Origin of the sequence: Mesorhizobium sp. M0408 (assembly GCF_040321495.1) — a bacterium.
GTDB lineage: Bacteria > Pseudomonadota > Alphaproteobacteria > Rhizobiales > Rhizobiaceae > Mesorhizobium.
In genome coordinates, this window is the sequence record NZ_JAMYRO010000019.1 from 1 (window position 1) to 56,358 (window position 56,358).

The 56,358-nt window shown below is 61.6% G+C and carries 53 protein-coding genes and 2 pseudogenes (1 of these 55 only partly in view); 29 read left to right on the forward strand and 26 right to left on the reverse strand.

The features are described from left to right. Nucleotides 1–34: 34 nt before the first annotated feature. The 3 genes from NKI67_RS21835 to NKI67_RS21845 all read right to left on the reverse strand — a co-directional run bounded on the left by NKI67_RS21835 (nt 35) and on the right by NKI67_RS21845 (nt 5,905). A complete protein-coding gene (locus NKI67_RS21835; RefSeq protein ID WP_352646727.1) occupies nt 35–394 on the reverse strand; it encodes a hypothetical protein in 360 nt (119 codons plus the stop codon). A 69-nt stretch (nt 395–463) separates the two neighbouring features. After that, entirely contained in the window at nt 464–5,053 is a 4,590-nt protein-coding gene (locus NKI67_RS21840; protein WP_352646729.1) for an AAA family ATPase, read from the reverse strand. 237 nt (nt 5,054–5,290) lie between these two features. After that, entirely contained in the window at nt 5,291–5,905 is a 615-nt protein-coding gene (locus tag NKI67_RS21845; RefSeq protein WP_023679909.1) for a TetR/AcrR family transcriptional regulator, read from the reverse strand. 91 nt (nt 5,906–5,996) lie between these two features. Here NKI67_RS21845 and NKI67_RS21850 point away from each other — a divergent pair, with 91 nt between their 5' ends. From NKI67_RS21850 to NKI67_RS21880, 7 genes and pseudogenes are all read left to right on the forward strand, one after another. Then, on the forward strand, nt 5,997–7,103 hold the full coding sequence (locus tag NKI67_RS21850) for a polyamine ABC transporter substrate-binding protein (protein WP_352623243.1): 1,107 nt from the start codon (nt 5,997–5,999) through the stop codon (nt 7,101–7,103). A 13-nt stretch (nt 7,104–7,116) separates the two neighbouring features. Then, nucleotides 7,117–7,956 carry an ABC transporter permease gene (locus NKI67_RS21855; protein WP_352636978.1) on the forward strand — a complete coding sequence of 280 codons (840 nt, stop codon included), beginning with the start codon at nt 7,117–7,119 and terminating at the stop codon, nt 7,954–7,956. Nucleotides 7,957–7,958: 2 nt separating this feature from the next. Further along, nucleotides 7,959–8,582: pseudogene (locus NKI67_RS21860) on the forward strand (ABC transporter permease); the annotation flags it as partial. Nucleotides 8,583–8,611: 29 nt separating this feature from the next. After that, a pseudogene (locus NKI67_RS21865) lies at nt 8,612–8,848 on the forward strand (MBL fold metallo-hydrolase); the annotation flags it as partial. 21 nt (nt 8,849–8,869) lie between these two features. Next, nucleotides 8,870–9,004: a hypothetical protein gene (locus NKI67_RS21870; RefSeq protein WP_352646852.1), complete on the forward strand. Its 135-nt coding sequence runs from the start codon at nt 8,870–8,872 to the stop codon at nt 9,002–9,004. 460 nt (nt 9,005–9,464) lie between these two features. Beyond that, complete coding sequence (locus NKI67_RS21875; protein ID WP_023679915.1) at nt 9,465–10,238, forward strand: NAD kinase; 774 nt, start codon at nt 9,465–9,467, stop codon at nt 10,236–10,238. Between the two features lie 190 nt (nt 10,239–10,428). Beyond that, nucleotides 10,429–12,024: a DEAD/DEAH box helicase gene (locus NKI67_RS21880; protein ID WP_352646732.1), complete on the forward strand. Its 1,596-nt coding sequence runs from the start codon at nt 10,429–10,431 to the stop codon at nt 12,022–12,024. Nucleotides 12,025–12,105: 81 nt separating this feature from the next. Here NKI67_RS21880 and NKI67_RS21885 read toward each other — a convergent pair whose 3' ends face one another. Beyond that, nucleotides 12,106–14,118: a BTAD domain-containing putative transcriptional regulator gene (locus NKI67_RS21885; protein WP_352646734.1), complete on the reverse strand. Its 2,013-nt coding sequence runs from the start codon at nt 14,116–14,118 to the stop codon at nt 12,106–12,108. Between the two features lie 253 nt (nt 14,119–14,371). On the opposite strand from NKI67_RS21885, the gene NKI67_RS21890 reads away from it, so the two are divergent. After that, nucleotides 14,372–14,536, forward strand: coding sequence for a YjiS-like domain-containing protein (locus NKI67_RS21890; protein WP_352578265.1), 165 nt, complete (start codon nt 14,372–14,374; stop codon nt 14,534–14,536). 26 nt (nt 14,537–14,562) lie between these two features. Here the strand turns inward: NKI67_RS21890 and NKI67_RS21895 are convergent, their stop codons facing one another. After that, entirely contained in the window at nt 14,563–15,456 is an 894-nt protein-coding gene (locus NKI67_RS21895; protein WP_352457453.1) for a LysR family transcriptional regulator, read from the reverse strand. Nucleotides 15,457–15,576: 120 nt separating this feature from the next. Between NKI67_RS21895 and NKI67_RS21900 the strand changes: the two genes are divergently transcribed. Together NKI67_RS21900 and NKI67_RS21905 are read left to right on the forward strand one after the other, a co-directional pair. Further along, nucleotides 15,577–16,461, forward strand: coding sequence for an NmrA/HSCARG family protein (locus NKI67_RS21900; RefSeq protein ID WP_352646736.1), 885 nt, complete (start codon nt 15,577–15,579; stop codon nt 16,459–16,461). A 48-nt stretch (nt 16,462–16,509) separates the two neighbouring features. Then, on the forward strand, nt 16,510–16,782 hold the full coding sequence (locus tag NKI67_RS21905) for a DUF2798 domain-containing protein (protein ID WP_023679921.1): 273 nt from the start codon (nt 16,510–16,512) through the stop codon (nt 16,780–16,782). A gap of 90 nt (nt 16,783–16,872) precedes the next feature. Here the strand turns inward: NKI67_RS21905 and NKI67_RS21910 are convergent, their stop codons facing one another. The 6 genes from NKI67_RS21910 to NKI67_RS21935 form a co-directional block, all read right to left on the reverse strand. Next, nucleotides 16,873–17,520: a YiaD family glycine zipper/OmpA-like lipoprotein gene (locus NKI67_RS21910; protein WP_023679922.1), complete on the reverse strand. Its 648-nt coding sequence runs from the start codon at nt 17,518–17,520 to the stop codon at nt 16,873–16,875. Between the two features lie 174 nt (nt 17,521–17,694). Continuing rightward, nucleotides 17,695–18,063 (reverse strand): GFA family protein, encoded by a 369-nt coding sequence (locus NKI67_RS21915; RefSeq protein ID WP_023679923.1) that lies wholly within the window; start codon nt 18,061–18,063, stop codon nt 17,695–17,697. Between the two features lie 177 nt (nt 18,064–18,240). Then, nucleotides 18,241–18,627, reverse strand: a complete 387-nt coding sequence (locus NKI67_RS21920) for a hypothetical protein (RefSeq protein ID WP_031212810.1) — start codon at nt 18,625–18,627, stop codon at nt 18,241–18,243. 473 nt (nt 18,628–19,100) lie between these two features. Next, nucleotides 19,101–20,232 (reverse strand): peptide chain release factor 2 gene (gene prfB / locus NKI67_RS21925; protein ID WP_156948021.1). Its coding sequence is split into 2 segments (ribosomal slippage): nt 19,101–20,165 and nt 20,167–20,232, totalling 1,131 coding nucleotides; the frame shifts between segments, so codons are not numbered across the junction. Nucleotides 20,233–20,399: 167 nt separating this feature from the next. Next, on the reverse strand, nt 20,400–22,856 hold the full coding sequence (locus NKI67_RS21930) for a penicillin-binding protein 1A (RefSeq protein WP_352570914.1): 2,457 nt from the start codon (nt 22,854–22,856) through the stop codon (nt 20,400–20,402). A 214-nt stretch (nt 22,857–23,070) separates the two neighbouring features. Then, on the reverse strand, nt 23,071–24,333 hold the full coding sequence (locus NKI67_RS21935) for an N-acetylmuramoyl-L-alanine amidase (RefSeq protein ID WP_352570913.1): 1,263 nt from the start codon (nt 24,331–24,333) through the stop codon (nt 23,071–23,073). Between the two features lie 666 nt (nt 24,334–24,999). Here NKI67_RS21935 and NKI67_RS21940 point away from each other — a divergent pair. Next, nucleotides 25,000–27,960 (forward strand): Rne/Rng family ribonuclease, encoded by a 2,961-nt coding sequence (locus NKI67_RS21940; protein ID WP_352646739.1) that lies wholly within the window; start codon nt 25,000–25,002, stop codon nt 27,958–27,960. A gap of 198 nt (nt 27,961–28,158) precedes the next feature. On the opposite strand, the gene NKI67_RS21945 is transcribed toward NKI67_RS21940, so the two are convergent. Both NKI67_RS21945 and NKI67_RS21950 read right to left on the reverse strand, forming a co-directional pair. Beyond that, entirely contained in the window at nt 28,159–29,106 is a 948-nt protein-coding gene (locus NKI67_RS21945; RefSeq protein ID WP_352570911.1) for a glutaminase, read from the reverse strand. Between the two features lie 11 nt (nt 29,107–29,117). Then, the gene (locus NKI67_RS21950; RefSeq protein WP_352570910.1) at nt 29,118–30,266 is read right to left on the reverse strand and encodes a pyridoxal phosphate-dependent aminotransferase; all 1,149 of its coding nucleotides are present in this window, start codon (nt 30,264–30,266) and stop codon (nt 29,118–29,120) included. A gap of 145 nt (nt 30,267–30,411) precedes the next feature. Here NKI67_RS21950 and NKI67_RS21955 point away from each other — a divergent pair, with 145 nt between their 5' ends. The 6 genes from NKI67_RS21955 (at nt 30,412) to aat (ending at nt 35,759) form a co-directional block, all read left to right on the forward strand. Continuing rightward, the gene (locus tag NKI67_RS21955; protein ID WP_352472763.1) at nt 30,412–31,806 is read left to right on the forward strand and encodes a M48 family metalloprotease; all 1,395 of its coding nucleotides are present in this window, start codon (nt 30,412–30,414) and stop codon (nt 31,804–31,806) included. A gap of 70 nt (nt 31,807–31,876) precedes the next feature. Next, nucleotides 31,877–32,680, forward strand: a complete 804-nt coding sequence (locus NKI67_RS21960) for a DsbA family protein (RefSeq protein WP_023674825.1) — start codon at nt 31,877–31,879, stop codon at nt 32,678–32,680. Between the two features lie 163 nt (nt 32,681–32,843). Then, a complete protein-coding gene (aroQ, locus tag NKI67_RS21965; protein WP_031211260.1) occupies nt 32,844–33,278 on the forward strand; it encodes a type II 3-dehydroquinate dehydratase in 435 nt (144 codons plus the stop codon). A gap of 26 nt (nt 33,279–33,304) precedes the next feature. After that, a complete protein-coding gene (gene accB / locus NKI67_RS21970; protein WP_023674823.1) occupies nt 33,305–33,763 on the forward strand; it encodes an acetyl-CoA carboxylase biotin carboxyl carrier protein in 459 nt (152 codons plus the stop codon). 19 nt (nt 33,764–33,782) lie between these two features. Next, nucleotides 33,783–35,126, forward strand: a complete 1,344-nt coding sequence (gene accC, locus NKI67_RS21975; RefSeq protein ID WP_023674822.1) for an acetyl-CoA carboxylase biotin carboxylase subunit — start codon at nt 33,783–33,785, stop codon at nt 35,124–35,126. A gap of 15 nt (nt 35,127–35,141) precedes the next feature. Beyond that, the gene (aat, locus tag NKI67_RS21980; RefSeq protein WP_023674821.1) at nt 35,142–35,759 is read left to right on the forward strand and encodes a leucyl/phenylalanyl-tRNA--protein transferase; all 618 of its coding nucleotides are present in this window, start codon (nt 35,142–35,144) and stop codon (nt 35,757–35,759) included. Between the two features lie 83 nt (nt 35,760–35,842). Here the strand turns inward: aat and NKI67_RS21985 are convergent, their stop codons facing one another. The 3 genes from NKI67_RS21985 to NKI67_RS21995 form a co-directional block, all read right to left on the reverse strand. Next, complete coding sequence (locus tag NKI67_RS21985) at nt 35,843–36,211, reverse strand: hypothetical protein (RefSeq protein WP_352458853.1); 369 nt, start codon at nt 36,209–36,211, stop codon at nt 35,843–35,845. Between the two features lie 88 nt (nt 36,212–36,299). Further along, nucleotides 36,300–36,782: a DUF2155 domain-containing protein gene (locus NKI67_RS21990; protein WP_352451095.1), complete on the reverse strand. Its 483-nt coding sequence runs from the start codon at nt 36,780–36,782 to the stop codon at nt 36,300–36,302. A gap of 171 nt (nt 36,783–36,953) precedes the next feature. Further along, the gene (locus NKI67_RS21995; protein WP_352458848.1) at nt 36,954–37,352 is read right to left on the reverse strand and encodes an NADH:ubiquinone oxidoreductase subunit NDUFA12; all 399 of its coding nucleotides are present in this window, start codon (nt 37,350–37,352) and stop codon (nt 36,954–36,956) included. Between the two features lie 255 nt (nt 37,353–37,607). Between NKI67_RS21995 and NKI67_RS22000 the strand changes: the two genes are divergently transcribed. The 5 genes from NKI67_RS22000 to NKI67_RS22020 all read left to right on the forward strand — a co-directional run bounded on the left by NKI67_RS22000 (nt 37,608) and on the right by NKI67_RS22020 (nt 42,634). Beyond that, entirely contained in the window at nt 37,608–38,780 is a 1,173-nt protein-coding gene (locus tag NKI67_RS22000; protein WP_352646742.1) for a helix-turn-helix transcriptional regulator, read from the forward strand. A gap of 208 nt (nt 38,781–38,988) precedes the next feature. Continuing rightward, entirely contained in the window at nt 38,989–40,389 is a 1,401-nt protein-coding gene (locus NKI67_RS22005) for an ArnT family glycosyltransferase (RefSeq protein ID WP_352646744.1), read from the forward strand. A gap of 94 nt (nt 40,390–40,483) precedes the next feature. Further along, a complete protein-coding gene (locus tag NKI67_RS22010; RefSeq protein ID WP_352646745.1) occupies nt 40,484–40,783 on the forward strand; it encodes a hypothetical protein in 300 nt (99 codons plus the stop codon). Between the two features lie 146 nt (nt 40,784–40,929). Next, complete coding sequence (locus NKI67_RS22015; RefSeq protein ID WP_352646747.1) at nt 40,930–42,141, forward strand: hypothetical protein; 1,212 nt, start codon at nt 40,930–40,932, stop codon at nt 42,139–42,141. 151 nt (nt 42,142–42,292) lie between these two features. Next, entirely contained in the window at nt 42,293–42,634 is a 342-nt protein-coding gene (locus NKI67_RS22020; protein ID WP_352646750.1) for a hypothetical protein, read from the forward strand. Between the two features lie 16 nt (nt 42,635–42,650). On the opposite strand, the gene NKI67_RS22025 is transcribed toward NKI67_RS22020, so the two are convergent. The 4 genes from NKI67_RS22025 to NKI67_RS22040 all read right to left on the reverse strand — a co-directional run bounded on the left by NKI67_RS22025 (nt 42,651) and on the right by NKI67_RS22040 (nt 46,132). Further along, complete coding sequence (locus NKI67_RS22025; protein ID WP_352646752.1) at nt 42,651–43,139, reverse strand: GNAT family N-acetyltransferase; 489 nt, start codon at nt 43,137–43,139, stop codon at nt 42,651–42,653. A gap of 1 nt (nt 43,140) precedes the next feature. Further along, on the reverse strand, nt 43,141–44,640 hold the full coding sequence (gene gatB / locus NKI67_RS22030) for an Asp-tRNA(Asn)/Glu-tRNA(Gln) amidotransferase subunit GatB (protein ID WP_352646755.1): 1,500 nt from the start codon (nt 44,638–44,640) through the stop codon (nt 43,141–43,143). A gap of 189 nt (nt 44,641–44,829) precedes the next feature. Next, complete coding sequence (locus NKI67_RS22035) at nt 44,830–45,261, reverse strand: CBS domain-containing protein (RefSeq protein WP_352451102.1); 432 nt, start codon at nt 45,259–45,261, stop codon at nt 44,830–44,832. A gap of 100 nt (nt 45,262–45,361) precedes the next feature. Beyond that, nucleotides 45,362–46,132 (reverse strand): rhomboid family intramembrane serine protease, encoded by a 771-nt coding sequence (locus NKI67_RS22040; protein WP_352451103.1) that lies wholly within the window; start codon nt 46,130–46,132, stop codon nt 45,362–45,364. 393 nt (nt 46,133–46,525) lie between these two features. Here NKI67_RS22040 and NKI67_RS22045 point away from each other — a divergent pair, with 393 nt between their 5' ends. The 3 genes from NKI67_RS22045 (at nt 46,526) to NKI67_RS22055 (ending at nt 48,762) form a co-directional block, all read left to right on the forward strand. Further along, nucleotides 46,526–47,164 (forward strand): PAS domain-containing protein, encoded by a 639-nt coding sequence (locus NKI67_RS22045; protein WP_023674809.1) that lies wholly within the window; start codon nt 46,526–46,528, stop codon nt 47,162–47,164. Nucleotides 47,165–47,281: 117 nt separating this feature from the next. Further along, on the forward strand, nt 47,282–47,899 hold the full coding sequence (locus NKI67_RS22050; protein ID WP_352646758.1) for a PilZ domain-containing protein: 618 nt from the start codon (nt 47,282–47,284) through the stop codon (nt 47,897–47,899). Between the two features lie 263 nt (nt 47,900–48,162). Continuing rightward, entirely contained in the window at nt 48,163–48,762 is a 600-nt protein-coding gene (locus NKI67_RS22055; RefSeq protein WP_198023528.1) for a transglutaminase-like cysteine peptidase, read from the forward strand. Nucleotides 48,763–49,063: 301 nt separating this feature from the next. On the opposite strand, the gene NKI67_RS22060 is transcribed toward NKI67_RS22055, so the two are convergent. Further along, a complete protein-coding gene (locus NKI67_RS22060; RefSeq protein WP_352541384.1) occupies nt 49,064–49,960 on the reverse strand; it encodes a LysR family transcriptional regulator in 897 nt (298 codons plus the stop codon). A gap of 96 nt (nt 49,961–50,056) precedes the next feature. Between NKI67_RS22060 and NKI67_RS22065 the strand changes: the two genes are divergently transcribed. Further along, nucleotides 50,057–51,244 carry an MFS transporter gene (locus tag NKI67_RS22065; RefSeq protein WP_352646761.1) on the forward strand — a complete coding sequence of 396 codons (1,188 nt, stop codon included), beginning with the start codon at nt 50,057–50,059 and terminating at the stop codon, nt 51,242–51,244. A 30-nt stretch (nt 51,245–51,274) separates the two neighbouring features. Then, the gene (locus NKI67_RS22070) at nt 51,275–52,021 is read left to right on the forward strand and encodes an SDR family oxidoreductase (protein WP_352646763.1); all 747 of its coding nucleotides are present in this window, start codon (nt 51,275–51,277) and stop codon (nt 52,019–52,021) included. Between the two features lie 57 nt (nt 52,022–52,078). Here the strand turns inward: NKI67_RS22070 and NKI67_RS22075 are convergent, their stop codons facing one another. After that, nucleotides 52,079–52,606, reverse strand: coding sequence for a gamma carbonic anhydrase family protein (locus NKI67_RS22075; protein WP_352646765.1), 528 nt, complete (start codon nt 52,604–52,606; stop codon nt 52,079–52,081). 18 nt (nt 52,607–52,624) lie between these two features. Continuing rightward, nucleotides 52,625–52,969 carry a DUF6949 family protein gene (locus NKI67_RS22080; RefSeq protein ID WP_352646767.1) on the reverse strand — a complete coding sequence of 115 codons (345 nt, stop codon included), beginning with the start codon at nt 52,967–52,969 and terminating at the stop codon, nt 52,625–52,627. 118 nt (nt 52,970–53,087) lie between these two features. Between NKI67_RS22080 and NKI67_RS22085 the strand changes: the two genes are divergently transcribed. Then, on the forward strand, nt 53,088–53,819 hold the full coding sequence (locus NKI67_RS22085) for a hypothetical protein (protein ID WP_352570896.1): 732 nt from the start codon (nt 53,088–53,090) through the stop codon (nt 53,817–53,819). A 265-nt stretch (nt 53,820–54,084) separates the two neighbouring features. On the opposite strand, the gene NKI67_RS22090 is transcribed toward NKI67_RS22085, so the two are convergent. Both NKI67_RS22090 and cysE read right to left on the reverse strand, forming a co-directional pair. Further along, a complete protein-coding gene (locus tag NKI67_RS22090; protein ID WP_023674799.1) occupies nt 54,085–54,288 on the reverse strand; it encodes a DUF3126 family protein in 204 nt (67 codons plus the stop codon). A 333-nt stretch (nt 54,289–54,621) separates the two neighbouring features. Then, a complete protein-coding gene (gene cysE, locus NKI67_RS22095; RefSeq protein ID WP_023717455.1) occupies nt 54,622–55,470 on the reverse strand; it encodes a serine O-acetyltransferase in 849 nt (282 codons plus the stop codon). A 159-nt stretch (nt 55,471–55,629) separates the two neighbouring features. Between cysE and NKI67_RS22100 the strand changes: the two genes are divergently transcribed. Next, the gene (locus NKI67_RS22100; RefSeq protein ID WP_352570894.1) at nt 55,630–56,244 is read left to right on the forward strand and encodes an HD domain-containing protein; all 615 of its coding nucleotides are present in this window, start codon (nt 55,630–55,632) and stop codon (nt 56,242–56,244) included. Between the two features lie 42 nt (nt 56,245–56,286). On the opposite strand, the gene NKI67_RS22105 is transcribed toward NKI67_RS22100, so the two are convergent. Then, a protein-coding gene (locus NKI67_RS22105) for a hypothetical protein (protein WP_352472741.1) crosses the window boundary here: on the reverse strand, nt 56,287–56,358 show its end. 300 nt of this gene lie beyond the right edge of the window; the window shows 72 of its 372 coding nt (coding positions 301–372); the start codon falls outside the window, past its right edge; its stop codon occupies nt 56,287–56,289.

The following is a 56,358-nucleotide window of genomic DNA, read 5'->3' on the forward strand; positions in this document are numbered from 1 at the left end:
CATCACAAGGTGTCCACCTATTTTGGTGGACACCTCATGCATCAGAGCACTCAACAGCAAAAGGTGCGGGGAAATTCGCGCTTACGTTGAAGATGAGTTCGCCGAGCGCCGGCCCGTCGATGTCGCGGCGCACCAGGCCGAGCGCCTGCAGGCGGACGATCAGCGCGCGGATCTGCTCTGTCAGGGCGCGGTCCAGCCCGGTATAGGCCTGGCCGAACGGGCTGTCGGGCAGTTGCGTCGAGATCGCCATGGCCTGCCGCCACATCTCCTTGCTGAGATAATGCAGCGAGTGCTCGATATAGATGCCGAGCAGCGTATCGAGAGCGTCGCCGACATTGGCCGGCGGGTTGGCGACGACGCCGCGCCCGGCATTGAGCACCTCGTTGACCTCCATCGAGACGATGGCGCCAAGGTTGTCGCCCTTGTTCTGGACGTATCGGAATGAAGCTACGGCAACATTGCTTTACCATCGATCGTGAGCGGAAACGATGCTCTCAGCGCCGTGGATTTCACGGGACAGCATCAGGTCGATCATATCAAGGATCTTCGTCCTTGCCTCCGGACTTTTCTCTGACGAGACATACTCTCGTTTCAACATATCCTGCAGACGATGAACGTCGGTGCCCCGTCTTCCATTTTGATTACCATTTTTCGAGAGATCTATTATTGTTTGCCCTGCTGCTTCCACAACTAGGTCGAGGACATCACAGGTCGCGCCTTCGAGCATGTGAAGCACCGCAAAACCGCTGTCCGCGTATGCCGGAGATCGTAAAAACTCGCGGGTTAGATCACGGTATCGCGCGACTTCATCAGGGTTAATGCGCCGGAACGCGTCAGCCGCTTGGCTGCGGACTTCTTTGTCTTCATCAGAAAAGAAACGCCTCAACAAAATATCGGCTCGATTAGCATGTTCCGCCCATGTCAGCACGTCTCCAGCGACGTCTGCCATCAACCTTCTATGGTCAACGCTCTTCGCACTCAGGTCGTCCGCATCTTGCGAGAATTCTGGGTGCCGGAAGCTTTCACCAAAAACGAACCAGGCCGCTATGAGTTCTTTGGTCCGATCCCCGCTTCCCAGAAGGTGCGAAATGAGCTCTCTGCCCAACTCAGGTAACCAACTCAGTACATAGGGGAACAGGCTGACACCCGTATGGGTAACAAGGGGCGCAAGGCGATTTATATGGGTCTCAATAGGTGAACCAGAAGCTATTCCCACGAGCTTTCTTAGTGTCGATTCAAATCGATTTTTGTCTGCATTGAACAAAGGCGTCAGCGGTTTCATCATGCAGCAGCGTACGCCAATGAGCATTTCTTGCTCAACGGCGATGTCCAAAGTATGCCAAACTGCAGACTCAAGTTTCGGCACGTGCCAGAGAACGGCTCCCAACGCCTCCCAAGTCCAACCGCGCACGCCGTTGATGCCTCGGATATGAAGACCGCCGCCCCGTTGAATCAAATGGTCGATGGTCAGCGTTTCACGCGCGACGCTAGTTGTGTCGGCATCTTCACTCTCGCTGGCTTCGCCATACATGGCATACCAGATCAAGGCATCTGCGATATCCGACGTTGCAGCTAAGTGCGGATGATTGATGAGGAGACGGGCGATTTCATTGCCGTATGGCCTTCCGTCGAGCTGATGTGCATGACGAATAGCGGTGATCAACCATTCGTCCAACGCGTTCTCCGCGTCGGCCAAACCTGACAATATGTGTCCGGCGTAGCTCTTATGGGCGGCTTCAGGAATTTGCAGCAGGAGCGCTGAAAATCGCTGGGGGTTTTTCTTGGCTGCTTCCTGGAGTTCGCCTGCCAACTGCCTCGCTCCTCCATCGACGAATCCCCGACCGCGCCGCATGTCTTCATCATTGTCATAACGCTCAATGGCAGAAAGCCAGTGACGGTCGGACATGCGTTCGCAACTGTGTCGTTTGATCGGAGAGCCAACAAAATGTGCTTCGACTTGCGATGGTTCATCGACCTGCCAACCGCGAAATTTCCTCCTGAGTTGCGAGAGCTGTAGCCTGCTTGTCTGGCTTAGGCGGTCCTCTCCAATTGTTTCCAGAATGCACCACCGTTTGTGGCCAGAGCGGTTCAATGCACGAAGTGCGCTCCCTCTTGTCCAAAACGGGCCGGTCTCTCCTGCCTCTTTGATGCGACGCAGTAACCGCGACGCGTATTCGATTTCTTCATTTTGCTGGGAGATACGATTTTCAATTAGACACCTTTGATCAGCGACAAGGTGAGGAAAAATTTCACGGCAGGCTGTAGCCAGCGACATCCAGTCGGCCCCCTGCCAGCCTGATTCAAAGGCAAGCTTGTTGGCCACGAGGTTGGGCAGTCGCTCGGCCAGAGCGGTCGGATTTGCTTGGATGGTTTCCAAGTGGATATGCATGAAGCACTCATGCTTGTCCGGATCCAACCGAGCTAGGAATTCGGCCGCGTCGGATGGATCCTTCTCCGCCACTTTCTTTAAGGCCGCGACGTAGACCCCCAGAAAATGGTCAAAGCCAAAGCGATTGCCTGAATAGCTTCTATAGTTAAATGAATACCAGCTTGAGCCGGCTCGCCCTTCAGCTATCACCAAATCAACAGCGCGTGCCAAAGCGCCAGTGAAACCTATTGCAAGGGCTTTCGGAGCTTTCTTCAGTAACTCCTCCAGTGAATACCCTTCGATGACCTTCTCCTGATCGCGATCAAATGGATTTTGACCAGGATGTTGGGCATACCAGGCATCGAAAATGGCCTCAATTAGCTGCCCGCATTTCTCAGGTGATTTTTCTCCCCAAACGTGAAGCAGCATCGTGATACGATCACGCCCGCGGTCTTTGAAAAGCTCCAGTGGGTGTGATGCGACAACATCGCAACAAAGCTGAAGGAGATCATCGTCGGATTGCTTCCGATGGACAAATCCGAACCAGCTTACCAATTGCTCCGCTTTTGCAGCGTCGCCGGCCCACCACCTGCGAAGCAGTTCACTAATTTCCCGCGGCCTCTCGCCTGCTATGCTGGACAACCACCAAAGAAGAGTATCCGTGCGCTTTTCCGATCGGCATTCCAGTTCTGTATAAATCCATTGCTTGGCGCTGAGGAAATCAAACCAAACGTGGCTCGATAGAACCGCGCGGCGAAACAGCTGGTTGTATTTATCCGGTAAGGTGTCGAGATCTTGAACGATTTCAAACTCACGGTCGGTCGGAGTTTCGATGGTCGTTAGCCACTGGCAAATGGCGAATTTGATGTGAAAACGGATCTTTTCACCGAACAGCAGCGATGACAATTCATCCGCATAACGCGAGAAATCATTCTGCCGGAGCGCCTCGAGAATTTGCCGGACTTGAGTCCGGCGGAATAGATGCTGTTCAGTCTCGCGAAGCATGTCGACCAAGCGCTGTTCGCGAAAGACAAAAGATCGTGCAAAGATATGATCGAAAAAACTCTCGTGAAAGAAATTCACTCGGCCACGCGACAGTACGATAAGCCCCTCGGAGGTCAGGACATCTATGGCCCTTGGGAAGGGGTCGAGGACCGAGATTGGTGCGTCAAGTTGCTGGCGCTTGCTCATCCATTCGCACATCGCTCCAAGAGCCTGTACGACCGTCCATGCGGGTTTAAGCGTTTTGGAGATGACCCGCTGTTTCTTTTCAATTAACTTTTCATGCAGAGCCGATCGAGATTGGAAAACGAGATGTTTCTCATCGATTTCCAAGAAAACCGCGAGATTGATGGGAAGCTCCAGGAGGCGACGCTGAGGTCCGCTCAATCGATCAACAGGGACATTCTTTGAGACTAAAATCGGCTCGACATCAGTGCCCCAACTGAAGAGCGGGACGTCAATTTGCTTGGCTCGCCGCAGTTCCTTCAACTGCTTCAGCCGTGGATCACTTTCGAGGTCAAAGGTCCTGCAAATCACCACGACCTTGATACTCTGAAAATTGTGAGCATCGGCAATCAGCCGGAATATGACCTCTTTGACCTTTCCATCTCGACCAGAGACTTCGCTGATAGCGTCAACTTGATCTATAATCAGGACAGATCGAGTAGATGGAAACGCACCCTTCAAGGTGCTCGCTGGACCTTCTTCCCGGCCGAATAGGTGCCTTCCGAGTTCTTCCCTGGTGCTACAATGCAGGCATTGATCGACCCGAAATGCTAGGTGCGGAATCCCGAATGATACCAAGTCGGATATTGCGGAACGGACGATTCCGGATTTTCCGGAGCCCGCCACGCCTGTCAGCAATATTAGCTCTGCACCGCTGGGATCGAGAATTTCCTGGATCAACAGGTGACTCTCGCTTCGTTGAATCACTTCCCCACCAGCGCCAAAAGGCACATAGGTGCCAAGATATGCCTCCGTTTCTTCTTTGAGCCTTTCTCCGATTGTTGGATCAAGCGCCCAATCCTTGATCGTCAGAACACCGTTTTCCCTTATTAATGATCGCAGTGATGCGCCTGTCAGCAGCTTGTTGAAATTTTTCTCGGCAATATCTCGCAGGTTTGCAAAAGCACTCGCTCCGCCATTCAAAAAATAAAGATCGCCGAACGACTGGATCGTCCACTCCAAGGTTGTTTCTGAAATTGTTACTACATGGCTCCTCTGGAGCCACTCATACGCCGTGTCAGGCGTCGTCGCCCACTTTGCCAAGAGCTGTTGAAAGGCGTCGTTTTGGTCTTGCGACAGGGCGTCGAGGAATTGGCGCGTGCCATTTGCTAAGCGAGCCTTTTCCGTCAGCTTATGGAAAGTGCCAGCGTTATCTTGCGAAACAAAGTGACAATGAGCCGTGGCATCTTTAGATAAGCGGTTCGCAAACGCGCTCAAAATACCTTCACGGCCAAGGGCGCCGATCGCCCAATTTCCCCCAGGAGACGATATCTTAGTCTGATGCCACTCAGTGAGACCATCCCTCCTTATGCCGAATTCGAAGCCGTGGAATTCGGTATCGATATTTTCGAATTGAAGCCATTCAGCCTTCCCGCTGAGCACGTCCATCAGGGAACGAACAAGCCATTTCGCTTCATAGCGATTTCCAAGTTTGTCCGCGATGCCTCCAGGTATCATGTACGACAGTCCGCAAGGATGATCGCTATTTTTAACAATAGAATCGGATCAATCGGGAACGGTAGGCGTACTGCTTAGGAAATGTCTATGACATGCAAGCCTGCGTGCGATCGAGATTGATGTTGACTGAGGCCTAGCGTCATTGATTTTAGCCGCTCCCGTACGGCCGGACCACGGCTTTAGCGTCCGGTCGTCGGTCCGAGGCCGACACTCGCCGCAGGGCTCGCTTTTCACCCCTCACACTCCGATCGCCGCCACCAATATCCTGTTCTGCCTGCGTATCGCCGTGCGCAGTTCGGCAATCCTCGCCTCCTCGCGCTTCACGAATTCGATGAACATCATGTTCATGTTGTTGAAGATGAGTTCGCCGAGCGCCGGCCCGTCGATGTCGCGGCGCACCAGGCCGAGCGCCTGCAGGCGGACGATCAGCGCGCGGATTTGCTCGGTCAGGGCGCGGTCTAGCGCGGTATAGGCCTGGCCGAACGGGCTGTCCGGCAGTTGCGTCGAGATCGCCATCGCCTGCCGCCACATCTCCTTGCTGAGATAATGCAGCGAGTGCTCGATATAGATGCCGAGCAGCGTATCGAGAGCGTCGCCGACATTGGCCGGCGGGTTGGCGACGACGCCGCGCCCGGCATTCAGCACCTCGTTGACCTCCATCGAGACGATGGCGCCGAGGATGTCGCCCTTGTTCTGGTAGTAATTGTAGATGGTGCCGACCGAGACTTCGGCCTGCGCGGCGATGGTCTCGATCTTGGCGCCTTCATAACCGGCATCGCGGAAAAGCGCCGCCGCTGCTTCGATGATGCGGCGGTGCCGATCCGCCTTCTGCCTTGCCCGCAATCCGCTCATAGCGGCTGTTTGCCACAAAAACAGAATTGACTCAATTTTAGAATTGGTTCAATTTTTTCCTACAAGCCAAAAAGGCATGGGAGAACACTCGATGTCCATCAATCCAAAGACCCCCAATCCAACCGTCAGGAATCCGCTTTCCGTTCTAAAGAGCCATCTCCAAGGCGCCTGTGCCGCGGCAGCACTGCTGCTGGCGGCGGGCAGCCTCGCTCAGGCGCAGGATCTCAACGCACTGATCTGGTGCGATCACGCCGATCCGGCGCTGCTGCAGCCGTTCGAGGAGGCGAACGGCGTCAAGGTCAATGTCAAGGAGTTCGAAGGCACCGGCGCCGGCCTGGCCATCGTCGATCAATCACAGCCCGGCGATTGGGACGTGATGGTGATCGACAGCATCGACGTACCGCGCGGCGTCGAAAAAGGCCTGTTCGAGCCGCTACCGGAAGACAAGCTGCCGCTGGCCGACCTGTTTCCTCAGGTGAAGATGGATAGCTCCACCGTCGTTGACGGCAAGCGTTACGGCATCACCGAAAAGTTCGGCTACAACACGATCGGATACAACAAGACCAAGGTCGATCCGGCCGACATGCAGACGATGGCGGCGCTGACCGGCGACAAATACAAGGGCAAGATCGCCATCTACGATTATTACCTGCCGGTCATCGGCATGGCCGCACTGGCGATCGGCAAGAAGACTGCCGAGCTGACCGAAGCCGACCTTCCCGCCATCAAGGAAGAGCTGCTCAAAATGAAGGCCAACGCCAAGCTGGTCGGCGAAGTGACCGCCAGCCAGACGGCGCTGGCGACCGGCGAGGTCGACATTCTGGTCGGCGGCGGCGAATGGGTGACGGCGGGGCTGGCCAAGGAAAACCCTGCCCTCGACTTCTCTATCCCGAAAGAAGGCGCCGTGCTGTGGTCGCAGTCGCTGGCAATGTTCAAGGATTCCAAGAACAAGGAGCTGGCGCTTAAATTCATCCAGTACATTATGAGCCCCGAAGGCCAGGCGCGGCTCGCCACCTCGTCCTGCTATTGGGGCATGCCGGCCAACAGCAAGGCGGCGTTGAGCGACGAGCAGAAGAAGATCCTGCGCTTCGACGAGCAGCCGGAATTCCTCGCCCGCGCCCAGTCCTATCCTGCGCCGAACGCCGACCTCGACAAGAAGATGCAGGACGTCTGGACCGAAATGCTGCAGGCGCAATAACCGGCTGCCGGTCGTGAGCGTTGCGGCAAAGAGCCCCCTGCCCTGGGCGTTGGTCGCGCCGGCGCTCGGCTGGACGCTGCTGTTTTTTGTGCTGCCCTTCGTCGCCATGGCTGTATCGAGCCTGACGGCACATGAAGGCGGCGGCTTCACGCTGTCCAACTACAGCCAGTTCTTTGCCAATCCGTCCTACTGGCAGGCGATGGTGAACTCGCTGCAGGTCACAGCGATCGTCACCGTGATCTCCGTGCTGCTCGCCTATCCTTTTGCCTGGATCCTGGCCGAACAGGTGCCGGAGCGCTGGCAGCGGCTGGCGCTGATGCTGGCCGTGCTGCCGTTCTGGACCTCCTATGTCGTGCGCTCCTATTCGTGGCTGCTGGTGCTGGCGCAGAACGGCGTCGTCAACCGCGCACTGACCGGCTCCGGCCTGTTCGGCGAACCGCTGCAGCTCGCTAATACTCGGCTCGCCACCGTCATCGGCTTCGTGCATTTTTTCGTCATGCTGCTGACGCTGACGATCTTTGCCAATCTGAAGCAGCTCAGCCCCAGCTACCGCAAGGCCGCCGCCGACCTCGGCGCCGGGCCGGTGCGGACTTTCCTGCATGTCGTTCTGCCGCTTACGCTCCCCGGTATCATGGTCGGCGCCTTTCTCACCTTCGTGCTGTGCATCGGCGACTACATCACGCCGCAGATCCTCGGCGGCAACAACGAGCTTTTGATGCCGCAACTCGTCATGATGCAGATCGGCCGGCGCGGCGACTTTCCGCTCGCCTCGGCGCTGTCGATCATCCTGATGGCGGTGGTCACCATCGCCTATCTCGCCTGCTCCCGCTGGCTGAAGATCGAGCGGGCCTGACCATGCCCGCGCTCATCCGCCTCGTCTCCGGCCTTTACGCCATCGCAATCTACGCCTTTATCTTTCTGCCGGTCATCGTTCTGGTGCTGTTTTCGCTGCAGGCAACCTCGTTTCCGATCCCGCCCTTCACCGGGCCGTCGCTGCGCTGGTACGAGGCCGTGCTCGCCGACACGCGGCTGACTTCGGCGCTGGTCAATTCGCTGCTGGTGGCGGTCGTCTCCTCGGCTGTCGCCGTCACGCTTGGCTTTCTCTCCGCCTGGGGTTTTGCGCGCTTCGCCTTGCCGGGCTCGGGTCTGATGCGCGGGCTTATCACCTTGCCCTTGACCGTCAGCTATCTCATCATCGGCATGGGGCTGCTGGTGCTGTTCAACTGGGCCGGCGTGCCGAAGTCGCTCACTGCCGCCGGCATCGGCCACGTCGTGATCAACCTGCCGCTCTGCTTTGCCATCGTCTACAGCCAGATGGGCGACCACCAGATCAACATCGAGCGCGCCGCGCGCGACCTCGGCGCGCCCGAATGGAAGGTGCTGCTGCTGATCACCGTGCCCGTCATGGCGCCGGCGATCTTCGCCGGCTTCTTCCTGTCGATGACCTTCTCCTGGGACGAATTCGTCATCTCGTTCCTGGCTATGCCACCGACGAGATGTTCGACGGCATGCCGCAAGGCTGGGACACGAAGCGCTACCAGATCCTGCCCGCACCAGCCGGCCGGTTGCTCGAGCAAGGCGACATCGTCGATCTCGGCGACCGTGCCTTCGAGGTCATCCACACGCCCGGCCATTCACCCGGCGGCATTGCGCTCTACGAAAACAGGACGGGCATCCTGTTTTCCGGCGACATCATCTATGACGGCCCGCTGATCGACGACGTCTATCACTCCGATATCGACGATTATGTCGAAACGCTGCTGCGCATGCGCGATCTCGATGTCTCGGTCGTGCACGGCGGCCATTTCCCGAGCTTCGGCAAAGTCCGCTATCGCCAGCTTGTCGACGAGTATCTCGCGCAAAAGCGCCAGGCCGGCTGCCATCTGTTGCAAGCCCGATAAGCACTGGCGCTGTGGCGTTAAAGCGCCCTTTGCGGACAGGGTGTCCCCGCCGCGTCGCCGCAGCGTGAGGCCGTGGGCTCGGGTCTAAAGCTCTTTTCCTCCGACTGGCGCACCAGTTCCGCGAAAGCCAGGGCAAAACTTGCCAGCATCAGGAAGACAATAATCAAGCGTGCCAGCGGCAATAGATCGGCCTCGACTGGTTAGCCCCCACGCCGCCCGTCCGCTGCCGGCTAACATGATCGATATGGCTTTACGAGAGTTTAAGGCGAGTCTTAACCATCACATCATTTTGTCCTCCGACATGATGCGCGAGTGCGGCTTGTTTGGTCGCCATCTGCAGGCACCTCCCTCCCTTTGCAGAAATGCCCACCCATGCTAACCCGGCGCTGGCGCGGCCCAGCAACCGGTCGCCGCCAATCGGTCGCCAGGCGGTCGTCCCAATCGGTTGTCGTTGAGAGCCATGAGCAAAACCGCCAGCCGTTTCGCCTTCGTCTCATCCGGTACCGCCGACGCCAATGCGGCGTTGGAAAGCCTTTCGGCACGCTACGGCCAGGCATCCGTCGAAGAAGCCGGGATCGTCGTGGCGCTCGGCGGCGACGGCTTTCTGCTGCAGACCCTGCGTGAGACGATGAGCACGGGAAAGAAGGTCTACGGCATGAACCGTGGCACCATCGGTTTCCTGATGAACGAATACCGCGCCAGCGGCTTGACCGGGCGCATCGCGGCGGCCGTTGCCGAAACGATCCGTCCGCTGGAGATGCAGGCGGTGACGGCCGAAGGCGAGACGATTTCGGCGCTCGCGATCAACGAGGTCGCGCTTTGGCGCCAGTCGTACCAGACGGCCAAGATCCGCATCACCGTGGATGGGCAGGAGCGGCTGGAGGAATTGCACTGCGACGGCGTGATGATTGCGACGCCGGCCGGCTCGACCGCATATAATCTGTCGGCGCACGGGCCGATCCTGCCGCTCGACGCTCCGCTGCTGGCGCTGACCCCGGTCAGCCCGTTTCGTCCGCGCCGCTGGCGCGGCGCGCTGCTCTCCAACAAGGCGATCGTGCGTTTCGACATTCTGGAGCCGGAAAAGCGGCCGGTGAATGCCGCCGCCGACCACACCGAGGTCAAGGCGGTGACGACGGTCACGGTGAGGGAATCGCCGACGGCAACGGCGACGCTGCTGTTCGATCCCAACCATTCGTGGAACGAGCGCATTCTCGCCGAACAGTTCAGGTATTGAGCCGGCGCAGCGGCCACTGCGCAAATTAAGCATCGCGATTAAGGTTACGACTTCACAATCGCGCCAATGCCGCCCGTTTGTGTTGACAAATCGTGGGCTTGCGCCTACCTGCAATACCAATCTTGCAGGCGCGCGGCGCTTGCCGCGACTGCATATGTTGCGCCCCCGAACCAGCCAAAGACAGCCAAACTTGTCCTCAGACACCCAGATCGCTCAAGAAGCGTTGACCTTTGCAGACCTTGGCCTGTCGCCGAAGGTCCTTTCCGCAGTTACCGATGCCGGCTACACCGAGCCGACGCCGATCCAGGCTGGCGCCATCCCTCACGCCTTGCTCGGCAAGGACGTGCTGGGCATAGCCCAGACCGGCACCGGCAAGACGGCGTCCTTCGTCCTGCCGATGCTCACCCGGCTGGAAAAGGGCCGCGCCCGCGCCCGCATGCCGCGCACGCTGATCCTCGAGCCGACGCGCGAGCTCGCCGCGCAGGTCGAGGAAAACTTCGTCAAATACGGCAAGAACCACAAGCTCAACATCGCACTGCTGATCGGCGGCGTGTCCTTCGACGAGCAGGACAAGAAGCTCGAGCGCGGCGCCGATGTGCTGATCGCGACTCCCGGCCGCCTGCTCGACCATCGCGAGCGCGGCAAGCTCCTGCTCAATGGTGTCGAGATCCTCGTCATCGACGAGGCCGACCGCATGCTCGACATGGGCTTCATCCCCGACATCGAGCGTATCTGCGAGATGATCCCGTTCACCAGGCAGACGCTGTTCTTCTCGGCGACGATGCCGCCGGAAATCACCAAGCTCACCGAGAAATTCCTGCACGCGCCGGTGCGCGTCGAAGTGTCGAAGGCAGCATCGGCCGCCACCAACATTATCCAGCGGCTGGTGAAATCCGGGCCAAAGCCGTGGGACAAGCGCGAGACGCTGCGCAATTTGATGAAAGCCGAGGATGCCGAGCTGAAGAACGCCATCATCTTCTGCAACCGCAAGATCGAGGTATCGGAGCTGTTCCGCTCGCTGCTGAAATATGATTTCGACGCCGGCGCCCTGCATGGCGACATGGACCAGCGCGCGCGCATGCAGATGCTGGCCAATTTCCGTGACGGCAAGCTGCGCTACCTCGTCGCTTCGGATGTCGCGGCGCGCGGCCTCGACATTCCCGATGTCAGCCATGTCTTCAATTACGACGTGCCGATCCACGCGGAGGATTACGTCCACCGCATCGGCCGTACCGGCCGCGCCGGGCGCTCGGGCAAATCCTTCACCATCGCGACCAAGTCGGACACCAAATACATCGACGCCATCGAGCGGCTGATCGGCACGAAGATCGAGTGGCATGACGGCGATTTGTCGACGGTCGTTGCCAGCGAAGGCGGCGAGGATGAGGCCCCGCGCCGTGGCCGCGGTGCGCCACGCCGTGCCGGCCGCAAGGACGACGCCAAGGACAGGGGCGAGCGCAAACCGCGTGAACGCCACGCCAAGCGCAGCGAAGAAGCAGCGCCGGAAGCAGTTAGCGAGGAACAGCTGGTCGTGGCCGAAGCCGCTGTCGCCGACATCGACGAGCGGCGTACCCGCAAGGACGCGATGCGGTCGGAAAACAGCGAACGCCAGGCTTCACCTGAACGGAAGGCTTCGCCGGATCGCAACGAAAGGCGCGCGCCGGAACGGGGCGACACCAGGCCGCAGCGCGAGCGCCCTGCCCGCCAGCGACAGGAAGACAATGACGCGACCGTCGGCTTCGGCGACGACATGCCGGCCTTCATGCGGATCGTCGCCAAGGTCTGATGCTGCAGGGCTTGCGCGTCGCGCCGACGCGCGAAGCACCGAAAGCTGCATAAGACGGCCTCGCTTCGTGCTGATACTGCGTTAGTCCGGCAGGCCCGCCTTACGAAGGCCTTCGATATATCTGCTGCGATCATCCGGTCGATAAAACGGCGGCAGCACCTCGGCGAGATTCGAAAGCCGCAGCGAGGGATCGAACTCGCATAGCCGGGCCATCATTTGCTGCGCTTCCGTTAGGCGCCCCGCAAGGGCATGACCCGCCGCCACTACACGCATCGCGCTCACGTAGTTCGGCTGGTGCCGCAGCGACTTTCCCGCCCAAGCGACAGCGTCATCGTAGTGGCCGGCACAAAAATGAGCGAGCCCGCTGTTGAACTGCCAAGCGAACAGGCGTGGATCCAATGGGCTTAGGCGCATGGCAAGCGCGGCGTGCTCAACGGCCTTGCCTGGCTCACCCAAGCAAGCCCTCACCCAGCTGCTGACGCCCAAAGCAGCGGCCAAGTTCGGATTGAGAGCGAGCGCGCGATCGATGCAAGCCGCACTGGCATCAAGGTCGCCGCCTACGTAGCCGAGGACGTATCCACCGTAGGAAAGCGCAATTGCATCGTCCCTTCCGAGTTCGACCGCTCTCCTGGCCAGTCGAGTAGCCTCGGCAATCTCTTCCGCGCGGTCGACCATCCAGCCGTTGCTTTTTCGGGTAGCGTAGCACCGCGCCGCCCGCGCATGGGCTATCGCGAACTCCGGGTCACGGTCGATCGCCTTCATGAAGAGGCGCAAGGCGTCGTCAATGGCCGATCTACTAGTGATCGTTCGGTCAAAGGCCGCCAGCCCGCGGAGATAGTAGTCATAAGCATCGAGGCTTTCTGTCGGTTTGCGTTTGGCACGCTCGATCTCAGCCTCCTCCATTTTCGGTGTGATTGCGCCGACGATGCTCGAGGCGACCTGGTCCTGCAGATTGAAAACTTCGGCGAGCGTTCCATCAAAACGGTCGGCCCAGAGATAGGCCCCCGTCGAGGTGTCGATGAGCTGCCCGGCGATGCGCAGGCGGTCGCCCGCCCGGCGAACACTTCCCTCGACCACATAGCGCACGCCCAGCTCACGCCCGACCTGCTTTATGTCTATGGACCGTCCCCTGTAGGTGAAGCTCGAATTCCGTGCGACCACGAACAGGTGACGAAAGTGAGCCAAGGCGGTGACAATGTCTTCCACCATGCCGTCGGCGAAATATTCCTGCTCCACATCACCGCTTAGATTCTGAAACGGCAGCACCGCAATCGACGGCTGGTCGTCGCGCCTCGTCGGGACCGCCAGAACCTGCGCCAGTGATGCGGCGCCAGAGCTTGGCTCCGGCCGCTGACGTTCAGTTCTTTCACGGGACTGCAGGGAAGCCGCAAGTGAGCTTGTCTGCTCCTCTGGGTCCGCATTCAGATGTTTTTTTAAAGCTGCCCGACACAGCTCGAACTGGCGCAAAGCGGCGTTTTCGTGGCCCCGATGAGCGTGGATGCGGATAAGCGCCCGATGGGCTGCCTCCGCCGTCGGATCCGAGGCGAGCAATCTCTCCGCGAGCCCTTCGCAGGCCGTCTCTTCCGCTGAGCCGGGTGCGGGCAGCGCTAGGCTCAGCCGATCGACCAACTGCAGCGCCTTGCGCTGATACTTGCTCAGAAAGGGTCCAAACCACTCGTCCAGTTCGTCAGGAATCGTTTGCCCGGCAAGCAGCTCACCGCGATAGAGATCGGCGGCGAAGGCGAGATCGGTGGTTCGGCCCTCCTCTAATTTCCGGTCGAAGATCGAGATGTCCGCCTCATCCGGTCCGGCAATCAGCGCAACGGTTTCCTGATCCCCATCGATGTAGACGGTGGCATCCAAGCTGGCCGGGAACGTGCGCCTGATGTCGACCAGCGCTTGCCGCAGACTATTGCGGGCCTGCCCATTGCTTCGCCCCGGCCAAAAGACTTCGGAAAGCTGCTCGCGACGATGGCCGCGGCGGCCTGCGAGAACCAGAGCAGCAAAAAGAAGCGAAGTCTTGCGTGTGGCGAACCGGACAGGCCGATGCTCCGGGGAAGTAACCTCCAGGCCACCAAGCAACCGGATGCGCACAAATCGTCTCCAGACTTTGACCGCAGCGACAGAATAGCATCTCGGTAGATTGATTTAACACCGATTTAACGGCGGATCGTCGGACTTCTCCCAGTTGTTCACGCACAGCCGAACAGCCCGAAAACGCCTGCGTGGCACGCTCCCACCCGCAAACTGGAAATGGGAGACCAAAACAATGGCTCACACGGAACCTCGCGCCGCCCGCAGCATGTCCAACCGCTTGCTTGCGTCTAGCCTGAAAGGCGCAGCAATGATGATCGCTGCCTTCACGGGATGGCGGCGGACCGTCGCGAGACGCAGGGCACTGGCAGATCTGACGACCGAACAGCTGAAGGACATCGGTCATTCGGAGGTCCATCAACCCGCACTCGATGCCGCCACGGCTGTTCTAATCACGAACTTAATGTCGATGAGGTAAGATCGGCGTTGAGTTTGGTCTAGGCCCTAAAGATTCCTGAGTTCCAGGCGAGACGCCAACAGATCCAGAAAAGCGCGAACTTTGGCTGAGGACGACCTGCCTTCCGGCCACACGGCGTGTATCGGCACCGGCACCGGCTCGAATTCGGTTAGAACCAGTTCCAGGCGGCCATCGTCCACCAGGTGTTTTACCTGCCAAAGCGGCGAGTAGCCCAGACCCAATCCGTGAACCGCGGCCGCATAGATGGATATCATCAAATTCGACCGGAAAGTGCCCGCGACCTTCACCGGCCGGGGCTTGCCTTCAATCTGAAACATCCATTCGCCCGGGCGGCCGTCGACGGTTCGCACGATGCATTCATGCTCACGCAATTCGAGCGGATGGGCCGGTCGGCCGTGTTGCTGGAAGTAGGCAGGTGCGCCGAACACCACGCGTCGCAGCGCGCCCAGGGGCTTCGCACGTAAATTGGAATCCGGCAAATTGCCGATCCGGACAGCCAAATCGAGGCCCTCGGCATCAAGATCGACAAATTCATCGGAAAGCTGGAGGTCAACCTCAACCCGGGGATATGTCCGCATATAGTCGGCGATAACCGGCACGAGGAAGTCCGGGCCGAACAGAACTGGGGCACTCACACGCAGGATGCCCGATGGCTCCGACCGTCGATTGGCCGCCTGAAGCCTGGCTTCGTTAATTTCCTCGACGGCGGGTTTGATGCGCTGGAAAAAGGCCGCTCCGGCTTCGCTCGGCGTCGAGCGGCGTGTCGTCCTGTGCAGAAGCTCGACCCCGATGGATTCCTCCAACGTTGCCAAGGACCGGCTGACCGACTGCAGCGAGCGGTTCAGCCGGCGTGCGGCAGCCGTCAGACTGCCATGCTCGACAATGGCAATGAAGGCTTCGAAATCATCTATCCGGCTCATCGCCTATTTCTCCCGAAAACCGGGAGAAACTATCGCAAAATCGATGAATTGTAACGCAGTTCGCTAGATTTTATCTTCCCTGCACAGGCCGAAAGGCAGACTCGAGGGAAGGAGATCGTCATGCGAACACCCAGTCCAACGGTCCTGGTCGTAGGCGCCGCAGGCCGCGTTGCCGGTTTGGTGGTGCCTGAACTCGTCCGCCGCAATGCCAGGGTTCGAGCGCTTGTTCGTGACGCCGCGAGTGCCGAAAAAGCCCGGAAAGCCGGCGCATCCGAGATCGCGATCGGAGATCTGCGCAACCATCGGAGCCTTGAGCAGGCCGTGAAAGGTGTCGACGGTGTCTTTCACATCGGACCGGCCTTTGCTCCCGACGAAGCCGCCATGGGGGTTGCCATGGTTGAAGCGGCGGCGCGAGCAGGCGTTCGAAAGTTCGTCTTTTCGTCGGTGATCCAGCCGACCAATACGAGGCTGGAAAACCATGCAAGCAAGGTACCCGTCGAAGCTGCCCTCTATTCGACGAACATGGAGTACACCATTCTGCACCCGGCCAATTTCATGCAAAATATCGCGGCGGCCTGGCCGTCCGTCGTCGAGCACGGCGTTTTCGCCGAGCCGTTTCCAAGGACGGCGAAGCTCGCCCGCGTCGACTATCGCGATGTGGCTGAAGTTGCGGCAATCGCACTGACCGAAACGCGTTTGTCCTATGCGACCCTCGAGCTGTGCGCCGACGGTATGCACAGCCGCGAAGAGGTCGTCGCCATGATGAGCGAAGCGCTTGGCCGGCCGGTTTCGGCGGGCGAGCCGACATTTCAGGACTGGGCGGCGAAGGCCCGCCTTCCCTATACGGACCGGCAGTTGCAGATGCTGGCCAAAGTACACAGCCACTACGCCAAATACGGCCTCGGCGGGAACAGCCTGACGTTGCGTGCCGTGCTTGGCCGCGAGCCGCGTTCGCTGCGAAGCTTCATTCGGGAATTGGCGCTGCAGACGGCATATGCCGCCTGATCGTCCTCACAATAGCGCCTACGCATATTTTTTTATTAGGAGATTTCGATGCAAGCATCACCGGACCGAGCCTTCAAGTTGAGAAAGCTGCCGCCCTCCTACGGCGCGGTGGTGATGCCGTTGGTTCTTTCGATTCTGATGTCCTCGATTGTCTCGGCGGTTTCGACGGCAATCGGCGCAGGCTGGACGAACGGGTTTATAGCGGCCTGGAGCTATGCGTGGGGCGCTTCATGGCTTGTTGCGTTTCCCAGCCTGCTGATTGTGCTTCCGATCGTGCGCCGGATCGTTGCCGCAATTGTCGATCAGCCGGCCCGGTCCTGATATCGCGAACGAAGGGCGCCGGCGGCCGGTGGTCCGGCATAACCATTAGAGCGGCCCCTTGCGGGGCCGCTCTCGGTTCATGTGCTTGCCTCAGGTGAGCGGCGACAGCTGGATCTCGACGCGGCGGTTCTGAGCCCGGCCGGCAGCCGTCGCATTGGAGGCGATCGGACGCGTCTTGCCGAAGCCGGTGACGGCGAAGCGGCGGGAATCGACGCCCTGTCCGGACAGATAGTTGGCGACCGCCAAAGCACGGCGCTGCGACAGGTCGAAATTGTGCTCGTCGCCGCCGGTCGAGTCGGTGTGGCCGAACACGTCGACGGTGGTCTGCCGGAACTTTTTCAGCACAAGGGCAACCGAATTCAGCACCGGATAGAAACCGGCCTTCACCGCGTCCTGGTCGACGTTGAAGGTGATGTCGGACGGCATATTGAGGATGATCTGGTCGCCGGTGCGGGTGACGCTGACGCCGGTGCCCTGAAGCTGTCGGCGCAGTTCGGCCTCGTTCTGGTCCATGGTGGCACCGATGGCACCGCCGGCAAGCGCGCCGATGCCCGCGCCGATCAGCGCGTTGCGGCGGTCGTTACCGCCGGCAAGCATGCCGAGCCCGGCACCCGCCAAAGCACCGAGACCGGCGCCGGCAGCGGTGTTGGAAACCTTCTGTTCCCCGGTGTAGGGATCGGTGGTGCATGCGCTCACGAGCACAGCCGTCGCCACGACGGCGAGCACAATCTTTTTCATATGGTGGTCCCTCTCCATTCCACGGTCGCGCAACGGCGCACCGCATCAGCCCTTCCAGCGACTTGTACCATGAAATGCGGCGAAAAACGGACCAGCAAAAGCCGTTGCCGCGGCTTTCCCCGGCTCAATTCCACACGCCTGCAGCGGCTCGCGCGACCACCCCAATTCGATCGGCTACCAGAGATTCTTGCCGTCGATGACCACCACTTCGACCTTGTCGAGATCGAAATCGTCGAACAGCCGCGAGTTCACGCTGATCTTCGGATTGTCGAAATTCGGCTCGCCTGTCGACCAGTCCGGCGTCTCGGTGAAGGTGCCGCAGCCGCAGGTGGCGCAAAAACCGTGTTTTATGGTTTTCGATCCCCACTGGTAGAACGAAACATTCTCCGGCGGGCTGGTGAGTCTGAATTGCGATGGGGTGTAATAGGCCCACAACGAACCGCGTTTCGAACAGAAGGAACAGGTGCATCGCGTCACTGTCTGCGGCGCTTGCGAAACCTCGAACGTCGTCGCCTTGCAGTGGCAGCTTGCCTTGATGGTCATGAATTGGTCCCTCACAATGCCGCCGCCCCGTACGGCAAAGGCAGCATAAAGAAACGCTCCTGACAACTGCCGGTCAGCAGACCTGTGAGCCTGCGATGCACAGATCGAAGGCCCATCGATCCAAAACCGCTGCACACGCTCGGGTCAGCCCGTGGGCAAGCTTTTGGGCGTCATGCGCTAGTAGGACGATGGGGGCACGAACAGGCAGATGGTCTTTCCGTCATTGGCACCGGCAACGGAGCACCAATGATATTCGCCGTCGGGCGAATTCTTGATCCGCTTGTCGCTATAGGCCACGACTTCCCCGGTTCCTTTGATGACATAGCCCTCGGGACGTTCGCTGATCGATGTCTGAGAGACCTCGCGGCAATCATAGCCCGAGCAGCAGGAGAACGGATAGCTCCAGCCTTGCGGCATTGCCGCGGTCGGCTTGGCATCATGCGCCAGAGCAGGCGCCGCAAATGGAATGGCGGCAGCAATCAAAACCACTGCCGCGACAAGTGAATTCAGGAGTCGGCGCGCCGTGCGGGCGACTGGGGCCGGTCTGGTTGTGAGAGCAGGCATGAGCGCAGTTCCTATCAACGGTTGTCAAGCATTTCGCTTGCCCGTTCCCGGAACGTGTCTTCCCAGTGGCCGGATCGTCAGGTCGCAGATACGCCGCGTCCGGCCATAAATGCTTTTTTCCTCCCCAGCGCATGAATGCTGGGCTGATTCCTTGGTTGGCGCAAGGAATTGCTGTCGCAATCGAACGCCGACCTCTGCAGCCGGAACCAACCTGCCGCCCTGGTTGACGAACCTCGTCGACCCCCGGCAGAGGGATCGCCAATAACGGGATTTGGCTCGCGCTGGTTCCAGGCTTGGCACCGGCAGGCCCGAGGCATCCGCGTCAAAAGCGGAAATCGATTTTGAAAAACTCTACGAAAAACAAAGTTGTAGAACGACAGGTAGGTGCAAATTGAGAGCTCGTCACTCTCGCACGATGGCCGTAACTCTCGCGTGATGAACCCACATTCCTGCCGGATTGGTGCCCGGCGGCCTCAGTCGATATCGGCCACCGTTTCGCCGGCGCCACCCTCGATCCGCTGCGACAGCGAGGCTTCCATGAAATCATCGAGGTCGCCGTCGAGCACGCTCGACGGGCTGGTGCTCTCGACACCGGTGCGCAGATCTTTCACCAACTGATAGGGCTGCAGCACGTAGGACCGTATCTGGTGGCCCCAGCCGATATCGCTCTTCGACGCTTCGGTGGCGTTCGCCACAGCTTCGCGCTTCTTCAGCTCTTCCTCGTAAAGCCGCGAGCGCAGCATTTCCCAGGCCTTGGCCTTGTTCTTGTGCTGGGAGCGCTCGGCCTGGCAGGCAACCGCGATGCCGGTGGCGAGATGGGTTATGCGCACGGCCGAATCGGTGGTGTTGACGTGCTGGCCGCCCGATCCCGACGACCGATACGTGTCGATACGGACGTCGGATTCGGAAACGTCGATGTCGATCGTATCGTCGATGACGGGATAGACCCAGACGCTGGCGAAGGAGGTGTGGCGGCGCGCATTGCTGTCATACGGCGAAATGCGCACGAGACGATGCACGCCGGATTCCGTCTTCAGCCAGCCGTAGGCGTTGTGGCCCTTGATCAGCAGCGTGGCGGACTTGATGCCGGCTTCTTCACCGTCATGCACTTCCAGCACTTCGACCTTGAAGCGGCGGCGCTCGGCCCAGCGCGTATACATGCGCAGAAGCATCGAGGCCCAGTCCTGGCTTTCGGTGCCGCCGGCGCCGGCATGAACTTCCAGATAGCTATCGTTGGCGTCCGCCTCGCCCGACAACAGCGTTTCGATCTGGCGCGCCTTGGCCTCGCCGCGCATCGAGCGGATCGCCGCCTCGGCCTCCGCAACGACGCCCTCGTCGCCCTCTTCCTCGCCAAGCTCGATCAGGCCGATATTGTCTTCCAAGGCCTGGGTGAGGCCTTTGACCGCGGCAATACCTTCCTCGAGGCCCTGACGCTCGCGCATCAGCTTTTGCGCTTCCAACGGCTCGTTCCAGAGGCTCGAATCCTCGGCACGGACGTTCAGGTACTCAAGCCGCTTTATGGCTTGGTCCCAGTCAAAGATGCCTCCTCAGCAGGGTGATCGCCTGCCTGATCTCGTCGACAATGTTTTGCGTTTCCGCGCGCATGGCTGGCTGTTCTGTCCTGTTGCTGGATGGCGGTTTGGTGGCGCGATACATAGGGACGGCACGGTCTCCTGTAAAGCGCCGGCCCCTGTAATGTACCGGCCCCTGTAAAGCGGAATGGACCGGCTCGACCATCATCGTCAAGCCGGCCCGACCCGATGTAGCGATTGTCAGTAGAGCCCGCCGCCGCCCGACTGGATGGCCTGGTTGGCCTGCGGCGACAGCGCCCCGCCGGTGGCGTTGGAGCCGTCCGCACCCATGCCGATCACCCAGTAGCTGTCGGCGGGACCGGTACCCGGTTTGAAGGCTTCGATGATGGTTCCGGCGTCGCCCGCGTTGGCCCGCATGCCGGTCTTGCGATTGATCGCAATCAGCTTCATGCCTTCCGGAACCTTGAAGTCGACATTGGGCGTGCCATCCAGCGCCACGCGCATGAAATCCTTGAAGATCGGCGCGGCAAGGCCGCCGCCGGTCGCGCCCTTGCCAAGACCTTTCGGCTGATCGTAGCCCATATAGAGGCCGACAACGAGGTTCGGCGTATAGCCGATGAACCAGGCATCCTTTTCGTCGTTGGTCGTTCCGGTCTTGCCGGCGATGTGACGGCCGAGTTCGTTGATGGTGGCGCCGGTACCGCGTTGCACGACGCCCTCCATCATCGATGTGATCTGGTAGGCCGTCATCGGATCGAGCACCTGCTCGGAGTTGTCGACCAGCTCCGGCTCTGGCTGGTCCTGCCACTCGGCGGCATTGCAGTTTGAGCAGCCGCGTTCGTCCTGCCTAAAGACGGTCTTGCCGTAGCGATCCTGGATGCGGTCGATCAGCGATGGCTTGATCGACTTGCCGCCATTGGCCATGATCGAATAGGCCGACACCATGCGCATCACCGTCGTCTCGCCGGATCCCAGCGCCATCGGCAGATACGGCGCCAGGTGGTCGTAGACGCCGAAACGCTCGGCATATTCCACGACCAGCTTCATGCCCATGTCGTTGGCAAGCCGCACCGTCATCAGGTTGCGCGATTTCTCGATGCCGGAGCGCAACGTCGCCGGGCCGGCCACCGTTCCGTCGTAGTTCTTGGGCGTCCAGGTCGTGTTGCCGCTCTGGATGGTGATCGGCCCGTCCATGATCACCGAGGCGGGCGTATAGCCATTGTCGAGGGCGGCCGAATAGACGATCGGCTTGAACGACGATCCCGGCTGGCGCATGGCCTGCGTCGCCCGGTTGAACTCCGACTGCGCGTAGGAGAAACCGCCGACCATGGCCAGGACGCGTCCGGTATGCGGGTCCATGGCGATCAGGCCGCCTTCCACTTCGGGAACCTGGCGCAAGCTGTAGCTGTTGTCCGAGCCGTCGTTCTTCTGCACGAAAATCACGTCGCCCGGCTTCAGCACGTCGGCGGGCGACTTCGCCTTGACGGTCCTGCCGTCGACCACGTGGCGCATGGCGAAGCTCATGTCTTCCTTGCTGACAGTGCCTTCGACGCGGTCCTTGACGATTTCGCCGGAGATCTGGCGCGTCGGCTGCAGGCCGATGGACAGGCCGGTGGTCGAGCTGTCGAGCACGACGGCGAGCGACCATTCCGGCACGTCCTCCAACCGCTTGACGTTGCCCAGCGGCACACCCCAGTCGCCGGAAACGTCGATGCTCGTGACCGGCCCGCGGTAGCCGCGCAGCGTGTCGAACTTCATAAGTCCGTTCTGCATGGCCTTGCGGGCAATCAGCTGCATCTTCGGATCGAGCGTCGTGCGGACGGAAAGGCCGCCCTCGTAGAGCGCATTCTCGCCATAGCGCGCGATGATCTGGCGACGCACTTCCTCGGTGAAATACTCCCCGGCGAAGAGATAGTTGCCGGTGCGGCGCGGCGTGACGCCGAGCGGCTCGGCCTTGGCCTTCTCGCCTTCCTCATGCGTGACGTAACCGTTCTCGACCATCTGGTCGATCACCCAGTTGCGGCGCTCCAAGGCGCGATCGGCATGCTTGAAGGGATGGTAGTTGTTCGGCCCCTTCGGCAGAGAGGCGAGATAGGCGGCTTCGGCCACGGTGAGCTCGTTCACCGATTTGTCGAAATAGGTTAGCGCAGCACCGGCGACGCCATAGGCGCCGAAGCCGAAGAAAATCTCGTTGAGATAGAGCTCGAGAATGCGATCCTTTGAGTAGGCCTGCTCGATGCGGAAGGCGAGGATCATCTCCTTGATCTTGCGCTCGTAGGTCTGGTCTGAAGACAACAGGAAGTTCTTCGCCACCTGCTGGGTGATGGTCGAGGCGCCGACCTGGCGCTTTCCCGAGCCAACATTCTGCAGGTTGACGACAATGGCCCGGCCAAGGCCGGTCACGTCGATGCCGGGGTGATTGTAAAAGTTCTTGTCCTCGGCCGACAGGAAGGCCGCCTTGACACGATCCGGGATCGCCTGAATCGGCAGATAAAGCCGCCGCTCACGCGCATATTCGGCCATCAGCGCGCCATCCGACGCGTGGATGCGGGTCGTCACCGGCGGCTCGTATTTGGCCAGCACCTCGTAATCGGGCAGGTCCTTCGACAAATGGCCGATATAGATCGCCACGCCCGCCGCGACCAAAAGGGCCAGCGTCGTGCCGATGCCGAAGAAATAGCCAATGAGACGAATCATACCCGCTCCAGTCCTTGGTTCGGGAATTTCCTAAACGAAGCCGCCCTTCGCGCAAGCTTTCGGGACGATCCCAAACCGTAATCGCAAAACCCATGTCGCGACCATGTGGGCAAAATACGGCAGCGTGGAATTTCGGTTTCGAATGCCGGAAATAAAAGCACAGGGTGTTGTCGCCGTGCAACGCTGCTTCAGGTTGTGGGCGCCGGCGGACATTTCAGCCTCCGGCCCCCGTTCCGCTCTTGGCCGAAGCAAATAGGGCAACGGCGTTGGTTATGCTCTGGGTCGCCTTGTTGCGCCAATCGGCGCTGAGCAATTGCGCTTCGTCCTTGGCGTTCGACAGATAGCCGAGTTCGACCAGCACGGATGGAACGTCCGGCGCTTTCAGCACCTTGAAGCCGGCAGAACGCTGCGGGTTGTTGATCAGACCGACGCTGGTGGAAAGCTGTCCGACGAGAGTATGGGCGAAGCTCATCGAAAAATTATGCGTCTCGCGGCGGATCAGGTCGATCAGGATATCGGTCACTTCCTTGCTGTCGTCCTTGATCTCCATGCCGGCGAACTGGTCGGAAAGATTTTCACGGTCGGCAAGCGCCTGCGCCTCGGGATCGGAAGCCTTGTCGGACACGGTGTAGACCGTTGCGCCGCGAATGCCCTTGAGGCTGATCGTGTCGGCATGGATCGAGATGAGCAGGTCGGCCTCATGCTGGCGGGCAATGCGCACGCGGTCGTCGAGCCGCAGGAACATGTCGGTCTCACGTGTCAGGAACACGTCGTATTTGCCGCCGGCGGCGAGCTTGTCGCGCAGTTCCATTGCGAAGGCGAGCGTCACGTTCTTCTCGACCGTCCCGTTCAGGCCCTCGGCGCCGCCGTCGATGCCGCCATGGCCGGGATCGATGACGACGGTGAAACGATGGCCCGGATTGGAGACCGGCCCGGTACCGACCCTGCCGGCCTTGTCGGCGGAGACCGTCGAGCCGGTGGTCAGCGCCTGATTGGCGAGCGCTGCGTCGAATTCCCGCTGCGAGGCCGCCGACATGTCGATGGCGATGCGGTAGCCGTTGCCGTCATCGTTCTTGAGCACGTCGAGATTGTCGACGGCGAACGGTCCCTTGCCGGTGAGAATCAGCCGCGATTTCCCCTCGCCGAGTCCGCCGTAACGCACGGCGCGGACAAGCCCGCGCGGCTTCATATCCTTGGCATTGAGGGCGAATCTCGTGGCCGGGAGATCGATGACCAGGCGATTGGGGCCGCGCAGCAGGAACCATTTGATGTCGGGCTCGCGGTCGAAATTGATGACGATACGCATCTTGGTGGCATCGCCGGCCATCTTGTAGCTTATGGCACCGAGCGGTGCGTCGGCAGCACGCGAAAGCGGCGAAAAGACCAGGCAAACCAGGATCAGCGGCAGCAGGCAGGCGGTGCGGAAGAACCAGCCTCCATGATGACGGCCCTTGTCTGCGAAGCCTGCCAGTCCCATCTTTCTACCAATCGCTCCCGTTGGCGTCATGCCCGATCGCTTGTCGAAGTGCCCTATTGCTTGTCAAAGTGCTGGCAGGCCGCGAACTCGATTAACGATTGGTATCCAGAGAAGGTTAACCAAGCCTTTTCATGGAAGGCTTGGGACCGGGGCTTCCGCTGCGGAACGGCTTTTTGCCGGCATCGGGAATCGGGGTTGCCTTCCAACCCGCCAAATCATAAAAGCGATGGTGGATCACTGCAATCCTGGAACCGTCCTCCTCCGCAGCTTCCTGCTACAGGTCAGACGCAAGACGGCTCCTTTCGCTTCAGGCGAAGAAGGCATCGGTGATCGCGACGATTTTCGCAGGCGTGCTCCCGTGGCGGGGGAATCGCCTGCGTGAGCAAAACGGCCGGGATTGTCCCGTGCCGGCTCTGTATGAGCAAACAAGCTGGTCCGGTTTTTCCCGGGCTTTGGTTCAAAAGGTTCTGCTGGTGACGATGGCTTCAAGCGCAATCATGGAAAGGTCCGCAACAAACCGCGCCACTACGGCTGCGGGCGGCACCGCCATGGCGCTCAGGCAGCGGCCGGCGGACGTTCAATTGTCCGGCACCCATGTTCCAGGTCCACGGCAGCGGGCAGTGTCCTGCAAGCTGCGGCCGACGGCTGCCGGGAGGAAACGAAATAATGCCCAACAAAATGCTGATAGACGCCTCCCACCCGGAGGAAACACGCGTTGTCGTCGTTCGCGGTAACCGTATTGAAGAATTCGACTTTGAATCCCAGGACAAGAAGCAGCTCAAAGGAAATATCTATCTCGCCCGCGTAACGCGCGTCGAACCTTCCCTCCAGGCAGCCTTTGTCGAATATGGCGGCAACCGTCACGGTTTCCTCGCCTTCAGTGAAATACATCCCGACTACTACCAGATTCCGGTCGCCGACCGTCAGGCGCTGCTGCGTGCGGAAGCACAGGAAGCCCAGGACGAAGAGGACGAGGAAGCCGCCGAAGGCGAGGACCGCCAGAGCCGCGACCGTGGCAAGCGCGGACGCCGGCGCGGCGGCAAGAGCCGCGACCGCGGCGAGCACAGGCGCGAGGCAGGCGCGGCCGACGGTGAGAATGGCGAGAACGGCGAAGATGCCGTCGCAGAAAAGCTGGATGCCGTTGCCGACAACACCATGTCCGACATTGCCGGACAGAGCGAGGGTGCCGCCGGGCAGAGCGATGAAGTCGCCGATAGCGGCGAGACCGAGCCTTCCGAAGGCGGATCGAGTTCCATCGCTGCCAGCGTCGATGCCGATGTAATCTCCGAAGCCGTTCCACAAGTCGAGACAAGCGGGGCAGAGACAAGCGGCGAAGCAACCTCCGAAGACAATGACCGCGGCATGCTGGAAGAGGTGCAATCCTCGCATCCGGACGATCACGAGGTCGAATCGGTCGGCGCCGAGGACGCGCTGGAAGAAGTGCGCAACCGCCGCAAGCCGGTGCGCCGCCAGTACAAGATCCAGGAAGTGATCAAGCGCCGGCAGATCCTGCTGGTACAGGTCGTCAAGGAAGAGCGCGGCAACAAGGGTGCAGCGCTGACCACCTACCTGTCACTGGCCGGCCGCTATTCGGTGCTGATGCCGAACACGGCACGCGGCGGCGGTATTTCGCGCAAGATCACCAATGCGCAGGACCGCAAGCGGCTGAAGGAAGTGGTCGCCGATCTCGAAGTGCCGCAAGGCATGGGTGTCATCCTGCGTACGGCCGGCGAAAGCCGCACCAAGGCAGAGATCAAGCGCGACTACGAATATTTGATGCGGCTTTGGGAAAACGTCCGCAATCTGACGCTGCAATCGACGGCCCCTGCCCTGGTCTATGAGGAAGGCAGCCTGATCAAGCGCTCGGTGCGCGACCTTTACAACAAGGATATCGACGAGATCCTGGTTTCCGGCGAAGAAGGCTACCGCGAGGCCAAGGACTTCATGCGCATGCTGATGCCGAGCCACGCCAAGGTGGTTCAGCCGTTCCGCGACACGACGCCGATTTTTGTGCGCAACGGCATCGAAGCGCAGCTTGACCGCATGCTGCAGCCGCAGGTGACGCTGAAGAGCGGCGGCTACATCATCATCAACCAGACGGAAGCGCTGGTCGCCATCGACGTCAATTCGGGCCGTTCCACCAAGGAGCACTCGATCGAGGACACCGCACTTCACACCAATCTGGAAGCCGCCGAGGAAGTCGCCCGGCAATTAAGGCTGCGCGATCTCGCCGGCCTCATCGTCATCGACTTCATCGACATGGAGGAGAACCGCAACAACCGCTCCGTCGAGAAGCGGCTGAAGGATCACCTCAAGAACGATCGTGCCCGCATCCAGGTCGGCCGCATCTCGCATTTCGGCCTGATGGAGATGTCGCGCCAGCGCATCCGTGCCAGCGTGCTGGAATCGACCATGAAGCCTTGCCCGCATTGCGGCGGCACCGGCCATGTGCGCTCCGATTCGTCGGTCGCGCTGATGGTGGTGCGGGCAATCGAGGAATTCCTGCTCAAGGATTCGCGCAGCCACATCACGGTGCGGACGCCGGCGGCGACCGCGCTCTATGTGCTCAATCACAAGCGCGGCACGCTGGTGGAATTCGAGCACCGCTTCGGCGTGACCATCACCATCGAAGCCGATGACGCGGTCGGTGCACAACACTATGCCATCTTCCGCGGCGCGCTGGCCGAAAAGCCGGAAGGCTTTGTCGAGGCGCGCACGTTCCCGGCCTATGTCGAGCCGGAAGAACCCGAGGACGAGATCGTCATCGAAGAGGAAGACGAGGCACCGGTGCAGGCCGAGCAGCCACGCCCTGCCCAGCAGCCGCAGCAGCCAAGGTCCGGCGAAGGCCGCGATCGCAAGCGCCGCAAGCGCCGCAGACGGCGCGGCGGCAAGGATCGTGAACACGGGGATCGTGAACACGGGGAACGTGAACATGGCGATCGCGAGCATGGCGCTGCTGTGGAAGGTGCTTCCGTTTCGGCGCCGATGGACGATGCCTTCGTAGCGGCCGGCGATCAAGGCGCCGAAGCGGAACGTGAAGCGCCGGCCGGTGTTGCCGAAACGGCGGAAGCGGCGGACGACGGTCACGGCAAGAAGCGCCGGCGCGGCAAGCGCGGCGGCAAGCGCAATCGCCGTGAGGACGGCGAGGACGGCTTGGAAGCTGCCCCCGGCGAGCCAGCCGCCATGACGGAAGGTGCCGTGTCGGAAGCAGAGCCCGTAACCGGCGAGCCGGAAGGTGCGCCGCCGGCCGAAGAGCTTGCGGTGCTCGCTCCGGCGAACGACGACATGCCGAGCGCCGAAAAGCCGAAGAAGCCGCGCCGTACCGCCAAGCCGAAGAAGGTTGCGGCGGATGCAGTTGCCGAGATTGCGGGCGCCGAGACATCGGCTGCCGAGGCCGCCTCAGTGGCTTCCGGCGAGACCCCCACGCCGGTTCCGCAGGAGACCGAAGTGGCGGCTGCCGAGGAAACGCCGAAGGTCCGGCCGTCGCGGCGCAAGCCCGTACCGGTGGATGCTCCGGTCGTGCCGGTCGTCTCCTCGATCGTCCCCGACGAGGCAAAGACCGAGGAAGCAAAGGCCGAGGACAAGCCGAAGCGTGCCGGCTGGTGGCAACGGAAGGGCTTTTTCTAAGCTTTTCCGTGCATTAGCCAGACTTTCTGATTAAAAAAAATCCCGCGCTGCCGATCGGCTGCGCGGGATTTTTTGTCCCAATTCCAGGCGACAGGCACCAGAGCGGAATGCATTCAAATTGAATGGGCATTCCGCTCTAACTGTTTGTTTTGCCGCATTTGTGCGGACGCCAAATGATTCCATTTGGCTGCAAAATGCTTATGGCGCGAAGATCGACCAGTTCATCGTCTTCGCCAGTTTTTCCAACGCGATCGAGCCCAGCCTGGAATTGCCGTTGGCATTAAGGCCAGCGGACCAGACGGCAAGCGAGGCGACGCCCGGCACGATCCCCAATATGCCGCCGCCAACGCCGCTCTTGCCGGGAATGCCGACGCGGAAAGCGAAGTCGCCGGAGCCGTCATAGTGGCCGCAGGTCAGCATCATCGCGCCGATGCGGCGGGCGCGCTCTGCCGAGACGACGGAATGCCCGGTCGCCGGGTTCTTGCCGCCATTGGCAAGGAAGCGGCCGGCCAGGGCCAGTTGCCGGCAGCTCATGGCGATAGCGCAATGGTGGAAATAGACGCCCAGCGCCAGTTCCGGCGCGTGATTGAGATTACCGAACGATTTCATGTAATTGGCAAGCGCGAAATTGCGAAAGCCGGTGGCGCGTTCGGACGCCGCGACCTCGCGGTCGATGATGATGGTGTCGTCATCGGCCAGGAACTGGATGAAGCGCAGGATCTCGCCGATCGCCTCGCGCGGCTGATGGCCGGCAAGCAGGATGTCCGAGACCACGATGGCGCCGGCATTGATGAATGGATTGCGCGGAATGCCGTTCTCGTGCTCGAGCTGGACGATCGAGTTGAACGGATTGCCCGAAGGTTCGCGCCCAACCCGCTGCCACAGCGCGTCGCCGACATTGCCGAGCGCCAGCGTCAGCGTGAACACCTTTGAGATGCTCTGGATCGAAAACGCCTCGTCGGCATCGCCCGCGGTCAGCATGCGGCCGTCATTGGTCACCGCGGCAATGCCGAATTTTTTCGGATCAATCTTGCCGAGCTGGGGGATATAGCTGGCGACGTCGCCGCGATCGGTACGCTCCGCCATTTCGGCAGCGACCTCGCGCAACGCATGTTCGAGTTGGGGCGCCTGTTCAAGCTCCGGCATCGTCGGCCCCGCTACTTCAGCCAGCGTTCGATACGCGCCATCGCCTCGACCATGTCGTCGTGGCTGCCGGCATAGGAAAAGCGCATCGTGCGATGGCCCTGCAGCGGATCGAAATCGCGGCCCGGCGTCGCAGCCACATGCGCCTCGGCAAGCATCCGGCGCGCAAACGCCATGCTGTCATTGGTGTGCCTGGTGACGTCGCAGAAGGCGTAGAACGCGCCGTCCATGGGCGCGGCCAAAGCAAAGCCGAGCTCCGGCAGGCGTTGCATCAGGAGCTCGCGGTTCCAGGCATAGCGCGCCTTCACCGCTTCCAGCTCTGGCGTCGCCTTGAATGCCTCGATCGCGGCAATCTGGGACAGTTCGGGCGGCGAGATGTAGAGGCTCTGGGCGATGCGCTCGACTGGCCGCACCAGTTCCTGCGGCAGCACCATCCAGCCGATGCGCCAGCCGGTCATGCAATAATATTTCGAGAAGGAATTGATCACCGTCACATCCGCGCCGAAAGAAAGCGCGGTCGTGTCGGGCGCCGCATAGGCCAGCCGGTGATAGATTTCGTCCGACATGACGGCGATGCCGAGCTCTTGCGCCGTCTCGACCAGCGCCTCGAGATCGCCGGCGGGGATGACCGCGCCGGTCGGGTTGGCCGGGCTGGCGAACAGCACGCCCTTCAGCGGTTTTTCGCGATGCGCGGCTTGCAGGTGCTCGGCATGCAGATAGGCGGCGCCGTCCAACTCGATCTCGGCGATGTCGATGCCGAGCGCGGCCATGATGTTGCGATAGGCAGGATAGCCGGGCGCAGCGATGGCGACGCGGTCGCCTGGATCGAACATTGCCAGGAAAGCGAGGTTGAAGGCAGCCGACGATCCGGTGGTGACGGCTATCCGCTCGGGCGAAACGTCAAGCCCGTAGTGCTCGCCATAATGCGCCGCGATCGCCTTGCGCAGGCCGGCGAGGCCCAGCGCGTCGGTATAGCCGATGCGGCCTGCTTTCAAGGCATTGGCCGCCGCTTCGCGAACCCCGGCCGGCGCCGGATCGGAAGGCTGGCCGACGGCCATGGAAACGACCGGCAGGCCCTTGGCTTTCAGCCGATTCGCCTCGGCCAGGATGTCCATGGCATGGAACGGTTCGACCGCGCCGCGGCGCGAAAGCGAAACAACCATTTTTCAATCCACCACACTTGTCCGCACGTGCCGGCCATGCTGGCCGCGCCGCACAAATGCCCGATTGGTGTGGGGATCACAAGTTCGGTAAGTTTAGGCTGCCGACTTTTCATCCTTCGCCCACTCGTCTACCAGTGGACCTGCCATGTTGAGCCGACCCAAATCGACGATCGCCAGGACAGCGCGCGCCCTCGCGACGCTTTCGCTTGCCGCGGTGGTCGCCATGGCCGGCTCGGTCAATGCCTTTGCGCAGAATGTGCCGGTTGTGCGCGATGCCGAGATCGAGGCGCTGGTGCGCGATTACGCGCGGCCGATCTTCAAGGCGGCGGGCTTGTCGGGCGACGCCATCAACATCGTGCTGGTCAACGACCAGAGCTTCAACGCCTTTGTTGCCGGCCGCCGCCTGTTCATCAACACCGGCGCGCTGATGACGGCCGAAACGCCCAACGAGATCATTGGCGTCATTGCCCACGAGGCCGGCCATATCGCCGGCGGACACCAGCAGAAATTGCGAGAACAGCTCGAGCGCGCCAAGACGATGGCGATCCTGGCGACGCTGCTTGGCGCCGGCGCCATGGTGGCCGGCGCCACCAGCAACAGCCGCGGTCTCGCCGGCGCCGGCATGGGCGTGGTGGCCGGCGGCGGCGAGATGGCGCAACGCAGTATCCTCGCTTATCAGCGCACCGAAGAGATGACCGCCGACCGTTCGGCGATCACCTATCTCAATGCAACCGGCCAGTCCGGCATGGGCATGCTGAAGACGTTTGGCCGCTTCCAGAACGCATTGTCGCTCTCGGGCGCGCAAGTCGATCCCTACAGGATCAGCCATCCGATGCCGCAGGAGCGTATCGCCAATCTCGAAGTGCTGGTGAAGCAGAGCCCTTACGTCGACAAGGTCGACCCGCCGGCACTGCAGCAGCGCCACGACATGATGCGCATCAAGATCGCCGCCTACATGCAGGGCCAGGCGGCGGCGTCGCGATTGATGCGCAAGAACCCCGGCAGCCTCGCCTCACGCTATGGCGACGCGCAGATGACCTATCTTTTCGGCAATCTGGCGTCGGCGCTCACCAAGACCAACGCGTTGATCAAGGAACAGCCGAAAAATCCCTATTTCCAGGAATTACGCGGCGACATCCTGATGAAGGCGAACCGGCCGAAGGATGCGGCGGACGCCTATGCCAAGTCGGTCAGCCTCGATCCGGCGCGATCGGGGCTGCTGCCGGTCTCTTACGGCCAGGCGCTGATGGCGATCGGCACGCAGGATTCGCTGAAGAAGGCGGTGGCGCAGATCAACACCGGCCTCGGACGGGATCGCGAAAACGCCGCCGGATACCGCTATCTGGCACAGGCTTACGGGGAACTCGGCAACATCCCGGCCGCCGAGCTTGCAACCGCCGAAGGGCATTTCTATTCCGGCGACTACAAGAATGCGAAAATCTTCGCCATGCGGGCGCAGCAGAGCATGAAGCGGGGCGAGCCGGGCTGGCTTCGCGCGCAGGACATTATAAACTACGCACCATCAGGTAAGAAGAAGTGAACCTTTCGGACGCAGGCTGCGACACAGCCAAAGCGAGCGGACCGGAACACGGGCAAGAGGATCGAGGATCATGACCAAGGCAATTCTGCTGGGCACTACCGGAGTGGCAGCGGCTCTCGCCATGCTGGCATTCGGCTTCGTCGCCGGCAATCCGCAGACGGCGAAGGCCGGCACGGCGCAGCTTGCCCAGACGGCGTCCTCGGGTACCAAGCTCGACCGCACCGAAGTCGAAGGCATCGTCCGCGACTATCTCCTGAAGAACCCGGAAGTGCTTCTGGAGGCACAGCAGGCACTCGAGGCCAAGCAGAAGGAAGAACAGCGCGTCGCCAGTCTCGGCGTCATCAAAGACGCCAAGGACCAGATCTTCAATTCCTCCTTTGACGGTGTTGTCGGCAATCCGAACGGCAAGGTCACCATCGTCGAATTCTATGATTATAATTGCGGCTACTGCAAACGCGCCATCGACGACATGCGCGCGCTGACCAAGGCCGATCCGGACCTGCGCTTCGTACTCAAGGAGTTCCCGATCCTCGGCCCGGATTCGCAGAAGGCGAGCGTCGTCTCGATGGCCTTCCATTTGATGAAGCCGGAGAAATACGGCGAATTCCACAATGCGCTGCTCGGCGGCCAGGGGCGCGCCACCGAGGCGGCGGCAATCAAGGTGGCGCTGTCGCTCGGCGCCGACGAGGCGGCGCTGCGCGAAAAGATGAAGGACCCGAGCATCACCGAGGCCTTCTCCAAGACCTATGACCTCGCCACCAAGCTCGCCATCACCGGAACGCCGTCCTATGTCGTCGGCAACGAGGTGGTGTTCGGCGCGCTTGGCCAGGAAGTGCTGGCCGAAAAGATCGAGGCGGCGAAGGCCGCGCTCTGATCAGCATTCGGGTTTCGATTAGGCTGCGGGTTTCCGGCACGGGCCGTTTTCCGGCTGTTGTGGACGGCGAAAGAACGCACTTGCGCTCTTTTCGCCAGCGTCTATGCCCATTATAGAGGGTCCGGCGCGCCGGCTTAGCCGCGCCGGGAAAGGTCGGCATATTTTGAAAACGGTTTTCGTCCTGAACGGCCCCAATCTCAACGCGCTCGGCAAGCGCGAGCCGGGCATCTATGGCGGCAAGACGCTTGCCGCGATCGCCGACGACTGCAAGCAGGCAGGTGCCGCACTTGGGCTGGAGATCGATTTCCGCCAATCGAACCATGAGGGCGACCTCGTCGACTGGATCCAGGAGGCCGCCGACAAGGCCGCCGCGATCGTCATTAATCCGGGCGCCTACGGCCATACCTCGATCGCCATTCACGATGCCATCCGCGCTGTCGCGCCGCTGCCGGTCGCTGAGGTGCATCTCTCCAACATCCACGCGCGGGAACCATTCCGCCACGTCTCCATGGTCGCGCCGGTCGCCGTCGGCATGATCTGCGGGTTCGGGCCGCTCGGCTACACGCTGGCGCTGCAGGCGCTGGCTGCACGCCTATGACCGGCCAACAAACAGAAGGCTCGAAAATGTCGATAAAGAAGAACGGTGTTGACCAGCAGCTGATCCGCGATCTGGCGGGCATACTGAACGACACCAACCTGACCGAGATCGAGGTCGAGCTGGGCGATCTGAAGGTGCGCGTCTCGCGGCAGGCCCCGGCCGTCCATGCCGTCGCCACAGCTCAGCCGGCCTATGCCCCGGCAGCCGCGCAGCCTGCGGCAGCGGCCGCGCCGGCGACGCCCGACGTGTCGAAGAACGCCGTTGCCTCGCCGATGGTCGGCACCGCCTATCTGGCACCGTCGCCCGACGCCAGGCCGTTCATCGAAATCGGCCAGAAGGTCAAGGAAGGCCAGACGCTGCTGATCATCGAAGCAATGAAGACGATGAACCAGATACCCTCGCCGCGCGCCGGCACGGTGACGGCGATCCTGTTTGAAGATGCGCAGCCGGTCGAATATGGCATGCCGCTCGTCGTGATCGAGTAGAGCCGGGAACAGGCGAAAGATGTTCCAGAAAATCCTCATCGCCAATCGCGGCGAAATCGCCCTCAGGGTGCTGCGCGCCTGCAAGGAGCTCGGCATCCAGACGGTGGTGGTGCATTCGACCGCCGACGCCGACGCCATGCATGTGCGTCTCGCCGACGAGAGCGTCTGCATCGGCCCGCCGCCGTCGCGCGACAGCTATCTCAACATCCACCAGATCGTCGCCGCCTGCGAGATCACCGGCGCCGACGCGGTGCATCCCGGCTACGGTTTTCTGTCGGAGAACGCCAAGTTCGCCGACATCCTCGCCGCGCACAACATCACCTTCATCGGCCCGACCGGCGACCATATCCGCATCATGGGTGACAAGATCGAAGCCAAGCGTACCGCAAAACGCCTCGGCATTCCCGTGGTGCCCGGCTCCGACGGCGCGGTCACCGAGGACAAGGAAGCCAAGCGCATTGCCGCCGCGATCGGCTACCCCGTGATCATCAAGGCGTCGGCCGGCGGCGGCGGGCGCGGCATGAAAGTGGCGCGTAGCGAGGCCGATCTCGAGGTGGCGCTGCAGACGGCACGCTCGGAGGCGGGTGCGGCCTTCGGCGACGACGCAGTCTATATCGAGAAATATCTGCAGAAGCCGCGCCATATCGAAGTGCAGGTGTTCGGCGACGGCGCCGGGCGCGGCGTGCATTTCGGCGAGCGCGACTGCTCGCTGCAGCGCCGCCACCAGAAGGTCTGGGAAGAAGCGCCCTCGCCGGCGCTCAATGCCGAAGAGCGCGCGCATATTGGCGGCGTCTGCGCCAGGGCGATCGCCGATCTCGGCTATTCCGGCGCCGGCACCATCGAATTCCTCTATGAGGACGGCGAGTTCTATTTCATAGAGATGAACACGCGCCTGCAGGTCGAACATCCGGTGACCGAGGCGATTACCGGCATCGACCTCGTGCACGAGCAGATCCGCGTCGCCTCGGGCGGCGGACTTTCGGTGCGCCAGGAGGACATCCGCTTCCACGGCCATGCCATCGAATGCCGCATCAATGCCGAGGATCCGCGCACCTTCACCCCCTCGCCGGGCACCATCACCCATTTCCACACGCCGGGCGGCCTCGGCATCCGTGTCGATTCCGGCGTCTATTCCGGCTACAAGATCCCGCCCTACTACGACAGCCTGATCGGCAAGCTGATCGTGCACGGCCGCAACCGCGTCGAATGCATGATGCGGCTGCGGCGCGCGCTCGACGAATTCGTCGTCGACGGCATCAAGACGACGCTGCCACTGTTTCGCGACCTCGTTGGCAACGCCGACATCGCCAATGGGGACTACGATATTCACTGGCTGGAAAAATACCTGGCCGAAGGCGAGTGACACAGGGGCGAAGCGATGACCCGTCCCTACGCACCCGGTTATCGCATCCCGACCGACCTGTTGCTCAAAGCCTATGCCTCCGGCGTCTTCCCGATGGCCGAAAGCGCCAATGACCCCGAAGTATTCTGGGTGCGACCGGAGACGCGCGGCATCATTCCGCTCGACGGGTTCCACATACCGAAAAGCCTGAGAAAGACGATCCGCAAGAACCTGTTCGAGTTCCGCATCGATTTCGACTTCGAGGCGACGATCGAGGCCTGCGCCGAAAGGCGCGAGGAACGGCGGTCGACCTGGATCAACGCGCCGATCCGCGAAGCCTATATCGAGCTGCATCGGATGGGCCATTGCCATTCGGTCGAGGCCTGGCACAACGACCGATTGGTCGGGGGGCTCTACGGCGTATCGCTCGGCCGCGTGTTCTTCGGCGAGAGCATGTTCGCCAGGGAGACCGACGCGTCAAAGGCCTGCCTGGTTCACCTCGTCGAACGCCTGAAGGCGCGTGGCTTTGCACTGCTCGATACGCAGTTCACCACCGAGCATCTCAAACGCTTCGGTGCAATCGACGTGCCGCGCGGCAAGTACGAGAAGATGCTGGCCGAGGCGCTGAAGGGCGAGGCCGTGTTTTTTCCATAAACTGGTATGGTTCATCGTTTCACAGAAACACAATTCCGGACGGAAAGCCGTTCACACTTTCCCGGAATTGCTCTTGCGGCCGGTCAGCCTTTTGCTGCCGTCACCAGCGGCGTCTGTGCGTGGAACATCATCTTCCAGCCATTGACGCGATGGACATAGCCGGTGCTGACCAGCGCCGCATAGGCTTCGCCATCTTGCCGCGTCGCACGCGCCTCGTAGGTCAGCATGACGATGTCGCTGCCCGGCTCGATGATGCCCTTGAGATCGATGTCGAGATCGCGCCAGCGGTTCGGGTCCGTGGCAGTTGCGGCCAGATCGGTATTGCTCATCACCCGCGCCATCTGCGGGAAGGCCACCAGGCATTCGGTATCGGCATTGGCCTTGAAATAGTCGGCGCCGCCGCTCCAGAATCCCCTTTCGATGTCGAGAAGTTCGTTCTTGTTGGCCATCATCATGGCAACCTCCTCCGTAGAGAGGCACCAACGCTCGGGCAACACGGCGGTTCCGCAAGAGGCGGTATCCGCCGCGCGCTGACAGATTCTAGTTGGTTTTGGGGGCGGCGGGTGCTGGCACGTCGGACTTCTGCTTGCAGCCCTTCAGCCAGATATCATAGACGGCATGCTCGACGGCGTTGATCCCGGGGCTTTCGGCAAACATCCAGCCGGTGAAGATACGGCGTATTTTCCGGTCGAGCGTGATCTCGTCGACCTCGACGAACGAATCCGTCTTCGGCTCTTCGTTTTCGGGCCGCGAATAGCAGATGCGCGGCGTCACTTGCAAAGCGCCGAACTGCACCGTCTCGTCGATGTAGACATCGAAGGTGATGATACGGCCGGTGATCTTGTCGATGCCGGCGAATTCAGCGACGGGATTGGTGATGCGCTCGGATACTGCGGGTGCTGCAGGCGCCACCGACGCGTCCGGCGCAGGCGGCGCCAATTCCTGCGCAGCAGCAAGCGCCACCATAGAAGCGAGAACGACCGCGGTTAATCCGCCCGTCAAAATTCGGCTGAACATGCTCATGCAAGGTCCGGTGGTTTGCGCCCGGGTGATTCTCTTAACGCCAAGGCTAGTTGCTGCTGTCGGATCAGCAAACAGCTAAACAGCAATTGTGGCGACAAAGGACCGCCCTCGTTGGGACCGCCCTCGTGGGGACCGCCCCCGTGGGGACCGCGCGCGTGTCGCGGCGATCGATCACGAACCAGGCGTCCAGGCGTCGTAGTCGCCCGTCACCTGCGGACGATGCTGGTTGGTCAGCACCGAGCCTTTCGGGCGATAGGCCGCGGGGCTGCCGGTGAGGTTCGGCACATGCGGCTTTTGCCAGTCGCGTGGCTTGTAGTCTTCGCTTGGCGGCGCAACGTCGACACGATGATGGATCCAGCCGTGCCAGCCGGGCGGGATCGCCGAGGCTTCCGAATAGTTGCGGTAGATGACCCAGCGACGGGTGCGGCCTTCCGAATCGACGCCGCCCTCATAGTAGACGTTGCCGACCTCGTCCTGCCCGACCTTCTTGCCGTGCCGCCAGGTGTGGAAGCGCGTTCCCAATGTCTGGCTATTCCACCAGGTGAAAAACTGCAGAAGGAAAGTTTTCATCCAAATCCTCGTGGCAAGTCCTTGAAGCAAGTCCTCGCGGCGGCTGCGGCGCCTGTTCCTGCTTATGGCGTCACGGCATTGCGAAGGCAAGCGTCTTGCCGCAACCGAGGAGCAAATGGGTGGCGGGAAAGCGAAACGATCATGTTATTTTCGCGGCCGCCCGAAGCAGATGAAATGGGTTGTTGGCAACCTTACGCAGCGTTATTCTAGGAGTTGAAGCTTCGTTGCCTCAAGGACGGCAAATGAGAGGGGCTCATGTCATCGCTGGCGGGCACGGCCGGTCGCGCGTTGCCGCAGGTCGTTGAGGCGATCTACGATTCGATTGCCGACGTCGACCGCTGGCAGGCGACACTCGAGGCCATCTGCAACCTGGCGGAAGGCCAGCTTGCCATGCTCGCCGTCATCGACACGATCAGCAGCTCCGCGCGGTTTTCGGTGTCTTGCGGCGATCCCGCAGTTCTTGAGCCGTTGAAGCATGACTACGGCTCGCAAGTGCCGTTCTATGCGGCGGTTCCCAAGATGGAGGTCGACGTGCCGTTCACCGTCGATTCGATCTACGCCCTGCAAGGCCCGGATACGCGACAGAGATGGCTCGAAAGCCGCATCGTGCGCGAATGGGTGCAACCCAACCGCCTGGACGATTTCTTCTGGGTGGCGTTGATGAAGCGGCCGACCCGGATCGGCACGTTGATGGTGGTTACCGACAAGGACAGGCGCCAGATTTCCCGCGAGGATATCGAGCTTGTCTGCCTGCTGGCACCGCATGTGCGGCGCGCGGTGACCATCGGCGACCTGTTCGAGGCCGAGCGGCGCAAGGCCGAAATCTTCCGCTCCATCATCGAAAGCCTCGACCATCCGGTGCTGATCGTCGCCGAAGACATGACCATCATCTTCGCCAATCCATCAGCCGAAGCGCTGCTCGCCGAAAACATTTCGGTTGCTTGTGTGCGCGGCCAGCTTTCCTTCACCTATGCCAATGCCAATGCCGCGATCGGCCGCGCCGTCCAGCTCGGCACGCGCGACGAATTCGCGCTCGGACCTTGCGGCATCAACATTCCCCTGGCCAAGACGGCCGTTCCGGCGGTGGCCCATGTGATGCCGCTGGCGCGGCGTGAGATCTCGGCGCGCATCTCGCAGCGCGCCGCTGCAGCGATCTTCATCGCGGCGGCCGGTTCGGCACCAATCCCGGCGCTGGACGCCATTGCGGCGCTGTTCGGATTGACCGCGGCAGAAAGGCGCGTCGCCGGTCACGTTGCCGCCGGCCTGACGCGAAAGGAAATCGCCGCGGCCGGCGGCGTCTCGGACGGCACCGTCAAGTCGCAGCTGGCGACGATCTTCGACAAGACCGGTACAGGCGATCAGCGCGAGCTCGAACTGTTGATGCGCGAATTGTCGCCACCCTTGCGCTTACCCTTGCGCTCCAGGTGATTTTGCTCAGGTTCCCCGGACCGGCAGCGGTCCAGAAGACTCGGCCGGCAAGTTTTTCAAGCCCTTGAGACCATCGTCCGCAAAATCTGCGAAACGAAACCGGCATCGTTGCAATTCGGCCAAAATCATGGTGCGGTCGTTCGCGGTCCAGAAACGCGGCACTATGCTCGGCTGGAATGAAAATGGTTTCTGGCGCGGATCTCGATCTTTGACACCGACATCTACCGAGCGGCTGCTCCCCTACCTCTTTCTGCTTGGGCTGATCGTAATCGCGGTCGCTTTCCGGCCACTGCTGCCCGTCGACGAAACGCGATATCTCAGCGTCACCTGGGAAATGTATCTGAGCGGACAGATCTTCGTCCCGACGATGAATTTCGCGCCCTATCTGCAGAAGCCGCCACTGCTGTTTTGGCTTATCGACCTTGTCTGGAACATTCTCGGCGCCAGCCGGCCGGCGGCGATGCTGGTCATCTTCGCCGCCTCCTCGCTCGTCATCTGGCTGACGACGGCGTTGGCAAAGACCCTGTTTCCGGGCCGCGACGACATCGCGCGGCGCATCCCCTGGCTGGTTGCCGGAAGCAGCGTGTTCGTCATCTATTCGACGCTGATCCTGTTCGACCTGTTGCTGACGGTCTTCGTGCTCGCCGCGCTGTTGTCGTTGATTGCCTTTGCCCGCAGCGGCAACCGCTGGCAGGCCGTTCTGGCCGGGCTGTTCATCGGCATGGGCGTGCTGACGAAAGGCCCGGTGGTGCTGATCCATATCGGCGCGCCCATCCTGTTCTACCCGTTCTGGCGCGACGGGCGGGCGGGACTGACGACACCGAACTTCCTCGCTGGAGTGGGCCTGGCAGTGCTCGCCGCGCTGATTCCGGTGGCGATCTGGCTGGTGCCGGCGACCATCCTGACCAAAGGCAATTTCGTTTATGATCTCGTCTGGAACCAGTCGGCGGGGCGTGTCACCGGCAATTTGCGCAATTCGCACGGCCGGCCGTTCTATTTCTATCTGCTGCTGCTGCCGGTCATGTTCATACCGTGGATCTTCATACCCGAGGTGTGGCGGTTGAAGCTGCGCACGCGGATACGCAGCCTGATCGACGCGAAGTCGCCGGATCTGCGCGCCTTGCGCCTGCTGTCATTCTCGTTCGTTGCCGTGTTTCTCGTGTTCAGCGCGATATCCGGCAAGCAGCCTCATTATGTCGTGCCGATGTTGCCGTTCGTGGTCATCCTGTTCGGCTATTTCATGGCGGAGATCCCGCTCGCCAGGCTGAAGAGCTCGGCCATCGTCATGCTTGTCATTTTCGGCATCGGCCACGCGGTGGCATCGGCAACCGCGTTCAAACGCTATGATCTGACGCCGCTCGCCAACTTCATCGACGAGCGAAAGGATGCGGACTGGGCCGTGGCTTTCGACTATCAAGGCGAAGTCGGCTTCCTGGCCCGGTTGCAAAAGCCATTCGAAAGCACCGACAAACCGGAAGAATGGCTTGGCTCGCATCCCAGCGGCTATGTCATCGACAAGGTTTCCAAGGATCCCGGCACTGCAGGGCAAATCGCGTTCCGGCTTCGCGTCGAACGCGGCTATCTCGTCGTGCTGAAGGGACAGCATTGACGATCGTCACCGGTATGCGAGTTCGTCCCCCGCGCGGGAGATGAAGGCGTTGCTGCTTCGTGGTTCCATCGCTCGATAGAACCGGGAGGTATTCATGCGCAAGCTCATCTCGACGACGCTTTTTGCCTTATCGCTCGCTGTGGCCGGCCTTGCCGCCGATCCGGCATGGAGCTTCAAATGTCAGTCCGGAACGATTGGGCAAGGCAGTTGCTCCTGCTCCGGGACCGCCGACTGCACCGATATGCGGCATTCCAAAATGTGTAAGGGCGACCTGAACTGCGGTTCGGGCAAATGCTCCTGCACGGCCGCATTGGTAGTCGACCCCGGCCCGAAAACCCCCAAGCCCAAGGTCGTCGCGCCGAAGGCGACAACCAAAGGCGTCGTGAAGCAGTAGATATCCAATTCGAAAGGACGGCGGCTCGACGTCGCTGGGCCGGCCCGATGTTTCGCGGTTCATCCCCCGTGCGGGCGATGAACCGTCATCGAACAAATGCTGCTGTCTAGCCGGAGGGTGGTTTCCAACGACAGAGCGAGGATACCATGTTGAAAACCTGCACGATGCTGTTCTTCTGCCTGATGGCGGCCACCGCGGCCGCCCAGCCGCCGCCTTCGGGGCCGCCGGTTCCCAGTGCGGCACTTGCCCCATGCAACGCCACACAATCGAACAGGCCCTGCAAAGCCGAACTCGGCGTGTTCCTGATCACCAACACCGTCCGCAACCTGGCGCAAGCCAAAGTCGACGCCACCAACGCACAGCTGGCCGCCCAGGGACGATCGTCACGCGCATCGATCGAATCGCTGAAGCAATGGCGGCCGTCGCGCATTGCGACGCAGATGCTGAACCAGCCGAACAGCTGGTTTGTCAAAGTTCCTTACATCCTGACCATCAAAGTCTCGATCCCGGTGACCTCCGACCGCCACATCGGCATTCCCATAGACGTCAACGTCTTCTGCAGCGGCTGGCAGACCGATTCCAGCCAGGTCATCATCCGCTCGCAACCCGGCCCGGCGAGCTTCGAGGGCGGCAACATCCTCGAAGACGTTTTCAACGTCGGCAATTACATCGACGCTCAGGTACGCAGCTCGTTTTCGGCACCTCTGCCGGTGACGACGCCGGTTCCAAATTCGAAATGCTCGGCAATAGACGGCTCCGATGCCGGCACACAGGCCACCGGCGATGATCTCATCTTCTGGACGGTGCCGCGGCGCAACCTGGTGGTGACGGACGCCATAGCCAAGCCGACGGTTGAAGTGACCTTCGACAGCCTCACACGCCTGCCAGCCCGCGACTTCCACAACAATGTCGTCTATGCGGAATCCGAGGCCATAAACCTCAACGTCTATGCCAATGAGGATGGCCGTCAGAAGGCGCTGACGATGCGCGAAGGCGACGTGGCTGCGCTGAACCTTCCCGCGGTACGGCTGGACGCGCGAAAATACGATTCGCTGGTCGTCATCGGCAATGTCGACCAGCCGCCGAACGACCCCAGAGACAGCGCCTTCGCAGTAGCGGCCAAGACTGCGGGATTCGGTGCCGGTTCCAAGATCATGCAGATCCCGAAGTGGTATTCGAGGCCGCCGGACCAGTTCAATCCCAAGCCTACATGGATCAGAGTTCCCGGCTATGAGCTGCACTATACGGTGCGCTATCTCAACAGCGGCGGGCTGGCCGTCGATGGTGGAGCCAGTACGGTCCGGCCTCCAAAAGTCGCCGTTCCGATAAAGACGCTCATCAAGCCGAAAACGCCCTGACGCGGCCGCTCGCGGATGACGGCGGCGGTTCAGACCGCTGCCGCCTTGCCCCGCGCGGCAGATGCGGCAGCGCCGGCATCATGGCCTGATCTTGCTGGAACAAACGCGCCGCTGCGCCACGAGCGAGCGGCGCCATCGATGGAGACAAACGATGCTGCACCTTCCTCACACCATGCCCGCCATCAGGATCATTGCGGCAATCTCGCTGCTTGCCTTCCCGAACTTCCTGCCGCCGGTCACGAGCCCGGCGAACGCGCTGCCGGTCAGCCAATCCTGCCGGATCACCACCTATTACAAGACTGCGGCAAAGGCGACGGAGGTTGGCGTGCGCTCGACGTGCCAGGGCGTCAAAAAATGGGGTGTCACCTCGAAATATTACGAGGTGGAAAAAATCGAAGCCGCCACGCCCCCGCACACGTCGGGTGGAGGCGGCAGCCTGCCGTGCGAGTTTCTCGCTGCCGGCTGCTCCAACCTGCCTGAGAAACGCAACTGAGCGTCAGGCGAACGAGCTATCCGAGTTGCTTCTCCAAAACCAGCGCCGGCAAGCCCGAGGCGCCACCGCAATCGGCCGTGTTGCCGGCGGGCAAGAACCCCCTCGCGCGGTAGAAGGCGACAGCCGGAGCATTTGCTTCCTCGACCTCGACACGCAGCGTCCTGGCCTCCGGAAAGCTGGCCTCGATTTCGTCCAGCAGCGCCTGGCCGATGCCTTGCCTCTGCCAGGCCGGATGCACGTAAAGCTGGTTCAGCATGACGATCCTGGCATCCGTGGTGGCGGCCGCGAAAGCCATGCCGCCGATGGTTTTGCCGTCGTCGGCGACCAGGAACTCCGAGTTCGGCCGCGTCAGCCGTGCCTTGAGCGCGGCGATCGAATGCCATTCATCGGTGATTTCGGTAACCCGCGCCGCGCCGTAGATGGCGTCATAGGTGGCATGCCACGTCTCGACCAGCAATGCGCGCACCGCCGCCAGATCGCGCTCGCCGGCGGTGCGGACAAACATCCTACTCGATCCCGAGCTTGGCCTTGACCAGCTCATTGACCGCCTGCGGATTGGCCTTGCCGCCGGTCGCCTTCATCACCTGGCCGACGAACCAGCCGGACATGGTCGGCTTGGCGCGCGCCTGCTCGACCTTGTCCGGGTTGGCCGCGATCACCTCGTCGACCGCCTTTTCGATGGCGCCGGTATCGGTGACCTGCTTCATGCCGCGGCTTTCGACCAGCTGACGCGGATCGCCGCCCTCGTTCCAGACGATCTCGAATAGATCCTTGGCGATCTTGCCGGAGATGGTGCCTTCCTTGATCAGGTCGATGACCGCGCCAAGCTGGTCGGGTGAAACAGGAGCGTTTTCAATGTCCTTGCCGGCTCTGTTCAACGCACCCAGCAAATCGTTGATGACCCAGTTGGCGGCAAGCTTGCCATCGCGACCAGCGGCCACCTTCTCGAAATAGTCGGCGACCGCCTTTTCCGATACCAGGATCGAGGCGTCGTAGGTCGACAGGCCGAGCGAGGTGATCAGCCGCGCCTGTTTGGCGTCGGGAAGTTCCGGCAGGTCCTTTGCCAACTCGTCGACATAGGCCTGGTCGAATTCCAGCGGCAGAAGGTCGGGATCGGGGAAATAGCGGTAGTCGTGCGCTTCTTCCTTGGAACGCATCGAGCGCGTTTCGCCCTTGTTGGGGTCGAACAGCCGCGTTTCCTGGTCGATCTTGCCGCCGTCCTCGAGGATGGCGATCTGGCGGCGCGCCTCGTAGTCGATGGCCTGGCCGATGAAACGGATGGAGTTGACGTTCTTGATCTCGCAGCGCGTGCCGAATTCACCGCCGGGCCGGCGTACCGAGACGTTGACGTCGGCGCGCAGCGAGCCTTCGTCCATATTGCCGTCGCACGTGCCGAGGTAGCGCACGATGGTGCGCAGCTTGGTGACATAGGCCTTGGCTTCATCGGCGGAGCGCATATCCGGCTTCGAAACGATCTCCATCAGCGCCACACCGGAGCGGTTGAGATCGACATAGGACATCGTCGCATGCTGGTCGTGCATCGACTTGCCGGCGTCCTGCTCCAGGTGCAGGCGCTCGATGCCGACCTCGATGTCCTCGAATTCGCCCTGCCGGTCCGGGCCGACCGAGACGATCACCTTCCCCTCGCCGACGATCGGCTGCTTGAACTGCGAGATCTGGTAGCCCTGCGGCAGGTCGGGATAGAAATAGTTTTTCCTGTCGAAGACCGATTTGTGGTTGATCTCGGCCTTTAGGCCCAGCCCGGTGCGGATCGCCTGCTTGACGCATTCCTCGTTGATGACCGGCAGCATGCCGGGCATCGCCGCGTCGACCAGGCTGACATTGGCGTTGGGCGCGGCGCCGAAAATGGTCGAGGCGCCGGAAAACAGCTTTGCCTGAGAGGTCACCTGCGCGTGGACCTCGAGGCCGATGATGATCTCCCAGTCGCCGGTGGCGCCGGGAACCAGGCGCTTGGCGTCGGGCGTGCGGGTGTCGATAATGCTCATAAGGGCCTGCATATTGAAATTGCGGATATGCGAGAACGCATATTTTGATGTGCAACTTCGCTAGTGCAAACCGCCAAAAGAGACAAGCGCAAAGCCGCAGGCGCCGACGCGGCACAGGCCCGCACCTGCCGCGACGAACTGCGATAGCAGCTTGAAAAATCGACCTGTCGGCAACCCGGCCGCCGTCACCTATGCCGTGGCGATGTAGGCCCTGATCTCCTCGGCCTCGCGCTCGACATCCTCGATGCGGCGCTTGACCACGTCGCCGATCGACACGATGCCGTCGAGCAGCCCGTTCTTTTCCACCGGCAGATGGCGGAAGCGGCCCTTGGTCATGATCTCCATGACCTCGTTGACGGTGTGGTTCTCATTGCAGATCTTCACCTTGGGCGTCATCGCCGAGCGGATGGCAAGGTCGAGCGCCGCCGCCCCCTCCTTGGCGAGAACCCGCACCACATCGCGCTCGGAAAGAATGCCGACGATCTTGTGATCGCCGTTGGTGATGACCAGCGCGCCGATCCTGTGTTCGGAAAGCATGCGGATGGCTTCGCTGAGCTTTTCGTTCGGCCCGAGCGTCACCACGCCGTGGCCTTTTGCCTCGAGAATTGCCTTAACAGTCATGGCGTCCTCCTCTGCATTTCCTGCCGGCTCCTGCCCTGGCCGGCTTTCCCTGGGATGAACATGGTGCGCCGCGATCGGTTGCTTTTCAAGTGCGGCGGTCTCAGGTCTCCGGCTCGTCCGCCTGCCGGGGCACCTGCTCTCGTCGATCAAAAAACCGCAGGCCGAAGAAGCCGGCAAGAAAGCCGCCAATATGGGCTTCCCAGGCGATCTGGCCGTCAATGCCAGGCGCCAGGCCGAAGAGGCCGGTCGCGAGGTTGATCACCATCCACATGGCGAGAAAGGTGACGACGCCGCGCGAGCGCAGCACCGCCGCCATCGGCAAAGGCCGGCCGGCGAAGGCGGCCTTGCCCGACGAGCGGTCGATGCGGAAGCCGTAGCGTGCCGCCGCGCCCATCATGCCGGAAATCGCGCCGGAGGCGCCGACCAGCGGCGCCTCGCCAAGCGGGTGCATGGCCCAGAACAGCGCCACCGCCGCCAGTCCGGTCGCGGCGAAGAACAGGCTGAAGCGCAGGGCGCCGAAGCGGTTGGCCAACGGTGAGCCGAAGGCCGCGAGCCACACCATGTTGATGGCAAGATGGGCAAAGCCGCCATGCAGGAAGGCATATGTAAAGGGCCGAGAAAACAGGAACCAGTCGAAGCCGTATTGGCCAGTGTAGAGAACAGGAATGAAGGCCCCGTCGTACAATAGTGTCAGCTGCTGGTCTTGGCTAAGCACATACTGCTGCATCAGAAAGACGACGACGCAGATGGCGATCACCGCCAGCACCACGGGCGGCAGGTTGAACACCGGCTCGCGGCGCTGCTCCGGTTCGCGGGCGACAGGCCCACCCTGGCCCTGCTCGATCTCCGGTGGGCTTTCTGGGTCGCTCATATGGCTTGCACTCAGTCGCTGGATTGGACTTGGCGAGCATGTAGATCACGGCCAACCGAATCACAAACGGCGAATCAGCAGCCCCGAATCAAAAAAAGAAGCCGTCCAAGGTTTCCCTTGAACGGCTGGTCGAGCCCCCTTGCTCCCCCTGAACTCTTGACTGAAGTGCTGCCGATCGTCGCAAAACGACCGCTTCTGGAGTGGTTTTGGTGTGCCACAGGCCTCGCTGGCGCGCAACGTAAACCAGTTGTTAACCTTAACCGCCCCGACCCGTGAACAAGTATTAACGATGCTGGCACGCATCCTGCTCCGCAACGCATGTAGGTCTTCGGAGGGCGCCCTTCTGTTCACCGATGGGACATCAGAAGACAGAATGCGCGGAGCAGCATTAGCATGAACCAGACCGGATCGATCACGCTGTTCCATTATTGGAACCGGTTGCGTGACGGACGCCCTGCCCCGAAGCGCTCGGAAGTCGAGCCGGCCGACATCAAGTCGCTGCTGGCCGACACGTTCATCCTGGAAAAGGACACGCGCGGCGAAGCGGTGTTCCGGCTCGCCGGCACCAGGCTCTGCGCGGTCTATGGCCGCGAACTCAAGGGGTTTTCATTCCCTTCGCTGTGGCGCGAGAAGGATCAGCGGCTGATCTCGAAGCTGACCGATGGCGTCTTCGACCTGAAATCGGTGGTGCTCATCACCTACGAGGGTTTCAGCCGCAGCGGCCGTTCCAACAGGTTCGAGCTGCTCGCGCTGCCGCTCGACGGCGGTGTCGAGAGCCCGCGCTGCCTCGGGGTGATAAGCGCCGTCGAAAAGCCCTTCTGGCTGGGCGCCGACCCGGTTCTCGACGCCTTGATCGATTCGATCCGCGTCGTCGATCCCGACAAGGAGCCGATGTTCCCGGGGAACCGTCCGGCGATCGAGGTTCCCTCGCTCGCCCCGTCGGAATTCGACCCGCCCGAGACGATTTCGGCGCTCGGCCAGGCCCGCCGCATCCGTCACCTGGTCGTCTTCGACGGCGGACGCGAGGAATGATGCCCAAAGCTTAAAGCAACAGCGCCGGGCTTTCCCCTTTGTTAACCTGCTTTGTTGTAGTTTTCCGCTGAAATTCCCCGCATCCATGCGCGGAATGCCGAACGGGGTATGGCAGTGATGAGGTCAGCGGCGGTCGACCATACGCCGTCCCAAGCTGAAAGGCGCAACTTTCAGCGCGTCCGCGTGAAAATTTACGGACGCTTCATGCTGGAAGACCGCACCGAACATCCCTGCCAGGTGGTCGACATGTCGCCCGGCAACGTCGCGCTGCGCACCGAGCGCGCCGGCCTGGCGGGCGAAAAGGTCATTGCCTATATCGATCACATCGGCCGCATCGAAGGCGTCATCACCCGCACTTTGCAGGATGGCTTTGCGATGACCGTCATCGCGTCGGACCGCAAGAGGGACAAGCTCGCCGCGCAACTGACCTGGCTTGCCAACAAGCACGAGCTCGACCTGCCGGAAGACCGCCGCCATGAACGCGTCGCACCGCGCAACCCGACGAGCGTGCTGCAGCTTGCCGACGGACGCCAGTACCAGTGCCGCATCATCGACCTGTCGCTGTCGGGCGCGGCGATCGAGATCGACGTCAAGCCGGCCATCGGCGTCCAGGTGACGCTGGGCACCATGCGCGGCCAGGTAGTGCGCCATTTCGAAGATGGCGTCGCCATCGAGTTCGCCGTCATCCAGCGGCCGGAAACGCTCGATACCGAATTCAGCTCATCGCGCGGCTGACGCGGAAGCGTTAGCACTATCGGGAAGAGAGAGGCTGGCGATCCTTCGCGCCCCCTCTGTCCCGCCATCCTAGCTGTTCGAACGGTGCGACGAAGCATGGGAACATGCCCGGCTGGAATCCTTAAACAATTCTATATTCAATTGCGTCAAATTTTATGTTTATTCTATTGGCGTTTTACTTAATGTCTACTTCGCGCTTTTGCGTCAAATAAATCCAGCCGTGTCATTGTCTCCTCAAACGGGGAGACTGAATAATGAACAGGATGAGGGGCAAGCTGTTGCTGGCGGCAATAGCGATGCAGCTTTTCGGTTGGGGGACTGTAAACGCGGCGGAGCCGGCCTTCATGCACACCGGCGGCCGCACCACGCAGCCGGTCGGACACTACGAATTGTGCCAGCAGCTTCCGCAGGAATGCAATCAGAGGACGCCTGGCCGGGCACCCGTCGAGCTGACCCGCAAGCTGTGGGCAACGATCGTCAAGGTCAACAATTCGGTCAACAGCAGGGTCGCGCCGCGCACCGACATGGAAATGTGGGGCAAGGAGGAAGTCTGGTCCTTTCCCAATAGCGGCTTCGGCGACTGCGAGGACTATGCGCTGGAAAAGCGCCGCGAGCTGATGAGCATCGGCGTGCCGGCCGGCGATCTGCTGATGACGGTGGTGCGCCAGCGCAATGGCGACGGCCATGCGGTGCTGACCGTGCGCACCAGCCTTGGCGAGTTCATCCTCGACAATCTCCAGCCCAAGGTGCTGTCCTGGACCAATACCGGCTACACCTACCTGAAGCGCCAGTCCGAGCGGAATTCCGGCGCCTGGGTGACGATCAACGACGGCCGCTCCGACGCGGTCGCCAGCGTCCGCTGAGGACGCCAAGGCATGTCGCCCAAAAGTGCGTAGCGGTTTTGGGATAACGACATGCATAAAACAGAGGTTAAGTGCGTCGCATGACTTCGCGCTTTAGGAGAAACCCGGTCGAGTCCCCACCCTCCCCGTCCCCAACGACCGGGTTTAAGGAGCCGGCCCCGTCCCCGGGCCGGCTCCACCATTTCCGGCGGAACACATCTCGATAAAGTTATCTCGGCTTTGCCTCCAACTGCGCTTCGTCATCCAAGCTGTCTCACGATCGTTTGTGGGATACGAGCTGCCGTTTGCCGTCGAAACGCTGTTACTTGCCCCTGATACGGAACGCGTCGACAAAGGCGGAAAACGCCGGAGAGGGATGGCGCCGGCTTGGATAGTACAGGTGGTAACCCTGGAACGTCGGGCACCATTTGGTCAGGACTTCCTGGAGAAGGCCACTCTCAATGTGTGGAAGGACGAGTTCACGCGGCAGATAGGCCAAGCCCACTCCGTCAAGCGCAGCCTGGATCGCCGGCCCCATGTTGTTAAGCGTCAGTTGTCCCTCGACCCGAGCATTGAACTCGCGCGCTCCTTCCCGCAATTCCCAGGCATAGACCGATCCTGACGTCGGCAGCCGGTAGTTGATGCAGTTATGGTCGGTCAGTTCCTGCGGCGTCTCCGGCGGTGTCCGGTGGGCGAAGTAATGGGGTGAGCCGACCACAGTGTAGGTCACGTCGGCTCCGATGCGCACGGCTACCATATCCCGGGCAATGGACTCGCCCAGACGCACGCCGGCATCGAACTGGCGCTCGACGATGTTGGTGAAGGCGTTGTCGACCACCAACTCGACATTGATATCGGGGAAGTCGCTCAGGAACTTTGGCAGCCGGGCGCGGAAGACAATGTCGACCGAATCGTCGGTGCACACCAGGCGAATGTTGCCGGACGGCCTGTCGCGAAGGACGCCGAGAGCGCTGACCTCAGCCGCGATGCCTTCGAAATGCGGTTCGATGCCTTCCTTGAGGCGTTGACCGGCCGCCGTCGGGGCCACGTCGCGCGTGGTGCGAGACAGAAGACGGACGCCAAGCCGCGACTCCAGCGACTTGATGGTGTGGCTAAGGGCCGAAGGAGTGACCCCGAGCTTGGCGGCTGCTCGGGTGAAGCTCCGCGTCCGGGTGATCTCCAGGAACGCGCGCATTTCGGCGAACTCGTCGCGTGGCATTGATGAGCCTCATTCACAACCACATCAAAATTATACCCGCTAGTCGCATTTGGCCAGCCCGACTACTTAGTTCGGGAACGGACAGGAGACTGCCTTATGACCATCGATTTCGTGCTGGACGAGGCCACTGCTGCTGATAGCGGGACGACCCCATGGTCTGCGGTGGTCTGCCTGTCGCTGCTGACCTTCCTTCTGGTCGGACTGGAGTTCCTCCCGGTGAGCCTGCTCACCCCGATCGCTCAGGATCTGGCCGTCTCCGAGGGTCAGGCAGGCCAGGCAATCGCGGTATCCGGATTCTTCGCCGTGGTTACCAGCCTCTTCGGCAACTCGCTGTTGCGAAACGTCGATCGACGGACGGTGGTTCTGGTCTATACGGCAGTGCTGGCCGCATCGAGCCTGGCGGTGGCGCTTGCTCCCAACTTCCTGGTCTTCCTGGCCGGGCGGGCGCTGGTCGGCATCGCGATCGGCGGTTTCTGGTCACTGTCGACGGCCATTCTGGCCCGCCTGGCCGCGGGACCCGACCTGCCCAAGGCCATTGCCTTGCTCCAGGGTGGCACTGCCTTCGCATTGGTGATCGCCGCGCCCGTCGGCAGCTTCCTCGGATCGCTGATCGGATGGCGGGGAACCTTTTTCGTCACTGTCCCCATCGGCCTTGCGGCGCTCGTGTGGCAGTTGGCCGTTCTCCCGAAGATGCCGCCGATAGAGATCGCCTCGGTGTCGAGCATGTTCGGCCTGCTGCGGAATCGCAGATTCGCCATCGGCATGGGCGCGACGGGGCTCGCTTTCATCGGGCAGAACGCGCTCTCGATCTATCTGCGGCCGTTTCTGGAAAACGTGACGGGCCTTGAGGTCAACACCCTCTCACTGGCTCTGTTAGGCGTCGGCCTCGGTGGCCTGGCGGGACTGTCGATTGTCGGCCTCATACTCCGGCGGCACCTCACAGCCGTGCTGATCGGGCTGCCGAGTGCACTCGCGGTCTTCGCTCTACTGCTGATTACCTTTGGACCGTTTGCACGCGCCACGGCCGGCCTCCTGGTTCTTTGGGGACTGTTCGCTACCCCGATCCCGGTGGCGTGGAACACCTGGATGACCACGCTCATCCCTGAAGACCTGGAGGCCGGGGGCGGACTCCAGGTCGCCCTGATCCAGTTCGCGATCGCAGGCGGCGCTATTGCAGGAGGCCTGCTGTTCGACGTGGCCGGTTGGTGGAGCGCCTTCCTTCTCGCCGCGGTCCTGCTCACGAGCTCGGCCTTGCTCGCCGCCTCGGCCGGCCCCCGCACCTGAACTCTTTCAATTCTTGTCTAGGAGAATCTCATGTCCGGAGGAATCGAGAACAAGGTCGTCGTCATCACCGGTGCCAGCAGTGGCCTCGGTGAAGCGACGGCACGCCATCTTGCCGCACGAGGCGCTTCCGTGGTCCTGGGTGCACGCCGGTCACACCGCATCGACGCCCTTGTCCAGGAACTGACCGCCGCTGGGCACAAAGCCAAGGCCGTTACTACGGACGTCACCGACGCCGGCCAGGTCCAGAACCTGGTGAACACGGCGGTCCGGGAATTCGGCCGCATCGACGTGATGCTCAACAATGCGGGCCTCATGCCGTTGGCCCCGCTCGAACGGCTCAAGGTCGACGAATGGGACCGGATGATCGACGTCAACATCAAGGGCGTCCTTTACGGCATCGCGGCCGCGCTTCCGTACATGAAGGAGCAGCGATCGGGGCACATTATCAATGTCTCGTCCGTATACGGCCATGTGGTCGACCCGGGTGCGGCGGTCTATTGCGCCACCAAGTTCGCGGTGCGTGCGCTGTCCGAGGGTCTGCGGAAAGAGGTGAAACCCTACAATATCCGCACCACGGTGATCTCGCCGGGCGCTGTCAGCACAGAGTTGCTCGAGCATATCAGCGAGAAGGATATCCAGCAGGGGACCAGGGACTTCGTGAGCAAGATCGCCGTGGGGCCAGATACGTTTGCCCGAACGGTCGCCTTCGCGATCAACGAGCCCGACGACGTCGATATCAACGAGATCTTGTTCCGGCCGACCGCCCAGCCGGTTTGACTTGGAAGGGGTTATGCTTCGATATCTTAAGGCCCGGCTCCGCCATTTCCGGGTCGGCTAGACCTTCCTCAACCCAGCCCTAAACCGCCTGCCGTTTGCCACATAATACGCGGCCGAGGCGCGCAGCCTGGCGACTGCGGCCTCGTCGAGCATCCTGACGACGCGCGCGGGCGAGCCGACGATCAGCGAATTGTCGGGAAATTCCTTGCCTTCGGTGACCAGCGCACCGGCGCCGACCAGCGAGTTGTTGCCGATCTTCGCGCCGTTCAGCACGATGGCGCCCATGCCGATCAGGCTGTTGTCGCCGATGGTGCAGCCATGCAGCAAGGCGCGATGGCCGATCGTGCAGCGTTGGCCGACGGTCAGCGGAAAGCCGGCGTCGGTGTGCATGATTGTGTGCTCCTGCACATTTGTGTCGGCGCCGATGACGATCGGCTCATCGTCGCCGCGGACGACGACGCCGAACCAGAAGCCGGCATTGCGGCCAATGCTGATATTGCCGATCAGGGTGGCATCGGGCGCGATCCAGTTGCTGTCGGCGTCCTCGAAGGCGGGCGCTTTTCCGTCAATCGCGTAGATCGGCATTGCTGTCTCCAGATCGTCTCACACCGACAAGCTGCCAGACCCTAGAAGCGAAGCCGCCCAGGACGCAATGGCGATCACCACCATGCCCAGCGCCAGCGCCCAGATGGTCGCCGTACAGCCGCAGGAGATCAGCCCCAGCACCGAGATGCGACGCTCGCGCCAGGCGTCCAGCGCCTCGTTGGCGAACATCAGCGGCCCGGCGCAAGCCGTCGTGGCGAGCGAGCGCAGCACGTGCTTCGACGATACATAGGGCTGGACGAAGGCAAGCCTACGGCCGGCGATCAGCTCCATCACCGATCCGGTCAGGCCGCAAGCCGTCAGCCCAGCCATAAAACTGAATATGATTTGTTCGACCGGGCCCATCTTTACCCTCCGTTTACCATGAAATCGCACAGTCGCCCGCAAAGCTGCGAAGCAAGAGCCGTGCGCGCCGAGATGTGCCGTTCAGGTACACCCGATGGGACGGCAAATGAGGATCGCGATGAAGCAGGCAGCCGCCACAGAGGGCCCGCAACTCAGCGTCGTCGATTCGACGCTGATGAAGCGAGTGTTTTATGCGTTCGCGACGCTGGCGCTGCTTTCGGTGGCGATCAGCCTTGGCGGCAAATGGTTCGGCCGCTCGATTGCCATGGCCGGGTACACCGACGACACCACGGTCCACAAGGTCGTCATCGGCAACAACGTCATCGCCGTGCCGGCCAATGTCATCCGCTTTGCCCAGGCCCGGCGCGACGGCATCGCCTCGCGACTCGACCTCTATCTGCGCTATCCCGAGATGGACGGCTACAGCGAGGCTGCCCGCAACGACTTCAACCACACCGGACCCAGCAAGGACATCGTCTTCCTGTCGTTCGAGCCGCAGATGATGTCGCGCGACATGAGCGGCCGCTTCGCGCCGATCTACAGCGCGCTGATCGCCAAGCCGGGTACGCCCGGCCCTGGCGGCACCACGCTTTACGCCTTCAGCGAAAAATCAGGCTATCTGAACGAAGTGCTGGCGGTCGCCGATCGCCCCGGCAAGGATCCGTTCGTCGCACGCTGCCTGAGCGGCCCGAGCTCGGACGAATCGCTGGCGCCCTGCGAACGCGACATCCTGGTCGGCGACAATCTCAGCCTTACCTACCGCTTCCCCCGGGAATTCCTGGGCGACTGGCAGGGGCTCGACGCGGCGATTTCGGGCGAGGCGGCACGTGTGCTGAAGACCGGGCGGTAAGCAACGAAACGAGCCGTTCCGTAGCGATCCTTCGCGCCCCTCTCTGTCCTACCGGACATCTCCCCCACGAGGGGGGAGATCGGCCGTCATCTTGGCTTTCGCCAGTCTCCAATGTTGCAGGAAGAGTGCAGCGCCGAGGCTGCCAATCTCCCCCCAGGTGGGGGAGATGGGCGGCAGGCCAGAGGAGGGCGCTGTCCCGCCGCCGTCCTGCAAGGTTCCGTACCGCCGCAGCGCTTGAGGGGTAGCGGCCAGCTAAACTCCCAACTCAGGCCAGATCGATGTCGAGGATCGCCATCGAGAAATTATAATCGCCGTCGTCCTCGTCCTTGAAGACGATGCCAAGGAACTCGTCGCCGACATAGACCTCGGCCGAATCTTCCTTGCGCGGCCGCGCCTTCACTTCGAGTTTGGGGTTCTGGAAGGTGCGCTTGAAATAGGCGTCCAGCTTTCTGATTTCGTCCGGCTTCAACAGTCTTCTCCGATCGTCGGCTTCTTCGTTTGAGCGCGCTTCTGGCACGTCGACAATGGCCATGTAAAGGCAAGCCGGCGAGAGAACACGGGCAATCGCCTCAGGTTTGCGCTGCCCCTCATCGCCCTGCCGGGCACTTCTCCCCGTATAGTGACGGGGAGAAGGCCGCCTTCGCAAAAAATTTCGCCAATCTCCAGCGTTACAGAAACAGTGCCGAGGCCGCAGTCAGCCCCTTCTCCCCGTCACTATACGGGGAGAAGATGCCGGCAGGCAGATGAGGGGCAGCGCCGACATTGATAGTTGGTCCGACGCGACAAGCCCCTGCCCGAGCACTCAGATGTCGAAGCTGACGACGTGGTCCATCGTCTGCGATGGCAACAGCTGGTCCATCTGCCGCGAAGGCTGGTCGCAGCCGGTCTCGCCGACGACGCGGGCCGGCACGCCGGCAACCGTCTTGTTGTGCGGTACCGGCGACAGCACCACCGAGCCGGCCGCGATCTTCGAGCAATGGCCGATCTCGATGTTGCCGAGGATCTTGGCGCCGGCGCCGATCAGCACGCCGTAGCGGATCTTGGGATGGCGGTCGCCGCCGGCCTTGCCGGTGCCGCCCAGCGTCACGCCGTGCAGGATCGACACGTCGTCCTCGATCACCGCCGTCTGGCCGACGACGAGGCCGGTGGCGTGGTCGAGGAAGATGCCCTTGCCGATGCGGGCAGCCGGATTGATGTCGGTCTGGAACACCGAGGACGACCGGCTCTGCAGATACAGCGCGAAGTCCTGGCGGCCCTGGTTCCACAGCCAATGCGCCAGCCGGTGCGTCTGGATGGCGTGAAAACCCTTGAAGTAGAGCACCGGCATGATGAAGCGGTCGCATGCCGGATCACGGTCGTAATAGGCCTGGATATCGACGCGCACCGTCGTCGACCAGTCCTTGTCGTCGGCCGCCATCGCCTTGAACGTCTGGCGGATGAGGTCGGAGCCGATGTCCTGATGGGCGAGGCGCTCGGCCAGCCGGTGAATGACCGCTTCTTCCAGGTTTTCCTGATTGAGGATGGTCGAATAGAGGAACGCCGCCAGCAGCGGATCGCGGTTGACCGCTTCCATCGCTTCGTCGCGGATCGAACGCCAGATCGGATCTACCGGCTGCACCCTGGTGGGACGGGAAATCGTAACGCTGTTCATCTGATGTCTCCGGCCATCCAATGTCTCGGCCATCCAATGTCTCGGTTGGCGGCTTGCCTATTCTCCGGCCGCACCTATAAGCCAGATCATAGCACGGGTGAACTCAATTTTCCTTAGTGCTTCGTGAAATGGATTTGGTTGGCGGAATTTCAAGCAGCCATGGAAAACGCAACCTTGATGGACGAGACCCTGAAGCGCGAGCTTTCCGCGCTCTATGAGGCCGAAGATCGCCACTACCACGACCTTGGCCACATCGAGGCGACGCTGGCGCTGGCCAATGATTACAAGGCGTTGTTGCATGATCCTGAAGCAGTCGAGGCAGCGATCTGGTTCCACGACGCGATCTACGACAGCCGCGCCAAGGACAATGAGGCGAGGAGTGCCGCACTTGCCGAGGAAAAGCTCGCCGGCCGCGCCGATGCACAACGCATCGGTCGCATCGCGGCGATGATCACTGCCACTGCCGGCCACGAATTGCCGCCCCTTGGCGACCAGCATTCGGTTCGTGACGCGGCGCTGTTCCTCGACATGGACCTGGCGATCCTGGGTGCTGCGCCCGACGTGTTCGACGCTTATGAACAGGCGGTCCGCCGCGAATATAAGTGGGTCGATGAGCCGATGTGGCGGGCCGGCCGTGCCGCAGTCCTGAATGGCTTCCTCGCCCGCCCGCATGTCTTCCACAGCAAGGAGTTCCGCCGGCGCTTCGAAACCCAGGCCCGGCATAACATGGCGCGCTCGCTCAGGGCGCTGGGGCACAGCCCGCGCCGATCGTAGCCCGACGCGTCGGCCACTTGCGTCCGGAAGATTTGCCCGAAATCACGTAAACGCGCCTATGGTCGATGCCATGGCCCACAGCATAAACACCCCGGCGGCAAGCGACGCGCCGTT

Coding starts and splice junctions, on each gene's coding strand:
- NKI67_RS21835 (WP_352646727.1), bottom strand. CDS start 394: ATGGAGGTCAACGAGGTGCTCAATGCCGGGCGCGGCGTCGTCGCCAAC.
- NKI67_RS21840 (WP_352646729.1), bottom strand. CDS start 5,053: ATGATACCTGGAGGCATCGCGGACAAACTTGGAAATCGCTATGAAGCG.
- NKI67_RS21845 (WP_023679909.1), bottom strand. CDS start 5,905: ATGAGCGGATTGCGGGCAAGGCAGAAGGCGGATCGGCACCGCCGCATC.
- NKI67_RS21850 (WP_352623243.1), top strand. CDS start 5,997: ATGTCCATCAATCCAAAGACCCCCAATCCAACCGTCAGGAATCCGCTT.
- NKI67_RS21870 (WP_352646852.1), top strand. CDS start 8,870: ATGCGCGATCTCGATGTCTCGGTCGTGCACGGCGGCCATTTCCCGAGC.
- NKI67_RS21875 (WP_023679915.1), top strand. CDS start 9,465: ATGAGCAAAACCGCCAGCCGTTTCGCCTTCGTCTCATCCGGTACCGCC.
- NKI67_RS21890 (WP_352578265.1), top strand. CDS start 14,372: ATGATCGCTGCCTTCACGGGATGGCGGCGGACCGTCGCGAGACGCAGG.
- NKI67_RS21895 (WP_352457453.1), bottom strand. CDS start 15,456: ATGAGCCGGATAGATGATTTCGAAGCCTTCATTGCCATTGTCGAGCAT.
- NKI67_RS21900 (WP_352646736.1), top strand. CDS start 15,577: ATGCGAACACCCAGTCCAACGGTCCTGGTCGTAGGCGCCGCAGGCCGC.
- NKI67_RS21905 (WP_023679921.1), top strand. CDS start 16,510: ATGCAAGCATCACCGGACCGAGCCTTCAAGTTGAGAAAGCTGCCGCCC.
- NKI67_RS21910 (WP_023679922.1), bottom strand. CDS start 17,520: ATGAAAAAGATTGTGCTCGCCGTCGTGGCGACGGCTGTGCTCGTGAGC.
- NKI67_RS21915 (WP_023679923.1), bottom strand. CDS start 18,063: ATGACCATCAAGGCAAGCTGCCACTGCAAGGCGACGACGTTCGAGGTT.
- NKI67_RS21920 (WP_031212810.1), bottom strand. CDS start 18,627: ATGCCTGCTCTCACAACCAGACCGGCCCCAGTCGCCCGCACGGCGCGC.
- NKI67_RS21930 (WP_352570914.1), bottom strand. CDS start 22,856: ATGATTCGTCTCATTGGCTATTTCTTCGGCATCGGCACGACGCTGGCC.
- NKI67_RS21935 (WP_352570913.1), bottom strand. CDS start 24,333: ATGGGACTGGCAGGCTTCGCAGACAAGGGCCGTCATCATGGAGGCTGG.
- NKI67_RS21940 (WP_352646739.1), top strand. CDS start 25,000: ATGCCCAACAAAATGCTGATAGACGCCTCCCACCCGGAGGAAACACGC.
- NKI67_RS21945 (WP_352570911.1), bottom strand. CDS start 29,106: ATGCCGGAGCTTGAACAGGCGCCCCAACTCGAACATGCGTTGCGCGAG.
- NKI67_RS21950 (WP_352570910.1), bottom strand. CDS start 30,266: ATGGTTGTTTCGCTTTCGCGCCGCGGCGCGGTCGAACCGTTCCATGCC.
- NKI67_RS21955 (WP_352472763.1), top strand. CDS start 30,412: ATGTTGAGCCGACCCAAATCGACGATCGCCAGGACAGCGCGCGCCCTC.
- NKI67_RS21960 (WP_023674825.1), top strand. CDS start 31,877: ATGACCAAGGCAATTCTGCTGGGCACTACCGGAGTGGCAGCGGCTCTC.
- accB (WP_023674823.1), top strand. CDS start 33,305: ATGTCGATAAAGAAGAACGGTGTTGACCAGCAGCTGATCCGCGATCTG.
- accC (WP_023674822.1), top strand. CDS start 33,783: ATGTTCCAGAAAATCCTCATCGCCAATCGCGGCGAAATCGCCCTCAGG.
- aat (WP_023674821.1), top strand. CDS start 35,142: ATGACCCGTCCCTACGCACCCGGTTATCGCATCCCGACCGACCTGTTG.
- NKI67_RS21985 (WP_352458853.1), bottom strand. CDS start 36,211: ATGATGGCCAACAAGAACGAACTTCTCGACATCGAAAGGGGATTCTGG.
- NKI67_RS21990 (WP_352451095.1), bottom strand. CDS start 36,782: ATGAGCATGTTCAGCCGAATTTTGACGGGCGGATTAACCGCGGTCGTT.
- NKI67_RS21995 (WP_352458848.1), bottom strand. CDS start 37,352: ATGAAAACTTTCCTTCTGCAGTTTTTCACCTGGTGGAATAGCCAGACA.
- NKI67_RS22000 (WP_352646742.1), top strand. CDS start 37,608: ATGTCATCGCTGGCGGGCACGGCCGGTCGCGCGTTGCCGCAGGTCGTT.
- NKI67_RS22010 (WP_352646745.1), top strand. CDS start 40,484: ATGCGCAAGCTCATCTCGACGACGCTTTTTGCCTTATCGCTCGCTGTG.
- NKI67_RS22015 (WP_352646747.1), top strand. CDS start 40,930: ATGTTGAAAACCTGCACGATGCTGTTCTTCTGCCTGATGGCGGCCACC.
- NKI67_RS22020 (WP_352646750.1), top strand. CDS start 42,293: ATGCTGCACCTTCCTCACACCATGCCCGCCATCAGGATCATTGCGGCA.
- NKI67_RS22025 (WP_352646752.1), bottom strand. CDS start 43,139: ATGTTTGTCCGCACCGCCGGCGAGCGCGATCTGGCGGCGGTGCGCGCA.
- gatB (WP_352646755.1), bottom strand. CDS start 44,640: ATGAGCATTATCGACACCCGCACGCCCGACGCCAAGCGCCTGGTTCCC.
- NKI67_RS22035 (WP_352451102.1), bottom strand. CDS start 45,261: ATGACTGTTAAGGCAATTCTCGAGGCAAAAGGCCACGGCGTGGTGACG.
- NKI67_RS22040 (WP_352451103.1), bottom strand. CDS start 46,132: ATGAGCGACCCAGAAAGCCCACCGGAGATCGAGCAGGGCCAGGGTGGG.
- NKI67_RS22045 (WP_023674809.1), top strand. CDS start 46,526: ATGAACCAGACCGGATCGATCACGCTGTTCCATTATTGGAACCGGTTG.
- NKI67_RS22050 (WP_352646758.1), top strand. CDS start 47,282: ATGAGGTCAGCGGCGGTCGACCATACGCCGTCCCAAGCTGAAAGGCGC.
- NKI67_RS22055 (WP_198023528.1), top strand. CDS start 48,163: ATGAGGGGCAAGCTGTTGCTGGCGGCAATAGCGATGCAGCTTTTCGGT.
- NKI67_RS22060 (WP_352541384.1), bottom strand. CDS start 49,960: ATGCCACGCGACGAGTTCGCCGAAATGCGCGCGTTCCTGGAGATCACC.
- NKI67_RS22065 (WP_352646761.1), top strand. CDS start 50,057: ATGACCATCGATTTCGTGCTGGACGAGGCCACTGCTGCTGATAGCGGG.
- NKI67_RS22070 (WP_352646763.1), top strand. CDS start 51,275: ATGTCCGGAGGAATCGAGAACAAGGTCGTCGTCATCACCGGTGCCAGC.
- NKI67_RS22075 (WP_352646765.1), bottom strand. CDS start 52,606: ATGCCGATCTACGCGATTGACGGAAAAGCGCCCGCCTTCGAGGACGCC.
- NKI67_RS22080 (WP_352646767.1), bottom strand. CDS start 52,969: ATGGGCCCGGTCGAACAAATCATATTCAGTTTTATGGCTGGGCTGACG.
- NKI67_RS22085 (WP_352570896.1), top strand. CDS start 53,088: ATGAAGCAGGCAGCCGCCACAGAGGGCCCGCAACTCAGCGTCGTCGAT.
- cysE (WP_023717455.1), bottom strand. CDS start 55,470: ATGAACAGCGTTACGATTTCCCGTCCCACCAGGGTGCAGCCGGTAGAT.
- NKI67_RS22100 (WP_352570894.1), top strand. CDS start 55,630: ATGGAAAACGCAACCTTGATGGACGAGACCCTGAAGCGCGAGCTTTCC.